Source organism: Nonomuraea fuscirosea, assembly GCF_003001935.1.
Lineage (GTDB): Bacteria > Actinomycetota > Actinomycetes > Streptosporangiales > Streptosporangiaceae > Nonomuraea > Nonomuraea fuscirosea.
The window spans coordinates 1-56,949 of sequence record NZ_PVNG01000039.1 but is presented as its reverse complement, the minus strand read 5'-3'; the positions used below and the strand labels follow the sequence as shown (position 1 = coordinate 56,949).

Sequence of the window (56,949 nt, the reverse complement as noted above, 5' to 3'; positions counted from 1 at the left end):
AGGCGGCGGGACTAGCCTGACCGGCACTCACCGGGCCCCTCCTCAACAGTCGCTGTACATCGACGAAGCAGCGGCCCTCCCCTCACCGCCGGTTATGTTGTCCGGTCGGCTCCAGCAGTACTACGGCCGCCTCCGACACCCACCCGGCCGGCACTCCACTTCCCGGCGTTGACCGGTTATAGGACGCCACGCTCCAGCAACACGATCACCCGCAGGTTGCCGGGCCGGGGAGGGCCTCCCCAGTTCCCGCCGCCACTCTCAATACGTTCCGCACCCCATGCGCCGGGGACTCCTTAACGGCTTCGGGGGCTCGGCTCTCCCTTGTTCCCGACCTTGCGGCCGGGCCTTTGACGCTGGGCTTCGACCCCGCCCGTTTCCAGACGAAGCCGCCAGCCTGCTACCGGGCCTCCTGGCAGCTACCCGGACCGGACTTCCACCGGCAAGCGACGACGAGCTTACAAACAGATGATCAGCCGCTATGTCACGGCTTCACCTCCGTCCTGCTGGACGCACGAAAGATCGAGGTTAGCAAGGAGGCCCGCCCCCCCTTTGCAAGATTTTCACCCCGACCTAGTTGATTCGATAGCCGTTGAAATGGTGAGGTCTTAATAAGAGGTTCTAGCTCCGGGTCGACGTGTTGAGATCACCGCGTTTTGCCACTGGCCGTACTGGGCCTTCAAGTGCAGGCAATGCACAGACCGGATGAACGCATTTACGCTTGTGCCATGAGGAGAAGAGCATGTCTCCTATACTTATAAAATGCTCATGGCGGTCAATTGCTACAGCAATCCTTTTTGTTGTCTCCCTATTTGGATCTAGCCCAATCATCGCGCAACTGCCAGCTGTACTGAATCCGGATGACGAGCAGTTCCTCGCCGACATTCACGATGCGGGTATCGTCGCACCCGACGGTCAAGCGATCCAGGTCGCCCACCAGGTGGTCGACAGTGCTTACAGGACAACGACCGAATTCGGAGTCTACGACTACCACGTCCCGGCGTTCGTCCAAGCTGCGATGAACGCATATGGGCAAGGCGTAGTGTCATCTGGGCCAAGCCTAGACAGGCAGTTCCTCGCCGACATTCACGATGCGGGTATCGTCGCACCCGACGGTCAAGCGATCCAGGTCGCCCACCAGGTGGTCGACAGTACTTACAGGACAACGACCGAATTCGGAGTCTACGACTACCACGTCCCGGCGTTCGTCCAAGCTGCGATGAACGCATACGCGCCAAACACGACTTCTTCAAGCTCATCCTCGGGCGAGGTAGACGAACAGTTTCTCAGCAAGATCCGTGCAGCAGGCTTCCCGGAAGCCCAGATGTCGGACCGGGACGCCATCCACTCCGCACACAAGATAGTCGACTGGCTCTGCAGTGACGTGCCCAGTATTCGTAACACGGTGGAAGGCTACCTGGCCGAGAATTACAGAATAACCGAACGCGAAGGGCCTGGCGGTAGCAGAGCATTCACGGAGGCGGCTCTCGAGTCATATAGAGGAGTCAGCTCGGGTGCAGACTGCTGACTGCAACTCCAGGGCGTCGGCCGCACTCTATCCTAGTACGGCAGCCGCCATTTGCTGTGTGAGCTGGGATGACGCCGTGGCTGGTCGATACGATCGTTTGACGGGTTTCCCGTACAACGAGAGCAGCCGCTCGTGATCATGTCTGTGTGACGAGAACGAGATCCAAAGCGGCTGCTGCCCTCATCGTAGAGGCCCAGCGGGTGCAACGGAACCTGGATGACCTGATGACCGCGCTGGCGCCGATGTTCACCCGGATCGAGCCGCGGCTGCAGGCCGCCAAGTACATCCGAGCGGTGATGTCGGAGCTGCCCAGGCGCAACGGCTGGACGATCGCCGAATGGATCGGCGACCGCCGTCCGGACGCCACCCAGCGCCTGCTGAACCGTGCCCGGTGGGACACCGCGGGCGCAATGAGCACGATCCGCCGGTTCGCCGTCACCCGGCTCGATGCCGCCGCCCGGCCGGGCAGCCTGACCGTCGGCGTGCTGGATGAGTCCGGTCAGGAGAAGAAGGGCGTGGTGCTGGCGGGTGTCAAGCGCCAGCACATGGGCTGCGCCGGTGGCATCGACAACGGCATCAACACCGTCTACCTGGCCTACGTCCGTGCCGGGGCCGGGCATGCGCTGATCGGCGCCCGGCAGTGGATCCCCGCCAAGCAGATCAGCGACCCCGTCACCGCGATCAGCACCGGCCTGCCGTTGGATCTGACCTTCGCCACCAAGGGCGAACTGGCCATCGACCTGCTGTGCGAGGCCTACGCCGACGACGTTCGCCTGGACTTCGTGACCGGTGACGAGGTCTACGGTGCCTGCACCAAGCTCCGTGCCTTCCTGGAAGAACGCGGCCAGGCCTACGTCCTGCGCATCCGCGCCACCTTCACCCTCACCCTCGGCGGCGGCAGCTGCTTGACCTGCACCCAGGCCGTGGCCAAGTACCTGAAGCAGAAGCGCAAGTGGGTCATCCGCTCGGCCGGTGACGGCTCCAAGGGCGAGCGCACCTACGCCTGGGCCTGGATCGCCACCGCCGGCACCACCCACTACCTGCTGGTCCGCAAGCACCGCACCACTGGTGAACTGGCCTTCTGCTACTGCTTTGTCCCCGAGGGCCAGCCGGTCACGCTACCCCGCCTGATCGCCGCCGCAGGGCTGAGGTGGCCGGTGGAGGAGAGTTTCGAAGCCGGCAAGAGCCTGTTCGGCCTGGACGAATTCCAGGTCCGCCTCTATGAGGCCCTGCTCCGGCACCTCGTCCTGGTCATGGCCGCCCTGGCCGTCTGCGTGACCAGCGCCGCGGCGGCCCGGCACCGCTCGGACACCCAAGTCATGAAGCCCAGCCACCCCGATGAACAGCCGCCCGAGGATCCCGGCCTGGTCCGCTGACGGTCGCCTAGATCAAGCACCTGTTCAACGCCGCCACCACCCGCACACCGTCGCTGGAACACGCCGCGCATTGGTCAACCTGAAAACGCCGTCATCAAGCACGAGCTCGCTAGTTTCATCACCGAGTTCGCCTGACCACTGCATATATCCAGGTCAGCTAACAAATGGCGGCTGCCGTACTAGGTGTTGGGTTTGCGCTGAGCCGTAACCCTCGTGACGTGAGTCAAGGCTCAGCCAATTGGTTCTGCTCGCGATCTCTGTGCTCCGGCACTCGCTCCTGAACCCGGCGGCGAGTTGCCGGTATTCGGCCGGCGACTCGGTGGGCCTGCCGTAGTTCTAGCTCTTCACGAAGGCGCTGCTGATGCTCGGCTCGGGCGTCGTGCTCTGCCTTGCGTTGTCCGTGGGGCAGGCTTCGGCGGCGCTCGACTTCTTCTACGGTGGCCTGCAGCATGCGAGCCGTCTGAAGGGCCTTTCGGCGGGCCTCCTCGAGACGGTCTCGGCTTGACTCCAAGTCGGCGGCTTGGGCTAGCTGCCGCGTTTGCTCCCAGGTGCGCTCCAGTTCAGCGGCCTGCTGGCGAATCTGCGGCCACGAGGTGCGGGAGGGGGCCTGCTCTGCGCTGGCATGGGCGGCCCGACTCGCTTCGAGGTGCGCGCGTTCGGCCGTCTGCGATTGCTGCAAGAGGTCGGCGTGGCGCTGGTAGAGCCGGACGAGCTGGCTCTCCAGGGCGGTGCGTCGCGCTCGTGTCCCAGGTCGCACGCGTCCCAGCGTGGGCAGTTCGCGACGGATCTGTTGGATCTGTTCCAAGATCGTCCCATTCTGTTGGATGAGGTCGCTCAGGCGTTGGGCCAGCACGTCGCGTCGCCGGGCGGCCTCGTCTGCGGCGTCGATGCTCCGCAGGTGTCCCGCCAGTTCGCCACGACGCTGCTGGAGGTCTTGCTCAACCGGGCCGCCGTGTTCGGTCAGGCGGGTCAGCTGGTCTTCTGCGGTTCGTACTGTGGCGGCGAGCTCCTGTTGCTGCCGGCGGAGTTCTGTCATGCGGGCGGAGAGTTGGCTGGTCATCAACAAGCCCACCCCGTCGGGCATGCTGGCCAGGGTGCTCAGGAGCTCCTGCTGTTGCTGCCTGGCGTAATGGTGATCGCGGGCGGCATGCTCGACGCGCTGCCGGGCTTGGGGCAGGGCGTCACGGCGGGCGATCTCGTTCTGGACCGCGTCCAGTTCGCTGCGGATCTGCTGCTGGGTGGCTCGGGCGGTGACGGTGTCGTGCTCGGCGGCCTGGACGTCGGCCTGTCGGCCGGCGTGCAAGATGTCGTCCCAGTGGCGGGTCAGCTGGTTCTGCTGGTGGCGGATCAGCGGCCATACCGTACGCGGGGGCGCCTGGGTGAGGGCTTGGTGGGCTTGTTCTCTCGCGGTGGCGTGCGCGCCCTGTGCCGCCGAAAGGAGAGCGCTCGGCTGACCGATGTTGAGCTCGGCGGACTGGGCGCGCTCCAGTTCTAGTTCGGCTTGGTGAAGTCGTTCCTGCGCCGCGATGACCTCTTCGATGCGGTCTAACTGCTCCGTGAGCTGTACGCGTTTGCTGGTCAGTTCTCGTTCGGCGGGGCCGCCTCCGGTGGCGGCATAGGTTCGGGCGCGTTGTTCGGCGGCGGTCAGGGCGGTGGCGGCGTCGCGGGCTTGGGCGGTGAGTTCGTCGGCGCGGGTGGTGAGTTGTTCTGGCGTGAGCAGTCCGACGCGGTAGGGCGTGTGGGAGAGGGCGAGCAAGGCGCCGGCCTGCCGCATCGCCGCGACGGTGTCGTCATCGCGTGAGGGGAACTCGGGCTTCTGTCGCGCAGGCCGGGTAGTGGGACGTTCGTGTTCGTCCTGCCGGCGTGCTTCGCCGTCCGGCCTATCGGCGGTTGGGAAGTCGCGGGCAGTCAGGGCTTGGCGGGCGGCTTGCCAGGCCGCTTCGCGGTCAGGGGCGAGTGGTCCAGGGCGGTGGGCGGTCAGCAGGGAGGTGCCGTACGCCTCACTGTATGCGGCGATGACGCCGGCGCGGATGATCCATTCCTGGCGTAGGAGGGGTTCGTCGGGGACCTCGCCAAGGTGCTGCAGAGCCCAGGTGGGCGGGGATTGAGCGGCGCGTGCACCCAGCTGTTCGGTGCGCTGATCCATCCGTTCAGCGACCTCGTGGGCGTATCTGGCGAGGTCGGGATCGTCGATGTGCGGCGGCCTCTCGCGCCAACTCCAGGGCACCGCGTTTTGGCCCTCGTCGTCGGTGGCCAGCAGGCGGTTGAGGCGGTGGTGCAGTACCTGGGCGATCGAGCGGGCGCCGTCGAAGGAGCGCCGGCGCACCGCCCGGCGGATCAGATCTGTGGTGTCGCGGCCGGACAGCTCGATCCGCTGGAGCAGGGCGTCGAGCGCGCGGCGGGCGGGGTCGTTCTGCAGCCTTTCATACAGGTCGGGGGTAAGCTCGGCACCCAGCGTCCGGCGGTGGCGTGGCCGGGTGGCCAGGGTGATGATGTCGCGCCAGATGGCCATCAGATGCGCCATGTGGGTGACGCGTTCGCCTTCCTCGCGCAGGGCCTCGATGGCGGCCGGTGCGGCGTCGTCGCGATCGAGGACGTGAGCGAGGACGGTGCGGGCGTTGAGGGTGGGTGCGCCGGGCGCGGGGTCGGGGTCGGCCAGTTGGAGCGCCTGTTGGCCGCCTTCGCGCAGGTCGGCTGCGGTCAGGGCCGTGACGTCGACGTAGCCGACATTGGCGGAGCGGCCGCGGGTCAGCATGACGTACAACATCTGGTGGGTGACCCGGCCGTCGATGAGGGCGCGGGCGACGTCGACGGTGCGGCCTTGGGCTGCGTGGGTGGTGGTGGCGTAGCCGAGTTCGAGGTGCTTGGCGGCGTAGTGGGCGGGGATGTAGACGCGGCGGGCGGGTTCGCCGCCGGGGTGAGTCCGGCTGGTCAGGTGGGCGATCAGGGCCCCGTCGTCGAGGACTTGGTCGACGCGCAGGACGTCGCGGTTGGACAAGGTACGCCAGGTGCCGGCCACGTTGACGCGCCTGGTGTTGGCGCGGGCCATCACCAGGTCGCCGACGCCCGCGGTGGTGCCGTCGCGAAGCCGTACCCCGTCGGAGCTGACTTCACCGCGTCGCACCAGCTCGGCGCGCACTCGGGCCGCCAGCTCGCGGGCGTCGGCGTTGGACATGGTCAGCATCACCGCCCGCCGTCCGGCGGCGCGGTCGTCCAGGTAGTCGGACACCAGACGGGTGGTCACCTGCTCGCGGTCGCCTTCCACGATGCGGCCACGCTCGTCGTACTCGTCCACCACCCAGACCTGGCCGGCGCGCAACCGCAAGGACGCCTCGCGCTCCCAGACCGCTTCCATGCGCTCGACCACGTTCAGCGCGTACGAACCGGCGTCGGCGGCCAGCACGCGCATGAGTCCGCCCGCTTCCGGCGCTGAAAGTTGCGCGGTGTCGCCCGCCCACACCACCTTGCCGAACGCCCGTTCCGCTACCTCCTGGATGGCGGCCAGGTCGGCGGTGGGCACCATGGACGCCTCGTCGACCACAATCAGCGTGCCCGGCTCGATCCTGAGCTTGCCCGTCCGCGCCAGGGCGAGGAAACGGCGAATGTTGAACGTCCGCTCGAACCCCTCATCGGCCAGCACGTAGGAGGCGTTCGTGGACAGGGTGAGCCCGATCGAGCCCACCCCTTGGCCGGCCTGCCACAGCCCGGTCAACCGGCCCAGCGCGTAGGACTTGCCGGACCCGGCCGGGCCCTCGAACACGTCCACGGCCCGGCCCGAGGTGGCGATGCCAATAATGGCTTCGGCCTGATCCTCACGCAGTCCAGGACCGCCGTCGCTTGCGCGGCGCGGGGCCAGCCATTCCTGCACCCGTTGACGTGAGATCGCCGGAGCGGTACGAGCCTGGGCGGCCATGAGCAGCCGGTTTTCGATGGCGAGGTGATCGTCGGTGGTGAACCGCTCGGCGCAGGGCGCGACATAGGCACTGCTGCCGTTCGCCCTCCGCAGCTCGGCGGGCACCTCGACCACTTCGGGCACGTTCAGCAACCGCACCCCGTACGAGTTGCCCGCGCCGATCGCCTGTTCGGTCAGGTCCTCCAATACCTGTCTGACGGCGTTCGCGGGTAAACCACCAAGCCAGCCGGGCAGGTGGCGGTTGACGGCGCGGGTCACCTCATACCGGGAGAACACGGCCTTGGCTCGTTGAGCGTCGGCGACCGCGGCCTGCACGATTCGGTGTATCTGCTGCTCGGCTTGGGACTCTTCGGCGCCTTCCACGGCGACATCGGGTCGAGGCGTAGGAGTCGCATGGCCCGAACGCTCCAGGATCTGCTGGCTGAGAGCCGCCGCTTGCTCCCGTTCGGAGCTCGTCTCCGGTTGCGTCCGCTGGCTCAAGGCCCGGTCGGGAACTTCGGCCAGCGTACCGGATTCAACCCGTCTGGACTGCTCCATCCACTGGTCCAGCTCCGCGGCGTGGGTGGGTGCGGGAGCCTTGCTCTTTCGGGCCTTGGTGGCGCGGGTGGCGTACTGCGCCATCGAGAACAGGGCGCGAGCCGAGGGCTCGCGCTTGTGCCGGGCGACGTACTGCGCGCGCAACTGCTCCAGAAGTCCGGAGACCTCGACGCGGCGTGAGGAGAACATGCCGATCAAGTCGTCGTCGATGCCCTCGACCTCCAGCCCATGGCCGTCAGGTCGAACCCGCGTGTGGATGGGCAACGAACGGGTCAGCGTCTCCCACATGACCCGCTCAGCCAGCGCAGCCGCAGCAGGACGGACGGCGTGAATCGCTCGACTGTCCAGCGCCCGCCACTTACCGTCGGCATCGCACGGGACCCGGTTGAGGACGGGGTTGTGCACGTGCAGTTGGGGGTCGCCGTTGCGGGAGGTGTGCTGCCGGAACGAGGCGACCACCCAGCGCGGCGCGTCGACCCAGCGGCCGGTGGACCTGCCCGCCGCCTTCGGACCGTGTTTGCCGGCTCGGCTCACCCCACACACGTCCTGGTAGTACTCCAGCATCGCCGCGTTGCCCGTCATGACCGCGTCCCACACAGCGGCAGCCTGAGCCCGGAGGTCCAGAGCTTGATCGGGGTGGCCATCGCGCTCTTGCTCAGCCGCTTTCGCCAGCAGACCGGCGTGGAGCAGCGTCACGCTCTTGGGCGGGCTGAAGGTCAGGTCCAGGAAGTAGACGGGCTTGCGACCTGTGTCCTCGGCAAACTGCGCTGGTCTGCTGCCGAGCACCGGCTTGTCCGCTTCAGGGATCGACGGGTCGTCGAAGCCGGGGTCACGCGGGTCGGCGAAGCTGCGATACAGCCGTTCGAAGGCTGTCGGTTCGACCACCTCGCCGAGCGTGAACCCTAGCTCGGCGCAGGCCTCGCCGCTCCATACCCCTGGCGGTTCGCCACGCTCCTCGTCACCGATCGATGACAGGTAGTAGTTCTCTGCTCCCTTGCCGACCTGCCGCGTCAGATACCCCGGGTCGTAGCCGAGGCCGATGCTCAGCATGGGAGTGCGTCACCTCCGGGCTGTGAACCCGGACCAGGAAGCCGGATCAAGGCACCACAGCCAAGATCACGAAGGTGATCAATATAACAAGAGCGACAAAAGATGCCTAGGTGTGCAGACCGCTTCAAAGGCGTCTTTACACCTAGGCAGAGGGCGGGTGCTCCTCGCGCGGATACGGTAGGACCATCACCTCATGCGGGGACGTAGGTCCGCACTGCTGGGGCCCTGTACGTGCGCGGCAAGGTCGGGAAGGACGGCGGGCGATGAGCGCAGTAGTGACGGTTCTGCTGACGATCGGCGAGGAGGCGGAGTTGATTACGCCGCATCATGACGCCACCGCTCCCCTTCGAGTTCCGTCCCACCGCATCGCAGCGCAGGCCGGTCTGCCTGCCAACGAGCTGCCCGGTCGGCGCTTCACGGTCGAACGGCTGACGGCGACCGATGCCGACGGGTTCACCCTCGTGCACGACCCTCGGCGGTGACGATGCATGCGTGATCATCAGCGATGAGATCCGTGGTTACGTAGTCTTCGGCGGACGACCTACGCGGCGGTCCCATGTCCCGTTGAAGACGTCGATGTCCTGTCGCCGCCACAACTTCCCGGCGAGATGCGGGTAACGCTGCTGGGGAAAGTCGGGTTTCGTCTCGGCGAGCAGGTGAAGGCGCGAGCGTGAGACACCGAGGATCTTGGCGGCTTCCGCTGCGTCCACCAAGTCGTACCGACTCGGTTCACTTCGGACGATCTCGCCCAGAGCGAGCAATAGGTTTTCGCCGTCGCTCCTGGCGGGTTGGTCGCTCGCGCTGAGCGTGCTGGCGATCTCGGTCAGTTCGGCCATGGTGATTCCCAGCGCCTGGGCGACACAGGCGGCCGCGTCCCGGACCGGATCGGTCATGCTTTCCATGCCTCCAGTATGCCATTAACTATTGAAAATCATCAACGATTAATGCCATAATAGAGACATCGGCAAGGGGGTCGAAACCCCGAACCGCGCACATTGACAACTCAAGAGAGGACACCATCACGGTGGACCGCGAAGAGTACCTCGCACGCGTGGATGTACTGCTGGAAATGCTGATCGGCATCTACTTCCGCCTCACGAAGCTACTCACACTCCTCCCCGTTCCGATCGAGCTCCCCCGGATCAACGACGAGACGGACCCATTCGATGTCGTCCATGCCCTCGTCAGGGTGAGGACGCTCATCCTCGATCTTCCCCTGGACGACAAAGTCCGGTCCCTCCTGCATATGACACTCACCGAGTGGCCAGCGGTCCTCGATCTGTGTGCCTTGTGCACGATGGAAGACGAGCAGGAAGAGTATCGGATCGACGCCATTTGGCTCATGATCCAACGCCTCGGCACATTGACCGAAATGCTCGCCCCAGAACTCGGCCTTAACCTGGATCTCTGACCGTTTCCCCTGGCCTCACCCAGTTCTTCCCGGGTGAGGCCAGGGGATCATCAGGCATCGGCAAGGGAGTCGAAATCCCGAACGGTGTCGCACAGTGACAACTCAAGAAAGGCAGGCCATACCCCATGGACGAGTTGGAAGAGTTGGCCGAAATGCTCTTGGGGGCCTACGCCCTCACCAACAAACTCCTCAGTCTCCTGCCCATCCCCATCGAACTCCCGCCTATTCACACGGAGGAGTCAGGTGGTCTCCTCGGGGCTAAAGCCATGGAGCGCGCACGTATCGCGATGCTCGACCTTCCCCTGGATCCGGTCACCACGGCAATCTTCCGTGACCTCATCTTCCAGTGGCTGATAGCTCGGGACCTCTGTGTACTGGCCGTCTCTGTGGCCCCGGACCCGCACCGCATCTATGGTCTCAGGGCCGCACTCGCCAGATTCAGCGATCTGTCGGTGAAGGCAGAACGGCAACTCGGCTTCGACTGGTGAACCGAGTTCGCCAGCGGATGTGACAGGACCGGCAAGGCGGAACCCCGAAGGGTTCTGAATCGAAAACCTTGCCGGTCCCTGCACATTGACAACTCCCGAAGGAGTCCGCTCCAGTGTAACGTTCGCCGCACTCCAGTCCCCCGTCCTGTCGTTGCCGGCCAAGCCGAAAGGGCCGCGCGGCTGTTACGCCCGGGCCCCGGGATGCTGCGCGACCAGGCTCGCCGACCGGGCGGGTGGGCAGGCCGCCTGGTCCGACGAGTTGTTGCGCGCCCGGTAGGCGGCCTGCCCACCCGCGGCGCGGGGGTCTGGGGGCGGCGTAGCCCCCAGCCGCCCCGTGCCAGAGGCCAGCCCCTCCCCCGTTACGAACCCGCATCTTCCGTACGGGCGGAAGGTTCGCCCAGAATCGCCTCTGCGACGCGTTGGGCGATCTCGTCCGGCCTGGAGCGGATCAGAGTGTTGATCGAGCGAAGGTTGACGGGCCGGCCGACGTCACGGCCTTCCGGCCCGGAGACGAGCGCGATCGATGGAGCGTCGCCGACGAAAGTGATCTCCAGCTGCCAGAGACGGCGGCGCAGGATGACTCCGGGATCGGCGTTGAACTCCACGGTCCAGCCGTGCCGGCGCGCGCGACGGGCTATGGCGTCAGGATCCATCGAGGTTTCTTCCCCTTGTCAGTAGAAGGTCGTACAAGCGCTGACGATCCCGAGCGGGCGGCACTGTGGCAGTCCCGCCCGCTCGGAACTGGTCAGAAGTCCGGCTCGGAAGACTCATCGTCGCCGGTGGCGGTCGCGTGGGCGGCGGCCATGGCAGGCTCTGCTTCCGGACGATCCGCGAAAGCATTGGCCCAAGGATCTTCGGTGGGCGCGGGGCCGGATGAGCGCCCGTTCTTGACCGGGGTGACCCTCGCGGTGGCGCTACGAAGGGACGGGCCGACCTCGATGACCTCTACCTCGTAGACCGTACGTTTGCCGCCCTCGGTCGTCTCGTAGGTGCGCTGCTTGAGACGGCCCTCCACGATGACGCGCATGCCCCGCTGGAGTGACTCGGCAACATGTTCGGCCTGCTGCCGCCACACGTTGCAGGTCATGTAGAGCGGGCGTCCGTCCTTCCACTCGCCGCTCTGGCGGTCGAGAAAGCGCGGCGAGGAGGCGACGCGGAAACGGGCGACGGCATCCCCCGTAGGTGTGAAGCGCAGTTCGGGATCGTCGGTGAGGTTGCCGGTGAGGGTGATGGTGACGTCGTTGGCCATGGCAGTTCTCCCTGTGCGAAGCGTGAACGGATCGGAGGGGGCGCGTAAGGGTGGGAGTGTCGTCCCTCCCTTACGCGCTCGGTTAGGACTGGGTCACGCGGTCGGCGGCTTCCGCCAGGCGGTGCGCTTCGACGGCTTCGCTTACACATTTCGGGCAGATTCGGCCACCGCCGTTCAGCGGCCAGCTGTCCCGCAGTCGGATCGCGCCGCCGCAGCGGATGCAGGCGGTGAGGTCGGTGGCGTAGAGGCGAATACCGAGCGTGAGGCGCTTCATCGGTGGCTCCCTTCCGTACGCGGCTCCGGGTGGGCGGCCGCTGCGTGTTCCGGTGCGGGAGTCCGCGCAGGCGGGAGGGAGGAGTGCAGCCGAGCGGCCTCGCGGGAGGAAGATGTTTTCCGCGCGGTTGAGGAAGGCGCCGGCGGAGCCGGTGGGTTCCGCGCGGAAAAGATCTTCCCGCGCGAGATCAGCCGCTTGGTTGCGCGACGACCGGACGCCTGCGAGGGTGACTGAACCGGAACACGGGGTGGCTGCTCAACCGCAGGCCGTAGACGGAGGGGAGCCACCGATGAAGCGCCTTAGCGTTCGACGTCTGCCCTCTGCTGTCAATCGAACCTCGTCGTCCAGCTCGCGCTAGTTGAGGAATGAGATCGCGTCAGTGTGATGGCGGACCCAGGCCAAAGCAGCCGTGGCGGCGTGACGTTGGTAGGAGCGCAAGTGTGGCACGCCTTCGGGAGCCGGTTGGCGGCTCGCCCGGGTCCAGTAACCGGCGTACGCGATCACGTAACTGATGAGGACCTCGGTGTCGACCCTCTGCCACGCGGGAACCGCGGCGAGGTAGGACTCCGCGGCGGCAGAGGTGTGCCCGACCATGATCAGGTGCGGTACGAGGTCGGCCACGTCCTGCTCATCCAAGGTCAAGGTAGTGATGGCAGGTGTCGATCGCCGGCTCCAGTTGCTCGACCGCTTCAGGGGCGGTCTCGGCACGGGTCGAACGCCCACTCATGACCGCCATCCGCCTGCTGGACGACGCGAGCGGACGCCCAATTCTGCGTGAGCCAGCCCGAGAGATCACCACCAGGCCGTAGCCGCCCGACCCCCACATCATTCGACGTTGTGTGCGAAAATTGAACAACTGAGCAGTCAAGCGCGTCCTCCTCGCAACGAAGTGGATGGACGTGATGGTGGTAGCGGTAGGAGGAGCAGTTGGACAGCCCCTCGGACGACGTTCTGCGCTTGGAACTGACAGAGCGTGGCCAGCGCTATGTTCTGGCTGCCGGCCGTACGGCGGACGGCCAGCTGACGATCGAGCTCAACGGGAGCGGCACCGACGGCGATCAGGTAGCGGAGCTGAGTGGCAGCCTGCCCGCGACCGACCTCGGATTGCTGGTTGATCTGGTCAAGCTCCTCAAGGAGCGATGCGGTGAGGCGAACAAGAGCGCTGCTTCGCCGGTCGAGCAGCAGAGACTGACGCACGCTGCCGCGTATCGCGGCTGGACCGATGAGCAGGACGACGAACTACGGCAACTCGCGTCCCATCCAGGGGCCTCGGTCAAGGCCATCGCCGCTACGCTCGAGCGTAGCGAAGGGGCGATCAGATCGCGGCTGAGGCGGCTGCGTGATCGGGGAGCTGCGGCACCGGACGGAGATCGAGCCACGCCAGGCTCTGCCACGACGCCGACTGATCAGCTTGTCGCGGGATAAGGCACTTGCGCGACGCACAGGTTGAACATCAAGCTACGAGCGTTGTTCCTGACCGGTCACCTTAATCGCGGAATAGCCGAGCAGTTCCTTAGGAGAGGCTTCGACGACGTCCAGCACGCAGCAGGTGATGTTGTACGCGCCGCCGCCTTGTCTGGCCAGTTCGATCAACCGGCGGACAGTTTCCTCCGGCTCGTACTCGGCGGTGAGCGCGTTGTAAATTCCCTCTGGCGAGACCAAGCTCCAGAGCCCGCGTGTGCACAACAGATACCGGTCGCCGACGCGGGCCTCCCGCAGCGTGAGGTCCGGATCCACTTCGGGGCCGCCGTCCAATGAGCGGAGCAGGACGTCATATTGGGGGTGGGACTGCGCCTCCTCCAGGGTGATCCGGCCCTCGTCCACCAGCGACTGGACCAGGGTGTGGTCGTGGGTGATCTGGTAGAGGTCCTTCTCGCGCAGCAGATAGGCGCGGGTCATGCCGGTGTGGACCAACGTGAATTGGCTCCCCGACCAGAGCATGCCGGTGAGCGAGGTGGCCATGCCCCGCAGGTCGGGGTTGGAGCTCACCATGTCGTGCAGCCGCCTGTTCGCGTTCCTCGCGGCCGCTTCAACGGTGTTCAGCAGGTCATCGGTGGTGTTCAGCAGGTCATCGGTCATCGGGTTCGTGTCCAGGAAGGCGAACTGCTCGATCGCCTCGGCGCTGGCCAGCGCACCGTGCGGATCGTTGCCGTCCGCCACGGCGAACACGTGAGGAGAGGCGTAGCCCGCGTCCTTGTTTCCCTCCTCCAGAAGGCCGACGTCCGAGGCCAGCGCGTACCGCAAGCCCACCGTGGCTTTCGGTCTCCGGTCAGGCACGGAGGAGGGCGAGGAGGAGGGCGGCGGTTCTGGCTCGGGTTCCGGCTCGATGAGGGCAGGCGGCGGCGTTCTGATCGTGGCGAAGCGCACGGGCTGGGTCGCGTCGGGGTCGTCGTCCTCGACGGCTACCGGCAGGGTGGCCGAGCACACCAGGGCGCCGGTCTCGCTGGTGATGTTAAGCCACAGCCGCCGTTCTCCCGACCCGAAACCGGCCGTCACCAAGAAGCGGGCCGGGCCGTAGCTGCCGCCGAACCGGTGGAGGATGACCGCGGCGTCGTCCACCGCCTCCACCGACAGGTCGTCCTCGCCGTCCAGCATGCACAGGTAGACGAACTCCTCCGGGTCGTACTCCCAGGGTCCGGAGCCTTCGGCGATCCGCAGGTCCACGGTGACCAGGTACGCCTCGCCCGCCGCCATCCGCTGCGGCCAGCCGACCAGGGGCTCCACAAGGAGCGGCGGCGTCATGGCGCGCCCGCCTCGAAGGCCACGGTGGTCTGCGGGCTGCCGTAATAGACGTACATGAACGTGTAGAGGGTGCGCAGCAGGCGGCGGTTGGCCTCGATGTCGTCAATGGGCGGCAAGCCGGCGGGCACGAGGGCGCGCCGGTAGTCACGAAGGGCCTGCGGCACGGGCGTGTCCGGGTCGCGGCGCAGGTGTTCGAGGATGGACCTGGCGACCTCCTTGGCGGTGTGCGTGCCGACCGCGCCGGTGGTGCCGATCAACCCGGCCGCGCCGGAGGCCAGGAAGACCTTCACAAAGCCGCGGAGGGTTTGGTCGTTGAAGCGCTCCTCGATGATCAGGCGGCCGGAGTGGCAGGCGTTGAGAAAGACCAGGCCGCCCGCGTCGGTGAGGCGGGTCAGGATGTGGCCGGACAGCTCGCCGAGCGGGACCCCGCCAAGGCGATACCTGAAGCCCTCTGTGGCGTATTCGCCGTGGCAGGCCACGTACACCATGGCAAGAGGCAGGCCGGCCTGTTCGAGGTGGCCGAGCAGGCCGCGCAGTGTGGGGAAGCGGCGCAGGCCGAACTCCTGGAGGAGGATCAGGTCTGCGGCGATGTGCGCGTCGGCCTCGTCGACGTAGCCGACGATCTCGCCTTCGCAGCGCAGATCGTCCATCGGCCGGGCGTACTCACTGTCCAGGGTGGTGCGCCGGCTGACGGAGACCTCGGCGCCCAGCCAGCCCCCGGCGACTCCGTCTGCTGGTGACGGGCGCAGCCAGAGCAGCTCCCACGGGATGTCGAAGTCGGTGTCGTCCCAGATGACCAGGTGCAAGTCGGGATGATGGCCACGCAATCGGTTGAGCCAGCGTACGAGGGGCCCCTTGCTCTCGGACCAGGCGCGCATGGCGTGCAGGGTCTCGGCTGGCGCCACCCCGCCGGCCTTGGCGTCGCGGGCCATCAGGGTCGCGAGTGCCAGCCCTGGCCGTCCGTGCTCGGGCGGGGCGTGGAAGGGCAACCTGCTGCAGCAACAGCTGCCGCTCACCCCGAACACGATCTCGCCCCCGATGCGTTTGCGCACCACCCGCAGCTGCGCGACGCCTTCGGGCGCGGGTTCCTCGGGCTTCACGGCGAACGGTTCCAGGCCCACGCCGGGCGGCCGCTCCTCGACAGGCGGGGGCGGGGCGGCGGCCGTATGGCGCTGCTGCCGGAACCTGGAGCGCCACGGAGCCGTACTGAACAGGACCTTTCCCAGCCTGCCCTCATCCATCGCCGGTCACCGCCCCGGTGCCCTCGACGTGGTCGCGACCGGGCACGACGGCCGCGCCGAGTGCGTCGGCCAGCTCCAGCACCAGCCCCTCGCCCGCGTAGGGCCGGGGATGCATGATGAACGACTCCACCTTGCGCATCATCCGGATCTCCCGGGCGACGGCGAGCGCGTCGTCGACTCCCTCCCTCGCCACCGCTTGCGGGGTCTCGCCGGTCAGGCTGTTGTGGATGGGGACGTTCGCCCGCCCGTCGGTCACGACGATGAACAGCGCCTCGTCCACGGCGGCTCTGTCCCGTTGCAGGTAGCGGCGGAGTGCGTCCACGGCCAGCACGAGACCGTGGGCGAGCGGGGTCGAGCGGCCCGGCCGCCGGTCGAGCGCCGCGACGACGCGCGGGTCGAGCAGGTTCCTGCCGGTGACGCGGCGCGCGGTCAGCTCATGGCCCTCTGCGCCTACCTCGATCACGCAGACGGCGGCGCGTTCGGTGTAACACCAGTGCAGGTAGGGGGCGAGGGCGGGGTACCAGTCCCAGTCCTTCCTGCAGGTGTGGTCGAGCAGCAGCGTGAACAGCCGTCCCGGCACCTCGGCTCTGCGGTATCTGCGCAAATCGGAGGGTTGCAGGTGCGGCGGGTGCGGCGGACCGTCGAAATGGCCTGGGCAACGGACGAGTTGGAAGCGGCCGGCTTCGAGGAGGGTAGCGACCAGGGCCAGGTCACTGAGGTCGTGGGCGCGTACGTGGCCGACGGGCACGCCACGCTGAGAGGTCGCGGCGGACCGGCGGACCCAGGAGGTGCGCAGGGACGACGGCTCGCTGTCGAGTCCCGGCAGGTCCTCGGGGTACGGCGTGGCTGCCATCGTCAGGAGCGCGGCGGCGGCCGTCAGAGGCCTGGCCGCAGGGACCTCTACGACCGCCTGCTCGACAGCGCCTGCCTGGGCGCTCTCGTCGCGCCGGCGGCCGTCGCCTGTTGGTCGTCGCCGTGCCAAGCGCCCGTCCGGAACGGTGGTCGCGTGCTCATCGTCGTCCGGCTTGGGGGTGGGCAGGCCGATCAGTTCGGCCGCCTCGTCCACGTCGGAGGCGGTGACCTGCGACGCCGTGCGCATCGCCGCCAGCGCGCGGGCCAGGCGGGCCAGGGCGAGGTCCCGTCGTGCTCCGGGCGCCCGGCCGGTCCGTTCGACCACGCGTTCCACGGCCTCCGGTGTAAAACGCGGGAGCGCGGTCGGTCGTGCGGCGGCGCGCAGCCACGGCGCGGGCCCCGCCGATGGCGGGGCCTCCACGCCGCGCGCGTCGACGCGCAGCGCGAAGCGGTCGAGCAGATGTGTCGAGACCTTGCCCATGTCCTGCCGGGCGCAGGCGGCGATCCAGGGCACCTTTGGGCTCCAGACGGCGTGTACGCCGTCGCGCTCCAGGTAGGCAGTTTCCGAGCCGAGCACGGTGACGGCGGCGCGGGCGGCGGCGAAACTGATCTCCGCCAGATCCGGCACGATCACGACGGCGGGTACGCGGTCCGGCAGGTCGGCCAGCGGACCTGGCTCACGTCCCGCGAGGAGGCCGGGCACCGGACGCACCCGCGTCCACAGGTCGTCCTCGGTGGTGCCGGCGCCGGCCACGACGAGCTCGTACGGCGTTCCCCGCCCGGCCGTCAGGTCGGCGAGCCAGGCGGCGAGCGAGGGCAGCAGCGCGGGGTCGAGGTCGTAGCAGAGCACGCCACGCAACCGCGGGTCGAACGCGGCGCAGGCGAGCGCCGTCTCGATCCGCTGCCCGGCCGTCTCCCAGGTGGTCACGTGGTCATGACTCCTCGACGATGGCTTCCAGACGTTCCCGGTCCTTGGCCGTCCAGGCGATCCCCTCGCCGTAGGCCGCTTCGGGGCGGCGGTGCACGAGCGCGGGCGGGGCGGCTTCCAGGACGTCCTGCGGCACCACCGAGGTCCGGCCGGCCAGCGCCGCGCACGCTCGGGCGGCCATCGCCATGACGATCTCGCTGCGGTGCCCGGCCACGGAGAAACCGGCGGCGATCTTGGCGCACAGGGTCGCGGCGAACGGCGGGAGCAGCACGTCGCGTACGGCCTCGCGAGCGGCCAGCAGCCACTTGCGGTGCTCGGCGTCGCGTTCGGCCCCCATCGTGATCCAGGCCGAGCCTGGTCGCAGCCGCTCCTCCTCGTACCGCAACACGGTCGTGAGGATTTCCTTGCGTTGCGCGACGTCGAGCTCGGCCGTGATCGGCACCAGCAGGCCGAACCGGTCGAGGAGCTGCGGACGCAACCCACCCTCCTCCGGGTTCATGGTCCCGACCAGGGTGAAGGACACCTGCCTGCCCGGCTCGTCGATGTACTCGCGTTGGACGACCAGCATCCCGGTCGAGGCGACGTCGAGGATGATGTTGACCAGGTGGTCGTCGAGGAGGTTCACCTCGTCGATGTAGAGCATCCCCGTCTCGCCCGCGCGCTCCAGCAGCCCGGGTTCCCGCTCGGTGCGCCCGCGCATCAGCGCGTCAATGTTCCATCCGCCGAGCACCCGGTCGTCGGTGGCGTTGATCGGCAGCGTGACGGGGAAGTGGCCGTAGGCCATCCACGAGAAGGAGCGCACGGTGGTCGACTTGGCCGTGCCCCGCTCGCCGCTCACCAGCACACCGCCGATGGCGGGAACGACGAACACCAGCTCCAGCGCTCGTTTGAGCTGTTCCTGGCCCACGATGAGGCTGTAAGGCAGAATGCCCACGGGCGAGCCGGTCATCGACGCTTCCACCGCAACGTGACCTGGAGCTGCGCCCCGCTGTTCAGCTCAACGATCTTCGCGCCGACCTTGCCGTCCAGCTTCACCGCGAGCTGCATCTCGAACTCGTCGGGCTTGACCTCCTCCGGTAGGTCGCGCACCACTGTGACGGCCTCCTCAGCGCACTCCTTGACGAGGGCGAGCCCCTCGCGGAACAGTGGTCGCCCGTCTCGACGACTTTGGTCGCCAGGCCGCGTACGTCCTCGGCGTCCTCATAGATGGCCGACAGATCGTCCTCAGCGGAGTCGATCTCGATCAGAATCTTGCCCTGACCGTCACGCGTGGGGACCGCTACGACAGCCATCATCATCCCTTCTCCGCCACCAGGACACGGTCATGATGTCACCAAGGGCGGGTGTACGGGCAGTGGACTTTCCCCAAGGGGGTATCACTCCTAGTTCTGGAGTGACACCCCCAAGTCACGGACTGGGCCGGTGATGCCAGGTCAGGCTGGCACCAGGTCAGCGAAGGGCCGCCCGAGGCCAAGTGCCGCGCTGAGTTGTGGGCCTTCCTGCAGCGCGCGGTGCACGGACGGCAGGAGGCGCTGCTGCCAGTGGTCCAGGGCGGCGTTCAGGTTAGCGCCGTGGTGGTGGTGGTGCTGGCCGAGTGCGATGGCCAGGGTACGGTCCTGTTCGATGCCGTTGTTGGCGCCCTGTGCGGTGTTGGGCCGTACCGGGGCCAGGGCATCTGCCAGCAGGAGGGCGTGGGCGGCTCCGAGGGAGCGGACCATGCGCTGGGGTGGGTCGATGTCGAGGATGGGTGTTGCGTACCAGTCGGTGGTGGCCGAAATGGTCTCCGCCACGGCCTCGGGAAAGAGCCGGTACGCCCAGCTGATGACTTCCTCGCTGGCCATGGGTGGGACGCGGTGTGGCTGAATGAAAGTGCGCTGGGTGGGGTCGCCGCCCAGGAGGCGGGAGAACTCCTCGCTCGACATGTTGAGGTAGAAGGTCCAGTCGAGGCCGGTGTCGCCGTTCTTGCGCGGGATGGGGAACATGTGGAACACACCCCCGCGCGACTCTAGGCGCGTGTAGTCCTGGATGCCGGCCCGGTTGCCGGTCAGTTGGCCGCGCCAGGCAACGTAGCCGGCGTAGTGCAGGGGGCGCGACGGGTCCAGCAGGCGGCGGCCGATGGATCGTCGGCCGTCGGCGAAGACGACGAGGTCGGCGGTGATGTTGGTCCGGTCGGCGAGGTTCAGGAGGGCCTGTCCGTTGCCTGCGATGCTTATTGACCGCACTCTGTTTCCGGTGCGGAGCCACGTGTCCGGCAGCCGGTTCAGCAGCGCGGAGTTGAGGACGTGCCAGGCGGTGTTGCGGCCCGGATAGACGGAGTGGACGCGGCCGGTCTCCTTACGGTCGACGATGCGGATGGTGGTGACGCGTTCGCTGGGAAAGGGCGCCAGTTCGGCTTGGGGGATGCCGAGTGTTTCCAGCGTGGCGAGCGAAGCGTGGTCGAGGCCGATGACGCCTCCGGCCTGGGCGAAGGGCGACGGCGATGCCTCCAGTACGGACACGCGGGTGAAGCCTGCCTGGTGCAGGAGCAGGGCGAGGGTGGGGCCGGTGATCGAGCCGCCGATGATGGCGATCGACGGCTGGGACTCGACCCTGAGAGAGGTCGTCGAGGGTGGCACCGGACCGGGCTCGGTGAGCAGGTTCATGGCAGCTCCTTGGTGCTACGGCTGATGGGCTGCCGGAAGGACGACGGATGCCTGTGGGGGTGGCGGGGCCGTCGTGTGCCCTTCCGGCAGGGAGCCGTCGGCGGCGCGGCGGACTGCCCTCGCAACCGTGTGGTTGTGGCCTGTTGAAGATGTTTTGCGCCAGCAAAAGATCTTCAACAGGCCACAACTCGCCCACCAGGACGGCGGAGCCAGGGCGAGAACGCGGTTGCGAGGGCGGGAAGCCGTGCCGCAGGCTGCGACGCCGGAAGGGGACGCCGGTCCGCCGGCCGTCAGCGGGACCGAAGCCTGGTCGGAGTGTTCGCTCGGGCGTCAGACCAGTGTGGTCATGGCCTGGCCGAGCAGGCGATGATGCGACGGCGGCGTCTTGGACTCAGCGCGGTCAGGGGGCGACGTCGTCGGGAAGAAGCACTGGCCGAGCCGAGCGGGGATGCCGCGTCGCGTACTGGGTGATGCTGGTGACGAGGTCGTCCACCTTCATGTCGTCCTGGAGCGAGGATGGGGTGATTCCTGCTTGCAGGGCGGTGGAGATGAGGCGAGCGAAGGAGTTGCCGGGCTCGGCTTGCAGGGCACGGTTGACCGCGATGCGGGCCAGTGATCCGGCTCCGTTTCGGAGAGCGGTGAAGGCCAGGTTGACGGCCGGTGCCGCGGCGTAGCGTGGGTCGATGCGACTGGTGACTTCGGTCCAGAACCGCTGTGCGACGTCAGGACCGTCTTCGCAGCAGATCGTGAAGGCGATGTCCCTGACGGTCACCGCTGTGAGGAGGATCCCCAGCCAGGCGAGGTCTTCGGCGGGAATGGGGCGACCGTCTCGGAGATGTTCGAAGCATTCTCGGGCGCATCGTCGTCCTTCGTCGAACCAGTAGTGCTCGTCGAGGTTCGAGTCGTTCAGCATGGCCTCGGCTCGTGCCTCAGCGGTGTCCGTGGCTGCCTTCATGGCCTCGCGTTGCTGCCCCTGAACGGGTTGGAGGATCTTTTCGAAGGTCTCCTTGTCGGGCATCGCCACCATCCCGGCTGCGACGAGGTGGGCGACCGCGGGGCTGGTGCCGGTGTCGTACGGGATGCCGTCCGGTGGGCAGCAGGCCGGGTCCGAGCAGAGGTAGGACCAGCAGCGTCCGTTCTCGTACCGGATCATGTCGACCACGTCGATGTGCTGGGCGGTGAGTGCGGGGGCCAGGGCGTCCATGACCGGAGTGACCCTCTCCCCCGAGCCATGACCGACCACGGCGACAGCAGCAGGCCGGTCTCGCGTCAGTAGGTGGACGGTGTCGGCGACGAACTCGGCCACGTTCTCGAACCGGTCGGGTAGTTCGCGGTGCAGGACGGCCTTGAGGTGATGTCCGTCGACGAGGACGAGGTGGATGGTGTTGTCCTGGTGGTAGCCGACGAGGTACGGCAGTACGGCGATCATGTCGGCAGGGCTGTGGAGGGTGATCGTGATGGTCGGCTCCGCAGTGGGAGTGGGTTCTTGGTGGTGAGACATGGATCTTCCTTGGTGGAGCGAACAGGGTTCGCGTTTTTCTGAGGGTCGATGGCGGTCAGGCAGCGTCGTGAGCGGCGTGCGTGCCGTCAGCGGCTGGTCCGGAGAGGGCTTCTTCGGCCAGGAGTTCGTACATACGAGCCAGCTGGGCGCGTTGTTCGTCGAGTTCGCGCCGGTGGTGGGCAATGAGGGCTTCGAGCTCGGCGATGGCGGCGAGCTTGCGGTGCAGGCCGACGTGCCGCAGGAGAGTGCGGGCTGCGGCGCGGCGGAGCCGGTCGAGGTCGGGTCGCTGTAGCCAGTAGGTGGCCAGGGTGGCGAGGACGGCGGTGACATGCCGGGTGACGGCGGCGGGGACACGTGCTCGCCGGTGGCCGGTGGTGGCGTCGCGGTGGTAGATCCGCATGCCGTACGGGCTCGGGTCTCGGGCGTCGAGGACGCTGTAGTCGACCAGGCGGACGGTGCCGTGAATGAGGGGGCGGTGAGGGCGGTATGTGCCGGTGTGAGCTCCGGCGGGGAGTTCGTCGCCGTAGTGGACCTTCAGCCGGGTGGTGGCGGGATCGACGGTGTCGCGGTCGAATTCGGGTTCCAGGGTGAAGATGCCGGTGACGGAGGGGTTGCGGACCAGGCAGCGCAGGACGCCGGTGGCGAGGTTGGGTTTGGCCAGGACGCGGAGGTCTCCGTAGGGGGTCACGTGCAGGGTGACGGCATCGACCAGGGGTGGCGTCGAACGGGTTTCGGGCAAGGCGGGACCTTCTTTCGGCACATGGGCAAGGCTGTGCCGGCGCCTCGGGGAAGGAGGCGCCAGCGATGGTAGAGCGGTTAGTGGCCTGGCTCGGGTGGGAACTTCGTGGCGGCTTCGGCGCTGCTCATCCGGCCTTGGACTTCGGCGTAGGGCAGCCGGCCGGTGGTACCGGAGGATTGTCCGGCGCGATCGACGTTGTCGCCTTGGCGCAGGATTCGGCGGCCGACTTCGTGATGGCCGGTCGGCACGGTCAGACTCTTGGAGTTGACGCGGAGCACCTCGTACCAGGTGCCGAGGTAGAGGACGAAGTCGCCGGCGCGGAAGTCGGCCGGGCCCCAGATTTTGACTCCTTCGGCCGCTGCCTGGGCGACGACGTCCTGCCAGTAGGCGATCTTCTCGGACAGCTGGGCTTGGTGCAGGAGGAGCCGTTCGCGGTAGTCACCGGTCGCGGGTTGCCACTCCAGTACGGGGTTGCCGTTGTCGGTGAGGACGACTTCGCCGTCGCGTTCGACGAATTGAGGGTGAGCCTCGCCGGTCAGGCTGCGTTCGATCCGACGGAGCTGTTCACGCAGGCGGTCGATGCGCCGCAGGGTGGCCCGGGGGTCTCGGCGGTGCTGCTTGAGGTGTTCGGCCGCGCGCGAGCGGGTGATCCAGTACTGATGGCGGTCGGTCTCCTCGATGGCCTTACGGGTGTGGCTGTGGTTGCGTTCGATGGCCCTTTCGTGGGCGCGTTGCCGGGAGCTGCCGAGCAGGATCGGCTGATCGGGCGGGTAGCCACGGGTGGCCGCGGCTGCTCGCGTGCGATGCCGCTCGGCTCGGGCGGCGGCTTCGGCGGCGCGTCGGCGGTAGTTTTGCGCCCGGATGACGGCGCGCGCGTACGTTTCGGCCTCGACCTGCTCGGCCGAGCGAGTCTGGTCGGTGACGTCGATGGTGATGGACAGGCCGGCGGCTCGCAGCCTGGCGCTGATCTCCTCCATCCGATCCCGGTTCTCGGAGGGGTGCCGGTCGCGCGAGTTCGGCTCGAACCAGGCGCCGAGCCGCCCGTCGTATTCGATGTGGTTGGACCATCTCAGGCCGAGACCGCCGCGTTTGCGGCTGCCGAGCAGCTTTCGATGTTCGGGGGCGGTGCCGGTGACGATGATGCCTCGGGCAGGCGATACGTGGATGGTGATCACGTTTCCTCCTCTCTTCGCGTTGAGAGTGCGAGACGGCTGTGGTCAGGTGCCGGCTTCGGGGCTCTCGTTCGCGCGTTCGCGTACGGCTTTGCGGTTGGCGATGATGGAGGCTCCGCTGTCGGGCGGGACCGGCGTCTCGAGGGGGATGCCGTAGACGATGTGACCGTCGATCAGGACGCGAAGCGCTTGGCGCGCTGCGGCGTTAGTGGGGAACAGATCGACGCACATGCCGCCGTCCGGGGCTTGCCGGACCATGGCGGTCAGGGGCCCGGTCTCGATCCGGGCGATCGGCCAGTCCCAATCGTCGTACTCGACCTCGGTGGCGATGGGCTCGGCAGTGACAAGCCTGCGGCCGGTGGCGAGGATCACCGTCTCGATCGCGTCGAACGTGGTTCCGTTCCAGTCACTGTGCTGGTTGAGGATGCGGTGGATGGCTTCCATGGCCGTGTCGTCGGAGATGAGCACGTCATCGCGGGCGATCGGCAGCGGGGTGGGCTGCGGCCGAGATACGGGCGTTTCAGGATCTGATGTCATGAAGGGGGACCTTTCGCGGCGATGCGAGTGCGGTATGTTGCTCGGCGGTCAGAATGCGGCGGCCAGGTGCATGGCCTCGACGCCACGGCTTTCCATCTCGAAGGCCTTCTCCGCGTCGTCCAGGAGCTGGGCGGCGCTGGTGACCGCGTGCATGACGCCGCCGGCGGTGATCGCACCGCCCTTGTAGAAGTGCTGCAGGATGAGCTGCTGCTGATCCTTGGTGAAGGACAGCCTGGTGGAGACGAACTCGATCGTCTTCTCAGGCTCTGTGACGGCGACGCGGGCTTCTCGGGCCAGCTCTGTGATCTTGGCCTGGACGTAGTCAACGTCCAGGAAGGTTCGTACGGCATCACGCGCGCGTGCGGTGACCAGCTGCATGCTCTTGGCCAGCGTGTCCTGGCTCCACCGCACGATCCCGTCGTCCATGCGACCGCCCAGGTGAACCTCGCGCACCACGTCCCGGTTGATGGTCATGCCGTTGCGACACACCTGCAGGGTGAGCCTGGGCGTGATGGTGAAGGCGCCGTCACCGGTCTCGGAGTTGGCCAGCAGGAAGCCGGCGAACACCACCGGATAGGCCGCCGCGGAGGCGCCCGAGAAAGGGCTTCGATAGTCGCCGACCAGTTCGGGAGCGTAGGCCTGGATCTGCTCGCAGGCCACGCGCAGGAACATGCGGCGCTCGGTCAAATCGGCTCCGTCGATCTGGACGGCGACGCCGCTCTCCTTGATGCCATCCAACGCGGCCATGAGCACGTCCAGGTTGTCGATGACCTTGTAGCTGTTGGACAGCAGAGCCCGGCCGATGCCCGTACGGCCGCTGCCGGCCAGCCCCCGGAACAGGAACCGGCGGTGCGGGTCGGCCTGTAGCCAGCCGTTGACGTTGGCGTCGTACAGACGGCCGTTCTCCTCCCGCAGACGCCGCAGGTACGGAGATGGAATGCCCAGCTTGGTGGCGATGTCCTGATCGCAGTGGGCGGTGGGCAGGTAGCGGCCGGCGGTGGCGGTGACGCCGTCCTCGGAGACCAGAGGTTCGGTGCCGATCAGTTCCAGGTGGGTGCCGACGGCGCGCAACCGTTCTGCGGGGACGATGACGTCGATCTTGCGGGCGTGCTGGGCGCGCAGCACCTCGACCAGGTCGTCGAGGGTGGCGTTTCGAAGGGTCAGGGGTGGGAGCGGGGATGCAATGGTCACGGGTCTCCTCGGTGATTCGGTGCTGTGGATGGGAAGGCAGGGTGATCGCGGTTCGGCGGTGTCGGTCAGGCGGCATGCATGGCGGGTGCTCCCCCGGTGGGAACCAGGTGAAGAGTTAGACCGCGAGCAGGGACGTTCTGGCGGACTTGGGCCGGTTCCGTATCTGTGGCATCGCGGCTGGGCAGGTCGACCACGGCGACCGTGAGGGGGTCGAGCGCGCCGCGCTGTTTGGCCGCCGCGATGAGCTCAGCGCAGGTGGCGGAGGCTGGGATGGGCCGGCGGAGGATCCGGGTGAGATCAGACGTGCCGAGTGGAAGGGTGAGGCTGTCGGAGCACAGCAGGAGCCGGCGGATGTCGAGTACGCGCTCGTCCTGATCGCCCCCGCCGGGTGGTTCACGCCAGACCTGCTGGCGGCGAACGGGCGCAATCGCATGCTGCTTCGGCGAAGGCGGCCGGATCAGTCCGTGCACGGCCATGTCACCCGTGAGGGCGAAGGCTTGCACGCTCTCCCCCATCCAGCACAGATCCACGGTCCAGTGGGTGACCACCGCGGTCATGAGGGATCCCACGATTCGGGTGGCCTGCGGCTTCAACGGCGGATTCGTCTCCTCGATGACGCTGGTTTCGAGTGCGCTGCGCCCGGCGTAGACGCCGGCGGCGGCGTTCGCCGTCTGGGCCGCGGCGAGTGCGCTGACCTCGGCGGCGATCCGGGCATGAGCGCGGGCGCGTGTCTTGTCGCTGTCGGCAGCGTCGCCTTCGCAGATCGCCACGCCAACGCTGGAGTGGTATCCGGCCACGGTGACGCGGTGCGGATTCCTCGGGTGCGGCCCGCGGTCGGACCGTACGGCCAACTCGCCGCCAATGGGCAGGGGCTGGTGGTGCGTGTAGGCGCTGGACATTCAAGATCCCTTCGGACATGAGAAAGCCGCGGTCATCACCGCGGCGCAGAGAACAAGGTGCGAGGGCGAGGAGGCGGGAGCTGGGCTGCCGCTTCGAGCTCGTCGTGATGGGTGTGGGGATGGTGGACCGGTCTGGTCCTGGTCCGCAGCGCCCAGGACCAGACCGGAGAATTGGGCTTCAGGCGGCCTCGGCGCCGTCGAGGTTTTGATCGGCGTCGTCTGAGCGCTCGGCTTCGAACGACACCTTCGAGGAAGCTTCCTCATCGCCGCCGCCATCGGAGGCGTGGCCCGTCCCGGACCCGGCTGTCGAGGAGTGCTCCTCAGCGTCTTCCTCCACGATGTCTACCTGGTCGACGGGTGTGTCTCCCCGGTAAGGAACGCCGTCGATGAGGGCCTGCTCGATCGGGGCAGGCTGGTACGGCTGCAGCGTCCGTGTGCCGAGTTCCGGCCCGAGCGTGTTGACCAGGAACCGCAGCCACAGAGCCGCGTCCTCGGCCGAGCAGGGACTGTATTTGTCCGGCCGCCAGGTGTTCTTGCAGTCCTGGCTGGCTCTGGTCATCTGGTGCTCAAAGGCCACGGCGATGAGCCGCAGCAGCATCATGGCCTGTTGGCCGGTCGAGGCGTCCTGTAGTGCGTGGCCGAGATCCGCCGGTCCACCGAACTCGTCGTACAGCGCGCTGCGGCGAGATGACGTCAGGTAGTCCCGTACCGGACCGGGCATCTCCACCAGCATCTTGGTGACGAACGGCAGCACGGGCTTGGGCGCGGTCTTGCGCTGGAAGAACTCCGCCAGCCACTGCTGTCGCAGAGTGCCGGCACGCGGCCAGGCGTTACGTCCTTCGATCACGATCTTTCTCGACGGCTCGTCCCCGCTGGGCTTGGCATCCTCGCGGGGCGATGACGCTGCCGGGGCGTTCGAGGGCTCGGGCGGGGCGTAACCGTGCTCGGCGGGCGTGGTGCAGTAGTACACCGGCTCGGTCTTGTTGTAGCTGTAGAAGAACGCGCCGTGGCCGGCGCAGGCGGCATGCTGGTCGGGTTCCGGGTCGAACCCGTCGACGATGTGGGCCAGGGTCTGAAGCAGCTGCGCCTCCGGGGGGCGCGTTTCGGTGACGCGAACACCGGCCTGCTCCAGTGTGGCGAGGATCCGGTCGTGCTCGGCTTCCTCGGCCAGTTCGTCACGTACGGTCTCCACGGCATAGGCCACGGGATGACCCCAGTCGATCCGCTGCTGGATCCTGGCCAATGCGGCGTCATCGCCGTCGAACTCCGACAGCAACGCGATGTCGTCGAGCGTCCAGACATGGTCCATGGCGCGTGCGGCCCGTTTGGTCTGCTCGCTGATCCTGCCAGCCGCGATGCCCGCGCTGATCTGCTCTTTCGTACGGCCGGTACGTTGCCGCAGCTCGGTGCGGGTGGCGCCAGCCTGATGCGCCTGGAACAGGGCCTGGGCTTGCTCGAACGCCGACAGAGGAAGGCGGAAGTCCCCATCGTTCTCGACGAGCTGGTCGATGAACAGGCCTGCTCGATCGCCGGCCATGGTCAAATCGACCAGGCACAGCATCGTCTCGAGCTTGAGCTTGCGACCCCCTTCCAGGCGGCGGTTGCCCTTGGTCACCCAGAAGAGGTAGTCCTCTTCTCCTTCCTGGCGTTCATAGTCGTCGGGGATGGGAATCGCGGTGAGTACCACCTGCTGCTTGGCGAGCAACGACTTGCAGAAGGCGGAGGTGATGCCGTAGTCCTCACGGACGTTGTCGGGAAAGTGCGTCAGATACTTCAGCGGGATGTGCCAGAGAAACAGATTTTCCGGTACGGCGACATCCGGAAGATCTGGAGGTACGAGAGACACGAGATGAGGCTCCCTTCGATAGGGCGGATGCTTGCGAGGACCGCGCCTGACGAGGCAGGGGTTCCTTCCTTCACCGAGACGAGCCGGGAAATGGGCTTCAGCACGGTCACGGTTGGGAAAGCGAACGAGCGGCCCCGGCACGGGAGCCGCTCGTTCACTGGGGCGTGAATCAGGCCGTGGAGACGGCCTCCGCCTGGTCCTCCTCCATGACTGGAGTCGCCGCGCCCTGAGCCAGGCGAGGCGAGGACGCCGGAGGCCAGGTGCCGGATTGCTGATGAACCGGGTCGTAGCGGGTCGACATCGCCAAGGTTTTCGCCACCACCTGGACGACGCCACGAACGACCGGCCTGTTGTGACGGTCCTTCGTCTCGTAGGCACGCGCGATCAGGTCACGGCCTTGGACCGTGATGACGTGCCCGACGTGGTAGGACTCGCTGGCGCGAATGGCGTCGAGACCGTGCGCGACCACCTCGACCCGCCGCGTCGGCACGTAGGTGCCGTTCCGGCCCGAGGTGGGCGGACCTGCCACCTCAACCAAGGCGGACCACATCGGAGGCTTGTCGCCGTCAGCGGCCCAGAACTTCGGGTCGTACGCGATGCGTCCGGTGAGACTGATCTGCATGTCGTCCATGTGCGCTCCTTCGCCTGGTGCGGCCTCAATGCCGCATCGCCTGCGCCTTGACCGGCTGCGGAGCCCCGTGCGTGGGGGTGCTCCGTCCCGGTGAGCCGATACAGCGACGGCGGGACCGGTCCTGGCAAGCCGGGCTGTTCGGGGGGCTTCAAGATGTTTTGCGCAGCAAAAGATCTTGAAGCCCCCCGACTCGTCGCCAAGATCGACGCGCGGGCGAGAGCCCGGCTTGCCAGGACCGGGCACGACGGCGCAGAGTCGGCCCGTCCGGGACGGAGCACCCCACGATGGGGCCGAGCGCGATCAAGGGCAACCCGCCTTGCGCCGGAGCCGCCTCCGTGCGATCCGCAGAGGACGACCTACTTCTTCCGCGCAGGCGGAGGAGACGGAAGGACCCGTTGCGGTTGGTGATCACCGGAATTTGCTCGCGGAGATCCGGGTCGGACAGTCAACGCAGGAGCGTGATGGTGCACCGCCCGGCCGAGCTCGCGGAAGGCTCGATACAGGCGGTTCTTGTGGGAGTGGTTCCCAGCCGCCGCAGCAGGGTGACCGGGGAGATCCGATTCTCCCGGATGGAGATCGCGGTACGCAGCAGGTCGGTCCAGTGGGTCTCGATCGGTCGCCAGTCGATCGCCTCCTCGCCGAACAGCGAGTCGATGTGATGATGGCGGGTGCTCGTGTCGGGCCGGTAGAAGATCAAATCGTGGCAGTTGCGGATGCGGCGACAGAGGGCGCGCAGGACGTCCGCCGGGCCTACCCGGCAGCGAAGCTGGCGCGGCTGATGGCGCTCAAGGACGTCTACGCCTCGCACAATGTCTTCCACCTCAACCACAACATCCGCCTGTCTACCAGCTGGGAGAGCCCAGGTCGAGGTCTCGGCTGATGTCCCGGGAGCCGGGAGGCGGCGGTGACCAACCTGTTCCCCTCGTCCCGGGGCCGTCCCGACCGGGAGAGGACGGCAGCTCCACTCTCCCTCGCTGGTCTTCCGGTGCGGGGAGGAGTTCATCCTCCAGCGCGCGGACCAGGGCTTCCGAGCAAAAGATGGGGGAGCCCGTCGGGCACACTAGGCCGTCGTGCGGCTCGCGGGAGGGGTTGCCCAGCGGCTGTAGCAGTGATGGGCGGGAGCGTGCTGTAGGTCCGCTCCGCGAATCGTGCGCCGGCGGATCTCCAGGTGCTCGGCCGGTCTGCTCGGTCGCCTTGAGGAGCTCGCGCCGCCGAGCGGTGGCTGATCGCTCGGGGGTCACTTCCCGTGGCGGCTTGGAGCGCTCAGCCGGCTCATCCGACTCAGGGGCATGCGATGCGGCGGCGTGCGGAGCGGGTTCCGGCGTGGGTGGGGCCGTCGGGCGGCCATGGGACCCGGGCGGAGCGGGATGAGCGCCCTGTTCATCGGCCGCCGCGGACGCGCGCGTGCGGTCCTCGCCGACTTCTCTCCCTCGATGGGCCTCTCCGGCGTCCCACCCGCAGTAGGTTTCCCCGGTGTCCCGCCCACGATGGTCGCGGGCGGCGGACCGTCCACGGAAATCATCCGCCGGGAACGGCTCCCAGAAGTCCCCCACGTCTGGACGCCCGGGCGCAGGACCGTCTGAGGGATCGCTCCGCGAGCCAGGTTCTTCTCGCGCGTCGGGAGGCCGCCGTTGCTCGTCCGAAGCCCGTGGTTCGTCAGTGGCCTGCCGAGTCGCGGCGTGGCGTTGCGCGTATCGCAGGATCTGCTCGGTGAGCACCCGGCGCAGAAGGGCGATTCTGATCGCGCTCGCATCGAACCGCCGACGGAGCCGGACCGTGTTGCGGAACCCCATCGACACGCCGATCCGCCGGTACAGCGAGCGCAGTCCCGTGATCAGGCTCGGCTCGGTGAGGTGTTCAAACTCCCTCTCCAGGCGGGTCAGAAGGGTGGCGAGGGCGCGCTCCACGATGTCACGGGCGATCATGGCCGCGGTGTCCCTGTCGTGAGGGTCCGCCAGCAGTCGGCGCATGGCCGACCGCCGCCCGCTCCGCAGGTGCAGGCTGTCGATGCGGATCAGGAAGCCGTCGGCGCGGAGGGTGAACGTGTTGCGCTGGAAGCACCGGTTGCCGATCTGGACGCCGCAGGAGCGCCTGACGACGATCAGCCGCGTGTCGTCCGGATGCCTGCGGATGAATGACTTGGCCGGCGACCGGCGGAGGGCCGGAATTCCCGGGAGGTGGATGTCGGTCCTGAACCCGTCCTCAGCGCCCTGTGAGATCAGGGCGAGCAGCATCGCCAGCGCATCCTCGTCCAGTGCGATCTCGAGCTTGGAGAGGACGATGTCGTAGGTGTCGGTCTGGGAGTTGTATGCGCCGATCTGTATGCCGACGCAGTCCCTGATCCAGATGATCTCGGGTTCCGCGACCGGCTGACGGGTCGGCGGTCCCTCGGCGACGTCGGTGTCCGACACGGGACCGGCCGGATCCCACCCGTACGACGTCCGCGTGATCTGGCGGGCCTGCCATTCGACGGCGGCACGGGGCGGCTGCGGCCGGTCGTCGGGCCGCTTCTTCCCCGTGCGACGCCCCTCAGGACGTGGCTCCGACGCTTCCGGCGCCTGTGGAGGCCGTAGCCGCCATTGGTAGGCGATGTGGTCAGGCGTGACGGTCATCTGGCACCCGCGCCGCCCGCGCTTCCGCCGTGCGTGGCCGGTTTCGCGCAGCGGCGCTTTCCCCTGCTGGTGCCGGGAGTACTGTTCGTCCGACAGTCCGTCCGAACCGGCCCATTCAGCGAGAGCGATCAACGTCCGCTCCCAGATCCGGAGGAGGGGTGGATGAGCCGAAGGTGCAGTGCACGAATTGCACGCCCTTGGCGCCGTCTTCCGTGACGAACTGGACGCCACTGCTGTTCTCAACGTGGATCCCGACCTTGCCCACCGGGCCCCGCTCGTGTGCGGACGTGTCCGGCTCCTCAGTCGGTGACGTCATCCTTCGTCTGCCGCCTGCTACCATCGTCTGAATCCTCTCGGTGAGTAGGGTGCCCAGGCCGGCCAGGGAGCCGGCCGCCAGTGCGGCGATAACTACCGTTAAGAGACCGTCCACCGTGCTGCCTTCCGCGAGCGTTGGTGACTCAATGCTGCAGCGCCGCCGGACTCACCTGTCGGCCAGATTCCGGTTTGACAGGCGGGGCGCGGGAGGCGAGGTGATCGGGCTTCGATGGGTGTGCTCGGCAAGGCGTTCCAGGGCGTACAGCGCGCCGAGCCGGACCGGGGTCTGGTCGCTGCCGAGTTGCTCGACCGCCTTCCTCCCTCAGCCCCAATCCCGAGCGGAGCAGGTATGTCGATGGCGCGCTTCGAACAGCCCAGCCATGTTCGAGCGGGCGGAAGCGGCACCAGGCACCCTGCGCTGCAACAGACTGCCGCAACGAGTGCTACCGACGGTGCAGCCGTAGCTGGTTGACAGCCCGGCGGTCTTGGTTGGCGACGTGCTGCAGAGCCGACGATGTCGACTCCGACCGGGCTCGGCTGTCGCTTCTCCCTGGACCCGGCCTGGCGTTGACGTCTCACTCCTGATGTCGTTCACTCAGTAACCAGAGCTACGAGGGCATCAAGGTCCTCCAGGCTCTGCAGAACGTGCGCCGCTCCCGCATCGTGCAGGTCCTGTGCCGAGCTTCGCCCCGACGCCACCGCGATCACCGGTACATCACTCGCAAGAGCGGCCTCGACATCGGCTGGCGTGTCCCCGATGAGTACCGCGTCACGAGCTGTGACCGCCTCGCCAAACCCAGCGGATGCCCGGCTCAAGGCAATGCGCACCAGCTCAGCGCGGACTTCGTCGTCTTCTCCGAAAGCGCCGATATCCCATCGGATATGCCTGTCGAGGCCGAAGACCTGGAGCTTGATCTCCGCGACCATTCGGATATTGCCTGTCAACACGGTTTGCACGACTTCGGGTATCGCGAAGAGCGAGTCCAACGCGGACGCGGCGCCAGGCAGCGCGTGACCCCGTTCTCGCAACTCGGCAGCTCGCTCCAGATGGGCCTTGGTCAGCGCCGAAGCGAACCGGTCGAAGTCCTTTCGCTCGGTATGCAGTCCATGTAGCTTGGCGGTCTCGCGGAAGATCACTGGCTCGGTGATGCCGTCGATCTTCGCCTGCTTGACCATGGGAACGCCAGTGACCTGCTCAAAGGCCTGCGCTGACAGTTCGCGTCCGACTCCCCTCGTGTCGATGAGAGTGTGATCGATGTCCCAGAGCACGACCCGGCGAACCGCCATCGGACCCTCCATCCGTCCCGCTTTGCACTCCAGACTGACACATACTCGTTCCGGCCTAGCGTGGCGAACCTCGTCGCGGTCTACCCTCGATGCAACAGCAGGAAGGGAGGCCAGGTGAACGCTCCCATGCCTCACATCGGCGAACACATTCGCTTCTGGCGGGAGAAAAGGCAACGCACCCAGGCCGCGGTTGCGGGGTTGTGCGGGATAACCGAGGAGTATCTGTCCCAGATCGAACGCGGCTTGAAGGTCCCCTCTCTACAGGTCCTGTACGCCCTGGCTAGGGAACTCAGCGTTCCCACAGCGGCGCTGCTGGGCGACAATCAGAGCGACCTTGTGTCAGAGAATGCCTACGTGGCCGACGGAGTGGTGACCGCGTTGATCGGTTACGGGCGGGAGACGGCGGTCCGGCCCGTCACACCTTCCGAGCTGCGAGAGCGCGTCGAGTCGGCATGGCGTATCTGGCAGACCAGTCCGAAACGGTTCACCGAAGCGGCCGCCATCCTTCCCGAACTCATCTGCGACACCGAGAACGCCATTCGGGCGCATCGCCTCAGCTCAGACAGCGAAGTACGGCGCGACATCTTCAGAACGGCCGCGGACCTGTATTTCATGCTGCGCTCGTACTGCCGCCGTGCCGGGAGGATAGACCTGTCCCTCATGGTCGCTGACCGCGCGTTGCGCTCAGCCGAGGAAGCGGATGATCCAATTCGGTCAGCCGCCGCCAAGTGGAACCTCGGGCACGTGCTCCTCGCCGAAGGCGAGCATGAAGGAGCCAAGGAGACCGCTGTCCAGGGCATCGAAGCGCTGCAGCAGCTCCCAGAGGGCAAAGACGCTCAGGCGATGGCCGGTGCGCTGGAACTCGTGGCGGTCGTTGCCGACGCCCGGCGCAAGAATTGGTGGCACGCGCGTGAACGTCTGTCCGGCAACGCCTCATTGCGCGCCGAACGGGCTGGCGAAGGCAACATCATGTGGACCGTTTTCGGCCCGACCAACGTCGACCTGCACACCGTGAGCATCGAAATGGAAGCGGGCGAAGCCGCCGAGGCTCTACGAGTCGCTGACCAGATCGACACGTCGAACCTGCCATCGATAGAACGGCGCTTCACCTTTCTACTGGAAGTCGCCCGGTGCTACGACCTCCGTCGTGAAGATCCGGCCGTGCTGGTGCACCTGCTCGATCTGGAAGCGATCTCGCCCGAAGACCTGGCAAGGAACCCCCTCGCTCGCGAGATGGTCTGCCGTCTGCGCCGCCGCGTCCGACCCACGTACCGGCGACAGGTCGAGGCGCTCGCTCAACGGCTCGGAATCGCTTAAGCCCTAGCTGCTGGCCCACCCGAACTGACAGTTCGGGTGGATGCACCTTCGTTTCTCTACCGTCTCAGGCAACGTCGCTCGATCGACAGAGACGGTGATCATGCGAAGGACAGCAGACGTGGCCCTCAAAGTCACCGGCGTGCAAGCCACGCCGCAGGTTGCCCAGTGGGACGGCATCCGAGTACTGCGGCATGTCGGGCTGGCGATGCTCCAACGACTGTCGAACGCGAATACGCCTGTCATTGTCGATCCCGTAGAACGCGCCCTCTACTTTCTCGTACCCGCTGGCGCAGCAGACCACTGGCAGCTGCCTGATCAGCGCATCGCCGACATCAGGCGACATGTTGTTCTCCCTCCAGCACAGCAGCAGGTGCCGCCAGGCCGGTACTGGCTCTTGTTACCGACAGGATCGGGCCGGAGCACCTCCGCAAGGTCACTACGAGCCGCCTTCGAAGGCCTCCGACGCCGCCCCGTCTGCGGGCCTCATTCGTGCGCAGCCTCCACCACGAAAGCGTGCCCCCGGCCGCGGTGCGCTGACACCGGCGAGCTCCGGGGCCTCGATCAGGAATCGAGGTCCTGACCGATGAGAAGCGTAGATCGTCCCGCTCGTCCACCTGCTCCGAGTGAGCATGGGGCCACGAAGAACACCGGGGAGTCCCCGGTCGCCGGCTGCCTGCAAGGGCTTTCTGCCGTGTTCCCGGCACCAACGCAGGGGCGGGTGTACAACTTTTTGAATGGCGGCAAGGACGCCTACGCCGCGGAGCGGGCGCTGGGTAAGGCGCTGAAGAAGATCTTCCCTGGCATAAGCGAGGTCACCAGGGAGAACCGCCTGTGCGTGAACGAGCGTGTGCCTGGTTACCTCGCGGAAGAAGGGTTCAGGCAATACCTCGATCTCGGCTGCGGCATGCCGGACGAGCCGCTTCTCCACCGAGCCGTGCAGGGCGTGGTGCCCGGGGCCCGCGTCGCCTACATGGATCATGATCCGACAGTGTTGGTCCACGCCCGAAGTGCTTACGGCTCTTGGCCCGGATTGACCGTGGTCGAGGCTGACGTTTGGGACATCGACGGGCTGCTGCGACACCCTGACCTGCGTGAGCTGATCGACCTCGATCAGCCGGCCGTCGTCGTTGCTGGTGCGGTTCTGCATTTCGCACCCGACGAGACCGTCAAGCGGGTGGTGGACGACCTGGCCGCCGGTCTGGCCGCCGGCAGCGTCCTGGTGCTGTCTCACGTCACGGATGACGGGGTGGCCGAGGAGGACGCGGCCAAGGCGAAGGAGCTGTATGAGAAGTACGTAAGTCCCATCTACCTGCGGTCCAAGGAGGAGATTCAGGACCTTCTGGGGGACCGCCGCATGATTGCGGGCTTGTGCAGGACATACGAACTCCTGCCACAGCACCCCGACGATGTGGCCCTCGCGCGAAACGTCGAGGGCGCCCCGCACTTCTATGCGGGCATCGTCGAACTCAGTCCCGGCCCCGAGCGCGGGATGGCCGTGTCCGCGGCACGACGGGAGGGGACGGCTACTCATCGCCGGGGCATGCGATGACGTGCGGATCCCACATAGCCGCGAAGCACAAAGCCCTCCAATGCGTCACTCTGCGGTTCGCCTATCCCGGCTGGACGACCACCACCGCACCGCCAACCGACTCCGGCAAGGAAAACGACGAGCCATGGCTGCGCAAGGAGATCACGGAGCAGAAGCCGGCGGCGGGCATCCTGGGAAAACTCGTCCAGGACGACCCGATCAGCCTCGCCTCCCCTCTCGGCGCCTGCGCGGAAGGTCGCCTGTCTCCAGGCACAACATGCGCGCCCTGCGCTGAACCGACCGCAACAACCGGTTCGACATCACGACAAAGGAGAAATGAGACATGAGTCCGCACGGCGGCTTTTGCGCTTGGGAGACGTCATGACACGTCTGATCCTAGAAGACCTGCCCGGTCCCGTGTTGGAAACGATCAACTGGCGATGCGGGGAACTGCTGAACATCTCCCCGTATCTGCCCGCCAGCCCGGACGGCGGCGCGCTGCTGGCCCGGCTGGAGTTCGATGACGGCAGCCGCGCGGTGTTGAAGGCGGGGATCAAGGGCACCGATGCCGGTGAACTGCTGCGGCGAGAGACGTGGGCCCGCACCCACCGCACCGACGTTCCCGGTCCCGAGGTGCGGCTGATCGGCACCATCGACCAGGCTCACCTGCTCGTGACGAGCTACGTCAACGACATGTACCACACGCCGAGCCTCGTGCCCGGAACGCGTGATCTGGAGCTGGTGGTGGAAGGACTGGCGGAGCTGAGCTCTCGATTCGCCGCCACCAGCATGCCCAGCGACGCCAAGCGGGCCGAGGACGACCTTCGCCAGGAGGTGAGCAGCGCCATCCAGGTTCTCGGCGCAGGGGTGCTGCCTCCCCGCGAACTGGACGTGTGGCAGGCGGCGATACGCCTGTTCGATGACGTGGCCGTCGCGGGCACCACCCTGCTTCACCGGCAGTGGGTGCCGCGGCATCTGCTGGTCGCCGTGGGGTATCCCATCGTCGTCACCGACTGGTCCCGGGCCGCGTACGGGGCCGCGTGGGTAGACCTGGTTCCGTTCGGGGTGCATCTCGTGCAGGCTGGCCACCCGGAGGAAGAGGTGGAGGACCTGTTCGCGCGTTCCTTCCCTTGCTGGCGTCAGGCGCCTTACGGGGCGGTCACTGGCTACATCGCCACATGGGCACTCCATCAGATGCTCGTGGCATCCCGCACACCCCGGCCTCAGGACACACCTTCTCAGCCTGGCCCCACCCCGGCCCTACGGCCCGCTGCGTTGGCGTGGGCGCAGCACCGGCTGCGCTCGAGCTGACCATACCTTCGCCGTGAGGCGGCGTCCCGTTACCGTCTCGGCGTCGCCGCTCGACTGATCAGCACAGGCGTGAGATCGAGCCACGGCCGCGCCCTCCTGCGCATCACGCCCTTTATCCCGCTTCTGTTTGGAATTCCATGAAACGACTACTATCAGTTACATTATCGGCGCTATGCGTGATCGCGATCGGCTGCGCGCCGCCGAGCAGCATCACAGCGCCTCGCTCGACAGGTATCTGCGGCCCGAACACCGCACCCGCATCATCGGCGACCACGGACGCGGCCAGGGAGCCCGTCAGCCTCCAGGTGGCCATCATCTCCATACCGGATGTCGCGCCGGCGAAGCTGGCCGAGCACTGCGGGTTCTTCGCGACCGAAGGCCTGAAGATCCGATGGACTGAGATCCGCGGCAGCGCTGACGCGGTTCCGGGCCTGGCAAGCGGTGACACCCATGTAGCCCTGTGGAACTACGTCACCGGGTACGCGGTGGAGGACCGGCAGCCGGGCCTGGCCCGCCTCATTGCAGACGCCTATCAAGCTGAAAACGAATGCTTCCTGCTGATGGTTCGCCGGGACTCCCCCATCCAGAGCCTGGCGGATCTGAAGTGGAACGGCACCGGCAAGAAGAAGACCATCGGGGTGGGCACCTTCAAGAGCGTCTCCACCCTCACGGCGGAAAGCACCCTGCGCATCGCCGGAGTCACCGCGGACGACATCAAATTCGTGCAGGTTCCACTGCCGCAGATGGCCGCGGCGGTCCAAGCCGGCCGTGTGGACATGGGGTGGATGACCGAACCGGGCATCACGCTCTACAAGACCAAGTACGGCGCTCGTGTGCTGGCCGACGTCGCCACGGCAGGCACCAGCCAGTGGCCGATCGCCGGCTGGGCGGTCTCCACGAAGTGGGCCGACGCGCATCCCGACCTCGTCGTGCGCTTCCAACGTGCTCTGGCTCGCGGGCAGGAATTGGCTGCCCAGGACGACAGCACGGTGAGGAAGATCCTTCCCAGTTACGCGCTGGGAATCGACGACAAGCTGGTAGGGGCGATCAAACTCGGCTCGTTCCCGACCACACTCAACCCCACCCGCCTGCAACGCGTCGCCGACGCGATGCTCGAGGCCAGCAAAGGCAAAGCGGAAGCGGACAAGTACCTCACCAAGCCGATCGATGTGACCGATCTCCTCTGGCAGGCTCCTGGCTCGGCCTCTACCTTCCCCTTCTCTTCCCCCGGAGTCACTCCATGAGCGCCGACGACCGCGACATGCCCGCACCGCCGGTAGAAGGGGCCACCGCCGCCGGCGAGATCGACAACGGCCCGTTCGCCGCCCGGCAGCAGGCCATCACAACGCAGAAAGCCATCCAGCAGATGACCGGCGCTGACATATGGCTGAAGGCGTTGCAGTCCTTCGTGAGTCTCGGCATCGCCGACACCCTGGACGACGACGAATTCCGCACCAGCGACGACCTGGCCAAGGTCTGCCAGGCCGATCCGCAGATGATGGACCGCTTCCTGCACGCCATGCACGCCTACGGCGTGATGACCACCGACGAGCGTGGCCGCTACGGGCTGACCCCGCTCGGCCAGGACCTGCGCCCCGGCGCCGCGATGTGGGCCGCTCTCGGTGTGATCACCTCGCCGCTGTGGCAGCGGGCGGGCGCCAGCCTGGCTGCCACCATCTGTACTGGACGTCCTCACGCCCTGAACGGCGAGGCAACCCCGTACCCGCTGGTGGCCGCCGACCCCGGCCTGGCCGGCATGTTCGCCACGTTCATGAGCAGCCGCACCATCGGTCTGGCCACCGCGCTGGCCGCCCGCGACTTCTCCGGCACCCGCGTCGCCGACCTCGGCGGCGGCGACGGCACCCTGCTGTCCACCATCCTGGCCGGCGACCAGCGTCTGACCGGGATCCTCATCGAGCGCACCGACGTGGCCGCGCGGGCGGCCACCCGTTTCGCCGAGCGGGGCCTGGCCGGAAGAGTCGACGTCATCGCGGACGACATCTTCGCCGACACCTGCCCACCCGCGGACGTCGTCATCGCCGCTTCCGTCCTGCACAACTGGGACGACGCCTCCAACCTGCGGTTTCTGTCCAACGCCCGCCAGGCACTGGAGAAAGGCGGGCCGGACGCCGAGCTGTGGTTGGTCGAGACGCTGCTGCCCGGACCCGGCATCCACACCAGCGGCATCGACCTGGACCTACGAATGATGACCCTGTTCGCCGGCGGCCGGGAACGCACCCTGCCGCAATACCAAGAGCTGCTGACGCAAGCAGGGCTCACCCTCATCGGCGACGAATCTCTGCCCGGCGGCTTCACCCTCATGATCGCCATAACCGGCAGCGACTAGCCCCTCCAGCCATCCCCCTGCGGGGGCGGGCGATCGGCCACACCCACTCCGCACCCGATTCGCCCGCCCCCTCTTCCAGCTACCCCGACGCCTTTCGTGGAGAGTCCGTGAGCACACTGACGTGGCAGCGCCGCGCCCTACTCGGTGCAGCCGGGCCGGCCCTGCTCGGCGTGACCGCTGAACTGGCTCACCGTCTCGGCCCGCCCGGTCCTCGCCTGTTGCCCGCCCCCTCCAGCGTGGTGGCCGCCGCAGCCGGCCTGTGGAGCGACGGCGAATTCGCCGCGTATGCCTACGCCACCCTGCACGCCTGCACTGCCGGCCTGGCCGCCGCCTTCGGGCTGGCCGTCACGATGGGACTGCTCCTGGGCGCGCTGCCCGGCATCGAACAGGCGCTACGGCCCATCATCGAGTTCCTCCGCTCAGTCCCGTCACTGGTACTCATCCCCCTAGCGCTGTCCCTGCTCGGTGATCCGAGCGCCGCCAAGGCCGCGCTGATCGTCTACAGCTGCTCCTGGCCGATCCTGATCACCACCCTGTACGGGATGCTGGAGGTCGAACCGCTGCTCAAGGACACGCTGCGCGCCTACGGCTTCGGCCCGCTCGCCATCGCATGGCGCGCCTGCCTGCCGAGCACCGCACCCCACATCGCCACCGGCGTACGCCTGGCCATCCCCGTCGCGTTGATCGTGTCGGTCAGCGTGGAGGTCATCACCGGCGCCACACCCGGCATCGGCACCTACATCGTCAACGCCTACAGCTTCGACCGCCCCGCCCATGCCCTGGCCGCCACCGTTGTCGCAGGACTCCTCGCCCTAGCCGCTACTGAGCTGTGCGCCGCCGGCGAACACCGGCTCTTCACCTGGCACCGGCACACCACCGGAGCACAGCCCCGATGACCCCACACCGATACCGCCTCCTGCGCCCCGAGCGTCCTTGGGCCCGCGCGCTGCCCGCCCTGGCCGCAACGGCCGCGCTGATCGCCTGGGAGGTGATCACCCGCATCCACCACCTGCTCTACTTCCCACCACCCAGCACGGTCATCGCCCGCGCCTACGACCTATGGTTCGCCGGCGCAGCCTTCCTTACCGACCAGGCGATTGAAGATCTGCTGCCCAGCCTGACCCGCCTCGCGCTCGGCTGGACCCTGGCCGCCGCCCTCGGCCTGACCGCCGGAATCGCACTCGGCCTCTCCCCCGTTCTGGCCGCCCTCACCAACCCGATCCTGCACATCGGCCGTGCCATTCCACCACCCGCGCTCCTGCCCCTCTTCCTGGCCACGATTCCTATCGGCACCCCCATCCAGCTCGCCACCATCATCTACGCCGTCACCTGGCCCATCCTGATCACCACCGCAGACGGCATCCGCAGCATCGACCGCGCCTTCCTCGACACCGCCACGGTCTTCCGGCTCCAACGCCGTCGGCGACTGCTGTCGGTGCTCATCCCCGCCGCCGCCCCCAGAATCCTGGCCGGCCTACGGCTGAGCGTCTCCCTCGCCCTGATCATGATGGTGGTGTCCGAACTGGCCGCCAGCACCGACGGACTCGGCTATCGGCTCCAGCAAGCCGCCGGCACCCTGGACATCCCCGCCATGTGGGCAGTGATCGTCTTGCTCGGCACCGCCGGCATCACCGCCAACACCGCATTCCTGCGGCTCCAACGCCACCTGCTGCGATCACGCCAGGTCGCGCCAGCCCACGGCCACACCTGACCCCTGTCCTCTACTCGCCTCACGGAGTCCTGTCCATGCCCGCCATCCGTACCCGTCCCGCTTCCAGGCCCCAGCAGAAGACGTTCCACGAACTGGGCGAAGAACTCACCGCCAGGGCCAACAGCCTCTCATCCCAGAGCGGCCCCTTCGTGATGCCCATGCTGTCCATAGCCGTCGGCTTCGGACTGAGCGCCCTGGCCGGCCAGCTGATCGCGCTGGCATGCTGGGCCGGCCTCGTCCTGCTCTCCCAGATCGGCTGGGCGATCAAGAAGAGCCGGATCAAGCGGTCCCCCACCATCGACTGGGACAGCGAGGCCTCCTACGAGCAGGACCTTCTCTCGGTGGTGCCCGACGTTGCCGATGCCGTGGCCCAGTCGCGCACGGCGGCCCGGCACCGCGGCTACGATCTCCGCGTTTACCCAGCCAGGTGCTGTTGCGGCCACCCGGAGGACGCGTGCACCTGCGTGATGCGGTGGTCGGCGGGCACGCTGCCGCTGGCCGGCACCCGGCACGTCATACTTCTCATCGGAGACCAGCTCATGCAGCCCGCCAACCTGGAATCGTTGCGCTTCGTCCTGGCGCATGAGCGCGCTCATCTCAGGCGTACTCATATGGCGGCGCACTGGATCAGAATGACCATCCTCGCCGACGTCGCCATGCTCACCGGGATCTTCTCACCTGGACTGACCGTACTGGCCGGCCTCGCCGGAGTGCTGCTCCTGCACGTCGCGGTCAGCTGGGCGCTCGAGCTAGCCTGCGACACGGCCGCCGCCGCCATCCACGGCAACGGCGCACCCGGGTACTGGGCCTTGACCCGGCCGGTCCGCCGCCGACGCGCGGCCGCGCTGCGCTGGTGGCAGCGCCCCCTCCTGCTCACGCTGCTGCTCATGCATCCGCCCAAGGCGATACGGATACGCGCCTGCGCCTACGTCCACAAGTTCTCCTCCGCCCTGACCGACAGCGACCGGGCGTAGGGCCGGTACGAGAGGCACCGCGCTGGGCCCACGACCAACCTGCCCGGCCGCACGGATAGTCAGATCCCTCCCGAGAAGAGCAGACGATGATCAGAGCCCGCCGACCGCAGACGGCTGAGCCGGACCCACAGGAGCCCGTATTCGAGTGGGTGCCGTACACACCGATCGGCAGCGCGCTTCGGATCACGCACACCTCATGCTGCGGCCGCTATGAATTCGCGTGCGAGGGCGGACGCTTCTTCGTCCTACGCCCGATCGCTGGCGGCAGCTACGAGGAGACCGGACGCGGCCTCTACCGTCACGCTCTCACCATCTACACCGCCCTCGTTGAGCATCACCGCGCTGAACATCGGCACCGAGTCAGACGGCCAGGGTCCGACGTAGCCCCACCGGAAGCGCAATCGACATGACTTTCGCCCGCATCAGTTGGAGCAGGCCGATCAAGCTCAACGCCACGCCCGGGGCGTCATTCAGCAACGTGACGCAGCGCCACCAGCGACCATCTACTAGTTGCCCATCACCCGAACTCGACCGGCCCAACACTCGGCTCACCGTCAACTGGGGATGACAACATGACCAGGGCTCGCGGCGAAGTCACTCAACCTGCACGCCTCTGCGCCGCTGGGCGTGCCCGTCCTCATCGCCGTCCCGGCCTCCACACCACCTGGATGGGAGCCGCGACAGGATGGGCTGCCGCGCCAGCGGCACGGCAGCGTCGCCGTGCATCGGCCCGAGACCTAACGCCCGTAGCGGCAGGTTCACCGGCTGGCAAGAGCGTCATGGAACGTCGCCGCTACGGAATGACCCGGCCACCTCCGGGCAAGATCACCGTCCAGCGTGCGCAGTTCCCGCCAGATCCGTGCCGAGCCGGTCTGCTTAGCCGTGGCGATCGTCTCCAGCCCCAGCGTCGCCGCCCGCGCGGGGTCGGTAGTCGCGAGGGCTACGGCCAGCTTCGCCGTGAGGTGGCCGCGATCACGGACGAGATGAGCGGGAGTGGCGGCGATCTGCTCCTGAAGGATGGCGGCCGCCGTAGCTACCTGGCCGGCGGCCCGGTAGCAGACAGCGCTCTGCTCGCACAGGGTCGCCAGGTCGTAGTGATGCAGGTACACCGGCACGTCCGGCTGGCGTACCTGCGGATGGTCTTTCAACGCTTCGCCGGCGTCCTCCAGCAGCGTGAAGCACGCGTCCGTCTGGCCGAGCATGACCAGGCCGCGCGCCTGCTGCTGTGCGGCCAGCGCCAGCAGCTTCGGCTCCACCCCTGCCGGGTTCCGGCGAGCGGCCTCAGCCAGCTGAACGACACCGGCGTAGTCGCCGCTCAAAGCGGCGATGTTGGATTGGCGCACCAGCGCGTACGCGGCCATGTTGGCGTCGCTGGCGCATTGCGCCCACTCCGCTGCCCGGCGCGTCCACTGAGTGGCGGGTTCCAGTTGACCCAGATCTTGGTACAGCCATCCGGCCATTTCGCCATAGTGGGACAGCACCTGCAGCAGCGGCTCGGCGTGCGCCCCTGCGGCACCGCGCCGCAGTTCGTCCAGCACGTCGATCTGCGCCAGGACCGGATTGAGAAGACTGCGCGGGCCGAGCATCTTGTCGGCCGCATAGTGCTCCGCCAGCACGCGCCGGAAATACGCGATCACTTCGGTGTCGACGCGTGCGGGAGCGTTGATCGCCTGTGCCACTCGGTCCACCTGATCGGCGTCTGCCAGCCCCGGCATCGCGGACGAGAGCACGCCGGCGGCGAGCAGACGGCCGAACTCGCGTCGCGACAGAGTCACCGGGACACTCCTTCCCTGCACCTGAAGCACCAGCATGACCTCCTGTCCGCTGGTGGCGCCAGCCAGCCTCGCCGACAAATGCGATGTGTGCCCGATATTGGCCGCCCGCCGCAGCTCCACCAGAAGTCCCCCGGTGCCGAACAAGGCGTCCAGCACCGCGGCGTGGTTCTCGGGAAGGAGGTACTCGCCCCTTTCGGCGCGGCCCAGCCAGCCGAAGTCGTAGCGAGCGAGCGTGGCGGTCTCGCGAAGCGACAGGCCGGCCTCCGCGCGCTGTTGCCGCAGGACCTGCCCCATCAGGCGCGCTACACCCGCGCGCCGCTCATCTGCCTGCTCAGGCACGTTGACCAGCTCCTCCGCGGTGTCGCGGCCTGTGGCATGCCACAAGGCTGCCACAGCGATCCTCTAGGCGGTCGCTTTCAATCCCATGACAATGCGTTACAGGGAGTTGATCGGAGCGTAAGCCCAGAGGTCAACGAAAGCAGCGGTTTTCGTCAGACCCTCACCCCACGGCCACAGCCCGTGCCGCAGCACGTCGTCATCCCCCGTGATTCGGCCGGCAGAACGGAGATCACGATGACCTCGCCCCGCCCCTGTCCGGCTCGTGTCGGGTCCCACCCTGATCTTCGTGACCTGCGCGGCGCCGCCCTCACCATCGGCAAGACCTTCACCTTTGAGGCGGCCCACCGCCTGAACGGACTGCCTGATGGGCATAAGTGCGGCCGTCGGCACGGCCACAGCTACCAGGTGACCGTCGAGCTCACCTCTACTGAGCTCGTCGGGCCGGGATTCATCACGGATTTCGGGGACCTGGCTCCGTTCGCCGCCTACCTCGCCGAGCACTTCGACCATTGCGACCTGAACGAGGTGCTCACGGTCGAGCCGACCTCCGAACTCTTGGCTCTCCATCTCGCCAGGTGGTTCCTCGACAACGTGCAGCCCGGCATTCCCGGGCGCCTGGCCGCTGTCACCGTAAGCGAGACCTCGAAAACGTGGGCGCGCTGCACGCTCGGAAATGCCCCATGAGCGCCACCGAGGTGTCCGTCCCGCCTCACGACGCGACGCTGCTGATCTCCGAGCGCTTCGGCCCGACGTTGCAGGGCGAGGGGCCCAGCACCGGCATGAACGCGCTGTTCGTCCGGCTGTCGCGCTGCAACTTGTCATGCAGCTGGTGCGACACCCCGTACACGTGGGACCCCACACGGTTCAACCTGCGGGAGCACCGCGAGCGCGTCCCCGTCGCCGACCTGGTCGCATGGGCGCTGAACCGCCCTGTGCCACTGATCGTCATCACGGGTGGAGAGCCGCTGCTACAACAACGGCACCTCGCCCCACTGGCCGAGCCGCTGCTCCGGGCCGGCCGCCATCTGGAGATCGAGACCAACGGCACCATTGCTCCCGATCCAGCGCTGCTGGTGGACGGGCTGCGCTTCAACGTCTCCCCGAAACTGGGCAACGCGAACGTTCCGCGCAAGCGGCGCATCAAGCCCGCCGCATTGGAAGCACTGTCGTCCAGCGGGCAGGCAGTGTTCAAGTTCGTCGCGTGCTGCCTGGACGACCTGGACGAGATCGCCGAACTCGCCGAGCGTTTCGCGATGAAGCAGGTGTGGGTGATGCCTGAAGGCGTCACCGCCGATCACGTACTGAGCCGCGCCCAGCTGCTGTCGGAAGCGGTCATCGCCCGCGGCTGGTCGCTGTCCCTGCGCCTGCACGTCCTGCTGTGGGGTGACGAACGTGGCCGATGACAGCCATCACCTCCCGCCTCCGCTGAAAACGAGGAAGGACCATGACCACCGAAGCCGTACGACCCCCTGAGACGGCGCAGTTCAGCCGCGCCGAGTCACAGTCGCCCGAGGATGTGCCAGGCTCGCCGGTGAACACGCCGCTCGTGGCCGGGCTCATCCGCGAACTGCTCATCGCTCTTGGCGAGGACCCCCAGCGCGAGGGGCTGCTCGACACGCCGGCTCGCGTCGCGTCCTGGTGGCGCAGCTTCCTTTCGCCGGACCCCTCGGCGATGGCGACCCGCTTCGCTGACACCCACGCCAGCGATCAGCTCGTCGTGGTCGGCGGACTGAACGTGTGGTCCCTGTGTGAGCACCACCTACTGCCGATGCAGTTGGACGCCCATGTCGGCTACCTCACCGACGGCACCGTCCTGGGGCTGTCGAAGTTCGGCCGGATCGCGCAGCGTTACGCCGGGCGGCTCCAGATGCAGGAACGCTTCACCCGTCAGCTCGCCGACGAGGTAGCCACGGCCGTCGGCAGCCACGACGTGGCCGTCACGGTGCACGGCGTGCACCTGTGCATGAGCATGCGCGGCGTCCGGATGGAAAGCGCCCGCACATCGACCGTCCACGCCGCCGGCCGGTTCAGGACCGACCCACTGCTCTCCCAGCAGTTCCTCACCCTCACCACCAGCGGGAGGACGACCTGATGCCGATCGACCCCGGGCGGTTCGCCGCCACGATTCTGCCGACGACGCGAGGGAGCGACTGGCACGCGGTCACCTACCTGACGTGGCCAGGGGTGGAAGAGCTGATCAGCCGTATCGCCGAGGCGATCAGGAACGAGGGCGCACCCCAGACCTTGGTGGCGGTCCTGCGCGGTGGAGCTATTCCGGCTGTCTGTCTCTCCCACCACCTCCCGCTGCGAGACGTCCGCACGATCGAGGTCACCCACACGACCGACGACAGCACCAACGCCGCCAAGACACCGCGGCCCCTGGTCGTCAACCCGGCCTCACTGGGCGACCTCACCGGCCGGGACGTCCTCATCGTGGACGACGTCGCCGGAACCGGCGACACCCTCGTTGCCGCGACACGGCTGGCCACCGACGCCGGAGCCGGGCGGGTGCGGACCGCCGTGTGCGTGGTGAACGAGAACAACTGGACCGGCCACCTTCCGGCCAAGGCGACCGTCACCTACATCGGCACGTCCACCCACGGGTGGACGGTATTCCCTTGGGAGGGCAACCATGAACACCAGCACTGATCAGCTTCCCGAGCAGTTCCGCACCCGGCCCGGGACCCCCATGATCGGCCCGTACAGCGTCAATCAGATGGACGACTTCTACGCGGCGCTGCACCACGGGGAGGCCAAGCCGTCAGGGCTGATGAACCTGATGCAGCACCTCATCGTCGCCGAGCGGTGCACGCCGGGCGCGACGGTGCTGGACGTGTGCTGCGGGCGCGGGCTGGCGCTGCCGCTGCTGCACCGGTACGCGCCGCAGATCGGACGGTACGTCGGGCTGGACATCAGCCCCGACAACCTCAACGAGGCACGCGAACGGATCGCGTTCGTACGTGAAACGTACGGAGAGTTCTTCCCCATCGACCTCGTCGAATGCGATGTGGCCGGGCCCTGGCCGCACCTGCCCGCCTTCGACGTGGCGCTGTACACCTCCGCGCTGGAACACCTGCCCTTCGACCTCGGCGCGCGCAGCCTGACCAGCACAGCGCAGGCGCTCGCCCCCGGCGGAGTGCTGTACCTGTCCACGCCGCGAGGGTTCGGCCCGCGCCCGCGGCCTCTGCAGTACCGCGTCCACGTCTTCGAGTGGTCACGGGAGGAGGTCGAGCAGGTCGTCGGCGAGGCCGGGCTGGTCATCGAGGATGTGCTGGGCCTGCTCCCGCCCGAACCGGACGTGGTCGCCGGCGAACTCGCCGAACGGTACGGGCCGGCTGCGGCCGACTGGTACCGCGACCTCGCCGAGCGCGTCCCCGCGGCGCTACTGGACACGGTCTCGGCGGTGTCGGCGCCGAAGACGGCGACCGAGCTGCTGTACGTGTGCCGGAGACCCGCATGAACGCCGCCGTTTCCGCGTCACTCCGGCAGAAGACCCCAGCCCGGCCGCTGTGGGTGACCATCGAAGGCATCAACGGTGTCGGCAAGACCACGGCGGCCCGCGCGGTCGCCGCCCGCCTCGGTGAGCGATGCCTGCTGCTGGACGAGATCACCGACCAGGTCGACAACACGCTGACCGGACGGGTGATCTCCGTCCTGGCGGCGCAGGACCCCGTTTGTCTGCGCACCGGGCACCCGGTCGCGGAGACCTTGGCGCTGCTAGCACTGAAGATCCGCGAGGCCGAACTTCTCGCCGACCTTGCGATACCGCCCGAGGTAGTCATCGAGGACCGCGGTGTCGACACCGTCGCCGTTTACCAGGCTGCGATCCTCTGCGAGCAGGTTCCCGACGCCGATCCCGCGCACGTCGTCCGGCACATTCTCTCGACGATGTCGCCGTGGCTGCCCCGGCCCGACGCGACCATCCTGCTGACCGGCGACTTCCAGTCGTGCATCCGGCGCTTCGCCGACCGGATCGAACGGAAACTGACTCCTCAGGACGCGCGCGTGATCGAGCAGGCCGACGCACTGTATGCAGGGCTGGCCGCCGCCGAACCGGGCCGCTACACCGTGATCGACACCGCCGGGCAGCCGGCCGCGGCCATCGCCGAAGTGGTCGGCACGATCGTCCAGGACCTCGCCAAGCAGCAGGAGGGCTACCGTGCCGCCTGATGAGATCTCGCCGCCCGACATGCTCGGGGCGCCTGACGCGACCCTGCTCTGGGGCCTGCGCTCCCCATGCGCGTTCACCTGCCCCCACTGCTACTTCGGCACCATCGAGGAGCACAAACAGCAGGGTCTGCCCACCGAAGCCGGCGTCCTGTCACACCTGTCGCGCACCGACCTGCCGCTCCAGACACTCAAAGCGTTCGCGCGTACCCTGGCCGGTTCGCGGGTCGAGCGAGTGGTCATCGCCGGTGGCGAACCGCTCGACTGGCTACCCACGCTGGAGGTGATCGGCCTCATCAAACAGGCCGGCTGTCAGGTCGTGATCGCCACCAACGGCGTCCCACTCACCCGCCCGCCGGTGGTCCAGCGGCTGATCGATTTGGGCGTCGACGGTGTTTCGGTGTCTCTGGACAGCGCGGACGCGACCGTCAACGACCGGTTACGCCCCTCGCGGTCGGGCCGCTTCGGCTACCACGATGTCGTGGCCGGTATCCGCGCCTTGCTGGATGCCCGGGGGGACCGACACACGCCCCGGGTGGGGGTCTACACCGTGGTGATGCGAGAACGCCCGCAGGAGATCACCGATATGGCCCATCTGGCCAACCAACTCGGTGTGGACTACTACGTTCCCCAGCCGATCTCCTTGGCTCCTGATCACAGGCTCTTCTCCGCACTGACCCACCGCCGCGAAGACGTCCCGGCCGTTGCCGAACAGCTCTGCCGCCTCTACGACGAGCCGGGAGGGTTGGCGCTGCCGGCCCCCTCCTACGTCCGGCGCTTCATAGACGCCATCTCCACTCAGGACGGCGGGCACGTGCCCGACTGTTTCGGCGGCTCCCGTCTGTTCTTCATCCAGCCTGACGGCTCGGTCTGGGACTGCCCATCCGACCGCCGGATCGCCGCCACTCCGTCCACGAGCCGACGCAGCATCCGCGACGCCGACGCGCGTGTCCTGTTCACCGACCGTCCCGCGTGCACGAACTGCACACTGTTCAGCAGGGACTGTGTCAACATGTGGCCGCTCGTCCTGGACATGCCGCGACTGCTGAACTCCGGGGCCGCCCGATGACGCTTCCCTGTATCGCCGACGGCGCACAACTGCTCACCGAGCACTTCGCCGCCGTGGTCGGCCAGATGCCCGACCCCAGTGGCGGCCCTGCCGCCGGGCAGCTCGAACACGAGTTGGCCGAGGCGTTCGGTGTCTCCCACGCGATCGCTGTCTCCTCCGGCACCGCTGCCCTGCACGCTGCCCTGTCGGCCTGCGGCATCGGCCCCGGCGACCACGTGCTCGTGCCGGCGCTGACCGTCGTCATGACCGTGGCGCCCCTCGTCGCCATCGGAGCGACGCCGGTATTCGTCGATAGCGATCCGGCAACCCTAGATCTGGATTATGACGACGCGGCCCGCAAGGTCACCGCCAGGACCCGGGCGATCATCTCAGTGCACCTATGGGGCCGCATGGGAGACCCGGGGGCTCTGACGGCGTTCGCGGCCGAGTATGGGCTCGCCGTCATCGAGGACGCCGCCCAAGCCGCCGGCACCGAACGCGACGGGCAGCGGGCCGGCGCGGTCGGCGACGCCGGCTGCTTCAGCATGAAGGACGGAAAGATCCTGTGGAGCGGCGAGGGCGGCTTCCTGCTCACTGCACGTCGCGACGTGGCAGAGCACGCGGCGGCGTTCCGCAGCCACTGGCAGCCGGCACCCCCTGGCCAGACCGCACAGAGCCGCCTGGCCACCAACGCCCGCCTGGCCGCCCCCCTCGCCATGATCGCCCTGGCCAATCTCCGCCGCCTCCCCGCCCTGGTCGGACTGCGCCGGGCCCAAACGCGCCACCTGCTGCACGCCCTGAAGCGGGTACCCGGCCTGGCTGCCGTCGCCCCCACGACGCGCGAGGAGTGGAACGGCTTCGCGGCGCTGTTGCACATCGACCTGCCAAACCCTCGGGGCTTCGCCGATCATCTCGCCCAGCACGGAGTGCCGAACTCCACCGGGAGCTTCGGGCTCGTGCCATGCGACAGGCGGCCCATGTTCACCTTCAGCGACCGGCCGTGCCGCGGTGCCGCGGAGATTCTCGATCGCACGCTCGCCGTCATCCTCACCGAACGCGACACCGAAGCCGCCCTCGACCATTACGCCACCATCATCGCCCGCGAGGCCGCCGCATGGACGGCGTGCGGCGCCATCCCCCGCTCCGCACCCGCCAACCAGCTCGGAACGCCCTGTCGACGCCGCCCCAACTTCTGAACGGAGCCTGCCCACATGACGATCACACCGGTACGCCATGCCTGCACCCGCGGCCCGCTGATCGCGGTCGAGGGCATCACCGGAGTAGGCAAGACGTATCTCACCCGCCGCGCCCTCGATGCGCTCGACGACCAGGCTCCCGACGAAAACGCACCTGATGCCGAGCCCCTGCTGCTCGACGGGTTCTCCCAACGGGCCGGCAAGCGCCCCGACCTCGGCGAAGCGCTGCTCGGCGCCCTGCGGGAGGCCAGCGCAGGAGACCCGTTCCTGCGCGGCGGCACCCCTCTGGCCGAGACCTGGCTCCTGCTGGCCATCAAGCGCTACGACCTGGACACCGTCATCGCTGAGCTGTCCCGCGGGCGTGCCGTCTTCGAGGGCCGAAGCGTCGACACCACGGCGGTGTGCCAGGCTCTGCTGCTGCACCCCGACAATCCAGGCGCTGCCCTGGAAACGGCGAAGGCCCTGCTGGATTTCGCGTCCTCCTACCGGCCCCTGCCCGATCTTACGATCCTCATCACCGACGACGCCCGCGCCGCCATCGCGCGCACCCAACAGCGTGACCAGCGCGTCCTCATCCCTGAGCAGGCAAGGTTCATGGGTGAGGCATGCGCGCTGTACGAGCGCCTCGCCTCCACCGACCCGGCACGCTACCGGGTGATCGATCGGCGCACCGTTGACGAGCACCAGGCGGCCGGTCTCATCCGGGCCTGGACCCAGAGTGCCAGGTCCGGCCTGGGTTGTGTGTGCGAGCCGTGGCAGGGCCCCGGGGCTCGGTGCATCTACTGCGACCGCCGCGCGGACGTGACGCCGGCATGAAAGGAGTGGCCCGTCTCTCACACTGGCTGGACCCGCCATGCGCGAGGTGCTGTGTTCCGGCGATTCCCGACGGGCTCGAGGCCTTGATCCTTGACTTCGACGGAACCCTCGCCGACACGACGCCCCGCCACGAGCGGGCGCTACGAGCGGCGCTGCAGCCGCACGGCCACAATCTCGATCACAACTGGTATCGCCGGCACGTCGGCCTGTCCATCCACGACCTGCTGGCCGCGCTGCCGGGCGGCCGGTCGCTACCCCACGACCAAATAGTCCGAGCCAGCCGGGCCCACCTACTGGCCAGCATGCACGACATCACCGCCATCGCGTGCGTCGTCGCACTCCTGTACACCGCACGCCAAGCTGGGGTGCGCTGCGCCGTCGCCTCAACTGCCAGCCGGGTCCTCGTCCATCCCGGACTCGACGCTCTGGGGCTGAGGCACGAGTTCGCCGCCGTCATCACGCGCGAAGACGTCACGCACGGCAAACCGGCCCCCGACCTGTACCTGACGGCCACCCGACACCTCGGCGTCCCGCCCGGCCGCTGCCTGGCCGTCGATGATGCTCCCGACGGCGTCGCCTCCGCCCGCGCCGCCGGCATCCAGCACGTAATCACAGTGGCCGAGGGCCACCTGGTTCCCGCCCGCACGACAGCAGGCCAGCGCCAGACACCACGATGCACAGATTCCGCCCGAGGACGGCAATAGGCCGTCGCATCAAGGGAGCACGATGCCTGTCCTCCACTCGACCAAGAACCTTCACATCGTCGAACCTCCCACGACAACCCGCGAGGGAGTCGGACGCTTCGAGTACACCGATACCTACACGGTGTTCCACTACGGTCGGATGCCGGATCTGATCCCCGGCAAGGGGGAGGCGGTCTGCCGCATGGCCGTCTCCAACTTCCGCAGGCTGGAGGAGGCGGGCGTGCAAACGCACTTCCGCCGGTTCATCCCCCCGAACACGATCGAGTTCGACCTCGCACGCGTCCCGGATCCAGATGCCGGACCGCTCGCCCCGGGCGAGCGTAACTACCTCGTTCCCGTGCAGGTCCTCTTCCGCAACGAACTCCCGCAAGGAAGCTCTGTGCACCGCCGGCTCGGCAGCGGCGAACTCACACCGGCCGAGGTGGGGCTGCACGGCATCCCCGAGGCGGGAGAGAAGCTGCAGCATCCGTTTATCGAGTACGCCACGATGCTCCAGGACGTCAACCGCTTCGTCAGCAGATCCGAGGCCCAGCTCCTGGCTGGGCTGCGCGATGAGCCCTTCCAGGCGATGCACGATACCGCCGTCGAGGTCAACGAGGTGCTGACCGAGCATGCCGCCAAGCTCGGGCTGAGCCACTGCGACGGCAAGGCCGAGTTCCTCGTGTCGAGCGATGCGCGCATCGTGCTGGCCGACAGCCCCGGCACACCCGACGAAAGCCGCCTGATGTACGACGGCGTGCACTGCGGCAAGCAGATCCTGCGGAACTGGTATGTGGCCAACGGGCTCGACATTCCGACCCTCCAGTTGGTCGCCGACGGTGTGCCACGAAGTGAGTGGCCACGGCCAGCGCCTCTCCCGCCCGAGTTCCTGCCGGTGATGTCGAACCTCTACCGGTCCCTGAGCGAGACCTGGACCGGCGAGCGCCGCTGGAACGCGCCGGACCTGCACGCCGCCACACAGGCGGTAGCAGATGTCATCGGTCAATGACGGCACCCGACGACCAGCGCTCAGGCATGCTCTTGTCGATGTGGTGGACGCAGGCCGACACCACCACGCACCCTGGAAGAACGGTGGACACATGGGCGGCTTGACCGGTGACCCCGCCTTCGCGGCGACGACGTTCGTGGTCATCGACTTCGAGGCCACGACCCCCACGGGCTATCCGGCGCAGCCGATCGAGGTCGCCGCCCTCGCACTCCGCTACGAAAGCGGCGCCTGGACGACCTCCGGCAGGCCGTTCTCCTCGCTCATCAGGCCGCCCGCGTTCGCCCCGGTCACCCCAGCAGTCACAGCCCAAACCGGACTGACCGCCGAGCAGGTGAACCGAGCACCCCACCCTGCGGAGGTACTGAGTGCACTTGATCGACGCTTCGCCGCGGGTAAGCAGTATTTGCTGGTCGCCCAACACGCCGCCACCGAGGCCAACCTCATTCACCACCAGCGTGAGCACTGCCCGGCGCTGGCCCGCGTTGATCTCCTGGACACGATTCCGCTGGCCAGATACCTCTATCCGGGCCTGCCCAACTACCGGCTCGACACACTGCTGACGCATTACTCCATCAAGCATCCGGCGAATCGCCACCGGGCCTACGCCGACGTCGAAGTCACCGCCGAAGTGTTCATCCGGCTGGTCCACGCCGCGGATGAGAACGCTGGGTTCAGCGACCTCGCAGCTCTGGTGAAGATCGCGGGACGCACCGCCAAGTGCAACATGCCCGCCCAAGGCGAATTGTTCGGCCCCACACCTGTTGGCCAGCGGGGGCATAGCGAGCCGATCTGAGACAGGACGGTAACCATCATGATCGAAGAACAGCGGAACCGCGAGGAAGTACCGTTCTGGTTCGATCCGCTGTGCCCCTGGGCGTGGGTCACTTCTCGTTGGCTACTGCAGGTCGAACAGGTTCGGCCAGTGCGCGCCGACTGGCGACTGATGTCGCTGGCCGACCTGAATCTCGTCCAGCGCAAGGGCGAAGGGCTCAGCGAGCAATACCGCGACCTGATGGAAAGGGCCTGGGGTCCCGTACGGGTCTGCGCGGCCGCCGCGGAACACGCCGGCCGCGGCATTCTCGGACGGCTATACACCGCCATCGGCACCCGATGCCACAATCACAGACGTCGAGACGACCCTACGGTCATCGCCGAAGCTCTCGCAGAGGTGGGCTTGCCCGATGTGCTGTCGGCGGCCGCCGACAGCGAGGAGTTCGATCAGCTCATCAGGGATTCCCATGACGAGGCGTTCAACGAGGTCGGGCTCGATGTCGGGACGCCCGTTCTCCGCATCGGTAGCACGGCCATGTTCGGCCCCGTGATCAGGCGGGCCCCTCGTGGTGAAGCAGCCGGCCGGTTGTGGGACGGTTTGGTCCTGGTCGCCGGGACAGAGGGCTTCTTCGAGCTCAAGCGGAGCCGGGACCGGAGCGTCAAGCCGTACTTCGACTGAGTGGACACCAGACCTCGGCCGACTCCTCTGCAGCTACGACCGTCGAGACTCGCTTGCTCGGTCGACCAGGCCGAACGAGAAGCCTCGACGGGTCCTTAACCGATCCGGGCCGGAACGGCTCGCGCAATGCGATGCCCGACAAGGCGCTCGGCCTCGGCAAGCGGATACCAAGCGGCGCCCGTCACCTCAGACTCCTGGATCAACCCCATGTCCGCATCCGTCACGAACGCGTACCCGATATCAAGGTGGTGGTGCTCCGGCTCGCCCTTCTGCGGTCGTGCCGGAACTCTGCCGTACTCGATGTAGACGGGGGTCCGCGACGCAGGGACGACCTGGGCGGGGTCGATCCCGGTCTCCTCGGCCAGCTCGCGTACAGCTGCGTCCAGCAGCGAGGTGTCAGTCGGTTCGAGGTGGCCTCCGGGCTGCAACGGGATCCCATACGCGCGGTGATCGACCAGCAGTACCTCGGCGCCACCGCGGACCAGCAGCGCACCGGCGGTCACGTGCATCCGGAAATTCTCCCGCGAGGTGAAATCCCCGCCCTCAGATAGCAGTCGCATCGGCTCGGCCAGCAGCACGGCCTCGTCCGGGTAGCGACCAAGGTAGGCGGAGACGGCGCTGGAGATGTCGGCGTCACTGATCGCCATTGGTCACCCCTGCACCTGCCCAGAAGCAGCGCTCTACGTGACCGACTGATCGGACGTGGCGAGCGACGAGCACTGACACAATCCGCTCCTTTGGCGCGTGTGGCAAACGTGGAAGGAGGTACGCACCTTACAGGTGAGGCCGGTCAGCCCATGCATGCCACGCCGAGTAGATGTGGCGGCCATCCTCAAGTTTTCGGGTTGGGCCTGAGTCTGGCGCTGAAATCGCAGTTGAGTCCGAACAGGTCTTCCGCTTTCGGTATCGGCGAGCAGGCAAGGGGCAGCGCTGTCCGGCTCCGAGCCAAGCCTTCGTTCACCGACTCTTCGAGAGTCTGAACGACCTGATCATCACACCTTCTCACCAAAAGGAGCTCCCCATGCGTGCGCACCTTCCCGCAGCCGCGCTTACATCGTCCTGGGGACAGGCATTCTTGCCCCCTAGCCGCCCCCGCCGCCGCAGCGTCAACCGCTTCGCAACGGCCTTGACCGCGCCGGCGTTCAACGCCAGCGGTGTATGGCAGATCTTCCAGAGCAACGGCATCACGGTGACGGTCAACGTCACACAGGACGGAAGCGGACGGCTCTTCGGATCCGCCGCCTTCGACAGCACGGCGGCTTCGCGGGGGGTGGCCGCACGACAAGTCCGCGCGGCCCCCACGATGCCCACGACTCGCCGGACAGGCCGCCGTCCTCCTCCCCCCCGGCGTAGGCCGCCGGGTTGTAGGAGTACCAGTAGGTGCCGCCGCACTCCGCGTTGTCGCCAGGACAAGGAACTCATCGGGGGCCAGCTGGTGGGCCCGTGCAGGTCGTCGTAGCCCTCGTACCGGGGCGTCCGGGTGACGGTGAACGTCCTCACTGGCCCGGTCCTCCCCCGGAGACAACGGTCTCGACGCAGCAGTCCTGGCAGCGGACGCCGATGATGCGCAGCGCACCCGCGGGCGTCGGTGACGGCCACCTGGGACTCGTTGTCGCCGTAGCCCTCCAGGGCCATGACGACGCCCTTGACAGTGAGGTCGGCGGGCGCCGCAGCCCTCATGATCTTCGGCAACTCGGTGTCCGGGTTATCACAGATGCATGGTCGGCGGGCGGCGTGGGCAAACAACGCCACAGCGCGCGCCCAGCGCCGGGACAGTCGGGCGTGCGCCGGCTCGACCGGCCTGCGAAGCGCCATCTGTCCCTGTGTTCACCCCCGAGCAACCGGACGATGTTGGAGGATGAACGCCATGGCGGTGGACTTGAGCTCCTACGAACTGGTTTGGCCGACAGCGCTGTTCGCCGCTGAGGGAGGGCGCATCGCGCGCTCTAGCGGTCCATTGTGGAGCGAGCGAGCGAAATGGCTTCTGACGGAGACGTTGTTGGGGACGACAGCGGTAACTGACTTCGATGACGCAGCGAACCTCAGGGAACGCCAAGATGTTGATCCGTGGGCGTCAGCCACATCATCACCTCGGAGTCCAGTTGCGGGTGGCCAGCGAGAATGGTTTGCCGAGCTGATCAACCGTGCCGACGAACTGCCACAGGCGTCGTCTCCCCGACCATACTGGCCGCAGCGACACGTCCAGGGGCTCCACTCGGTGATCAGGTCAGACGCTCGTCGAGAGTTCACCCGGATCATCGACGGGCTCTACGACAACGGATACCTCGCCGAGGCCTTCGGCAAGGAGTGCGTTGATGAT

General features: G+C 67.5%; 52 protein-coding genes and 2 pseudogenes. 28 read left to right on the top strand and 26 right to left on the bottom strand.

Translation table 11 applies throughout. From position 1 onward, the window contains the following. The first annotated feature begins 739 nt into the window (after positions 1–739). Together B0I32_RS57115 and B0I32_RS52980 are read left to right on the top strand one after the other, a co-directional pair. Positions 740–1,525: a DUF732 domain-containing protein gene (locus B0I32_RS57115; protein WP_146178666.1), complete on the top strand. Its 786-nt coding sequence runs from the start codon at positions 740–742 to the stop codon at positions 1,523–1,525. Positions 1,526–1,725: 200 nt separating this feature from the next. After that, positions 1,726–3,014: pseudogene (locus B0I32_RS52980) on the top strand (IS701 family transposase). 110 nt (positions 3,015–3,124) lie between these two features. Here the strand turns inward: B0I32_RS52980 and mobF are convergent. Next, the gene (gene mobF / locus B0I32_RS52975) at positions 3,125–8,401 is read right to left on the bottom strand and encodes a MobF family relaxase (protein WP_106252817.1); all 5,277 of its coding nucleotides are present in this window, start codon (positions 8,399–8,401) and stop codon (positions 3,125–3,127) included. A 263-nt stretch (positions 8,402–8,664) separates the two neighbouring features. Here mobF and B0I32_RS52970 point away from each other — a divergent pair, with 263 nt between their 5' ends. After that, the gene (locus B0I32_RS52970) at positions 8,665–8,883 is read left to right on the top strand and encodes a hypothetical protein (protein ID WP_146178665.1); all 219 of its coding nucleotides are present in this window, start codon (positions 8,665–8,667) and stop codon (positions 8,881–8,883) included. Positions 8,884–8,919: 36 nt separating this feature from the next. On the opposite strand, the gene B0I32_RS52965 is transcribed toward B0I32_RS52970, so the two are convergent. Then, on the bottom strand, positions 8,920–9,303 hold the full coding sequence (locus tag B0I32_RS52965; RefSeq protein WP_106252813.1) for a hypothetical protein: 384 nt from the start codon (positions 9,301–9,303) through the stop codon (positions 8,920–8,922). 122 nt (positions 9,304–9,425) lie between these two features. On the opposite strand from B0I32_RS52965, the gene B0I32_RS52960 reads away from it, so the two are divergent. Continuing rightward, positions 9,426–9,812: a hypothetical protein gene (locus B0I32_RS52960; RefSeq protein ID WP_106252812.1), complete on the top strand. Its 387-nt coding sequence runs from the start codon at positions 9,426–9,428 to the stop codon at positions 9,810–9,812. 125 nt (positions 9,813–9,937) lie between these two features. Next, positions 9,938–10,300 (top strand): hypothetical protein, encoded by a 363-nt coding sequence (locus B0I32_RS52955; RefSeq protein ID WP_106252810.1) that lies wholly within the window; start codon positions 9,938–9,940, stop codon positions 10,298–10,300. A 359-nt stretch (positions 10,301–10,659) separates the two neighbouring features. On the opposite strand, the gene B0I32_RS52950 is transcribed toward B0I32_RS52955, so the two are convergent. From B0I32_RS52950 to B0I32_RS52935, 4 genes are all read right to left on the bottom strand, one after another. Further along, positions 10,660–10,953, bottom strand: a complete 294-nt coding sequence (locus tag B0I32_RS52950) for a hypothetical protein (protein ID WP_146178664.1) — start codon at positions 10,951–10,953, stop codon at positions 10,660–10,662. A gap of 92 nt (positions 10,954–11,045) precedes the next feature. After that, positions 11,046–11,549 carry a single-stranded DNA-binding protein gene (locus tag B0I32_RS52945; RefSeq protein WP_106252807.1) on the bottom strand — a complete coding sequence of 168 codons (504 nt, stop codon included), beginning with the start codon at positions 11,547–11,549 and terminating at the stop codon, positions 11,046–11,048. An 82-nt stretch (positions 11,550–11,631) separates the two neighbouring features. Then, positions 11,632–11,823 carry a hypothetical protein gene (locus B0I32_RS52940; RefSeq protein ID WP_106252806.1) on the bottom strand — a complete coding sequence of 64 codons (192 nt, stop codon included), beginning with the start codon at positions 11,821–11,823 and terminating at the stop codon, positions 11,632–11,634. Between the two features lie 354 nt (positions 11,824–12,177). After that, positions 12,178–12,465, bottom strand: a complete 288-nt coding sequence (locus tag B0I32_RS52935; RefSeq protein ID WP_106252804.1) for a hypothetical protein — start codon at positions 12,463–12,465, stop codon at positions 12,178–12,180. A gap of 285 nt (positions 12,466–12,750) precedes the next feature. Here B0I32_RS52935 and B0I32_RS52930 point away from each other — a divergent pair, with 285 nt between their 5' ends. After that, on the top strand, positions 12,751–13,248 hold the full coding sequence (locus B0I32_RS52930; protein ID WP_106252802.1) for a hypothetical protein: 498 nt from the start codon (positions 12,751–12,753) through the stop codon (positions 13,246–13,248). A gap of 33 nt (positions 13,249–13,281) precedes the next feature. Here B0I32_RS52930 and B0I32_RS52925 read toward each other — a convergent pair whose 3' ends face one another. From B0I32_RS52925 to B0I32_RS52840, 17 genes are all read right to left on the bottom strand, one after another. After that, positions 13,282–14,565: a PP2C family protein-serine/threonine phosphatase gene (locus B0I32_RS52925; RefSeq protein WP_146178663.1), complete on the bottom strand. Its 1,284-nt coding sequence runs from the start codon at positions 14,563–14,565 to the stop codon at positions 13,282–13,284. Then, positions 14,562–15,806, bottom strand: coding sequence for a CHAT domain-containing protein (locus tag B0I32_RS52920; RefSeq protein WP_146178662.1), 1,245 nt, complete (start codon positions 15,804–15,806; stop codon positions 14,562–14,564). Before B0I32_RS52920 ends, B0I32_RS52925 begins: the two co-directional genes overlap by 4 nt. Beyond that, positions 15,799–17,586, bottom strand: a complete 1,788-nt coding sequence (locus B0I32_RS52915; RefSeq protein ID WP_106252797.1) for a vWA domain-containing protein — start codon at positions 17,584–17,586, stop codon at positions 15,799–15,801. Before B0I32_RS52915 ends, B0I32_RS52920 begins: the two co-directional genes overlap by 8 nt. A gap of 4 nt (positions 17,587–17,590) precedes the next feature. After that, entirely contained in the window at positions 17,591–18,535 is a 945-nt protein-coding gene (locus tag B0I32_RS52910) for an AAA family ATPase (protein WP_106252795.1), read from the bottom strand. Continuing rightward, on the bottom strand, positions 18,532–18,732 hold the full coding sequence (locus B0I32_RS58510) for a CU044_2847 family protein (RefSeq protein ID WP_219912490.1): 201 nt from the start codon (positions 18,730–18,732) through the stop codon (positions 18,532–18,534). Before B0I32_RS58510 ends, B0I32_RS52910 begins: the two co-directional genes overlap by 4 nt. Positions 18,733–19,019: 287 nt before the next feature. Then, entirely contained in the window at positions 19,020–20,228 is a 1,209-nt protein-coding gene (locus B0I32_RS52905; RefSeq protein WP_146178661.1) for an FAD-dependent monooxygenase, read from the bottom strand. A gap of 400 nt (positions 20,229–20,628) precedes the next feature. Then, positions 20,629–21,729 (bottom strand): DUF4192 domain-containing protein, encoded by a 1,101-nt coding sequence (locus B0I32_RS52900; RefSeq protein ID WP_181308779.1) that lies wholly within the window; start codon positions 21,727–21,729, stop codon positions 20,629–20,631. 55 nt (positions 21,730–21,784) lie between these two features. Continuing rightward, on the bottom strand, positions 21,785–22,468 hold the full coding sequence (locus tag B0I32_RS58505) for a hypothetical protein (protein WP_181308777.1): 684 nt from the start codon (positions 22,466–22,468) through the stop codon (positions 21,785–21,787). Between the two features lie 77 nt (positions 22,469–22,545). Continuing rightward, a complete protein-coding gene (locus tag B0I32_RS52890; protein ID WP_106252789.1) occupies positions 22,546–23,643 on the bottom strand; it encodes a DUF3560 domain-containing protein in 1,098 nt (365 codons plus the stop codon). 42 nt (positions 23,644–23,685) lie between these two features. Continuing rightward, entirely contained in the window at positions 23,686–24,177 is a 492-nt protein-coding gene (locus B0I32_RS52885; RefSeq protein ID WP_146178660.1) for a hypothetical protein, read from the bottom strand. 48 nt (positions 24,178–24,225) lie between these two features. Further along, entirely contained in the window at positions 24,226–25,368 is a 1,143-nt protein-coding gene (locus tag B0I32_RS52880) for a DUF932 domain-containing protein (RefSeq protein WP_245956691.1), read from the bottom strand. A gap of 65 nt (positions 25,369–25,433) precedes the next feature. Beyond that, positions 25,434–26,267, bottom strand: coding sequence for a hypothetical protein (locus B0I32_RS52875; protein ID WP_106252785.1), 834 nt, complete (start codon positions 26,265–26,267; stop codon positions 25,434–25,436). 178 nt (positions 26,268–26,445) lie between these two features. Next, positions 26,446–28,113, bottom strand: a complete 1,668-nt coding sequence (locus B0I32_RS52870; RefSeq protein WP_146178659.1) for a hypothetical protein — start codon at positions 28,111–28,113, stop codon at positions 26,446–26,448. A 169-nt stretch (positions 28,114–28,282) separates the two neighbouring features. Further along, the gene (locus tag B0I32_RS52860) at positions 28,283–28,744 is read right to left on the bottom strand and encodes a hypothetical protein (RefSeq protein WP_106252779.1); all 462 of its coding nucleotides are present in this window, start codon (positions 28,742–28,744) and stop codon (positions 28,283–28,285) included. A 445-nt stretch (positions 28,745–29,189) separates the two neighbouring features. After that, on the bottom strand, positions 29,190–29,573 hold the full coding sequence (locus B0I32_RS52855; RefSeq protein WP_219912487.1) for a Tn3 family transposase: 384 nt from the start codon (positions 29,571–29,573) through the stop codon (positions 29,190–29,192). Positions 29,574–29,586: 13 nt separating this feature from the next. Next, positions 29,587–31,488 (bottom strand): hypothetical protein, encoded by a 1,902-nt coding sequence (locus tag B0I32_RS52850; RefSeq protein WP_146178657.1) that lies wholly within the window; start codon positions 31,486–31,488, stop codon positions 29,587–29,589. A gap of 774 nt (positions 31,489–32,262) precedes the next feature. After that, positions 32,263–32,958 carry an HAD family hydrolase gene (locus B0I32_RS52840; protein WP_106252831.1) on the bottom strand — a complete coding sequence of 232 codons (696 nt, stop codon included), beginning with the start codon at positions 32,956–32,958 and terminating at the stop codon, positions 32,263–32,265. A gap of 114 nt (positions 32,959–33,072) precedes the next feature. Here B0I32_RS52840 and B0I32_RS52835 point away from each other — a divergent pair, with 114 nt between their 5' ends. Then, positions 33,073–34,275, top strand: coding sequence for a helix-turn-helix domain-containing protein (locus B0I32_RS52835; protein ID WP_219912486.1), 1,203 nt, complete (start codon positions 33,073–33,075; stop codon positions 34,273–34,275). A 64-nt stretch (positions 34,276–34,339) separates the two neighbouring features. Here the strand turns inward: B0I32_RS52835 and B0I32_RS57105 are convergent, their stop codons facing one another. After that, positions 34,340–34,618 (bottom strand): hypothetical protein, encoded by a 279-nt coding sequence (locus B0I32_RS57105; protein ID WP_146178656.1) that lies wholly within the window; start codon positions 34,616–34,618, stop codon positions 34,340–34,342. 240 nt (positions 34,619–34,858) lie between these two features. Here B0I32_RS57105 and B0I32_RS52830 point away from each other — a divergent pair, with 240 nt between their 5' ends. The 7 genes from B0I32_RS52830 (at position 34,859) to B0I32_RS52800 (ending at position 42,146) form a co-directional block, all read left to right on the top strand. Continuing rightward, positions 34,859–35,824 (top strand): SAM-dependent methyltransferase, encoded by a 966-nt coding sequence (locus tag B0I32_RS52830; protein ID WP_106252772.1) that lies wholly within the window; start codon positions 34,859–34,861, stop codon positions 35,822–35,824. A 360-nt stretch (positions 35,825–36,184) separates the two neighbouring features. Next, entirely contained in the window at positions 36,185–37,114 is a 930-nt protein-coding gene (locus B0I32_RS52825) for an aminoglycoside phosphotransferase family protein (RefSeq protein ID WP_146178655.1), read from the top strand. Between the two features lie 176 nt (positions 37,115–37,290). Beyond that, complete coding sequence (locus B0I32_RS52820; protein WP_181308773.1) at positions 37,291–38,358, top strand: ABC transporter substrate-binding protein; 1,068 nt, start codon at positions 37,291–37,293, stop codon at positions 38,356–38,358. After that, positions 38,355–39,461: a methyltransferase gene (locus B0I32_RS52815; RefSeq protein WP_106252766.1), complete on the top strand. Its 1,107-nt coding sequence runs from the start codon at positions 38,355–38,357 to the stop codon at positions 39,459–39,461. Before B0I32_RS52820 ends, B0I32_RS52815 begins: the two co-directional genes overlap by 4 nt. 107 nt (positions 39,462–39,568) lie before the next feature. After that, positions 39,569–40,357, top strand: coding sequence for an ABC transporter permease (locus B0I32_RS52810; RefSeq protein ID WP_146178654.1), 789 nt, complete (start codon positions 39,569–39,571; stop codon positions 40,355–40,357). Further along, entirely contained in the window at positions 40,354–41,172 is an 819-nt protein-coding gene (locus B0I32_RS52805; RefSeq protein ID WP_106252763.1) for an ABC transporter permease, read from the top strand. The genes B0I32_RS52810 and B0I32_RS52805 overlap by 4 nt, the downstream gene beginning before the upstream one ends. 35 nt (positions 41,173–41,207) lie before the next feature. Next, positions 41,208–42,146, top strand: a complete 939-nt coding sequence (locus B0I32_RS52800; RefSeq protein ID WP_106252761.1) for a M48 family metalloprotease — start codon at positions 41,208–41,210, stop codon at positions 42,144–42,146. A 758-nt stretch (positions 42,147–42,904) separates the two neighbouring features. Here the strand turns inward: B0I32_RS52800 and B0I32_RS52795 are convergent. Further along, entirely contained in the window at positions 42,905–44,314 is a 1,410-nt protein-coding gene (locus B0I32_RS52795; protein WP_219912485.1) for an NsdA family TPR-like regulatory protein, read from the bottom strand. 180 nt (positions 44,315–44,494) lie between these two features. On the opposite strand from B0I32_RS52795, the gene B0I32_RS52790 reads away from it, so the two are divergent. The 13 genes from B0I32_RS52790 (at position 44,495) to B0I32_RS52730 (ending at position 54,629) form a co-directional block, all read left to right on the top strand. Then, positions 44,495–44,944 (top strand): 6-pyruvoyl trahydropterin synthase family protein, encoded by a 450-nt coding sequence (locus tag B0I32_RS52790; RefSeq protein ID WP_106252760.1) that lies wholly within the window; start codon positions 44,495–44,497, stop codon positions 44,942–44,944. Further along, complete coding sequence (locus B0I32_RS52785; RefSeq protein ID WP_106252758.1) at positions 44,941–45,663, top strand: 7-carboxy-7-deazaguanine synthase QueE; 723 nt, start codon at positions 44,941–44,943, stop codon at positions 45,661–45,663. Before B0I32_RS52790 ends, B0I32_RS52785 begins: the two co-directional genes overlap by 4 nt. Positions 45,664–45,704: 41 nt before the next feature. Continuing rightward, on the top strand, positions 45,705–46,352 hold the full coding sequence (gene folE / locus B0I32_RS52780) for a GTP cyclohydrolase I (protein ID WP_106252757.1): 648 nt from the start codon (positions 45,705–45,707) through the stop codon (positions 46,350–46,352). After that, positions 46,352–46,909, top strand: a complete 558-nt coding sequence (locus tag B0I32_RS52775; RefSeq protein WP_106252755.1) for a phosphoribosyltransferase — start codon at positions 46,352–46,354, stop codon at positions 46,907–46,909. Before folE ends, B0I32_RS52775 begins: the two co-directional genes overlap by 1 nt. Next, positions 46,893–47,720 carry a class I SAM-dependent methyltransferase gene (locus B0I32_RS52770; RefSeq protein WP_106252753.1) on the top strand — a complete coding sequence of 276 codons (828 nt, stop codon included), beginning with the start codon at positions 46,893–46,895 and terminating at the stop codon, positions 47,718–47,720. Before B0I32_RS52775 ends, B0I32_RS52770 begins: the two co-directional genes overlap by 17 nt. Beyond that, positions 47,717–48,430 (top strand): thymidylate kinase, encoded by a 714-nt coding sequence (locus tag B0I32_RS52765; protein WP_219912484.1) that lies wholly within the window; start codon positions 47,717–47,719, stop codon positions 48,428–48,430. Before B0I32_RS52770 ends, B0I32_RS52765 begins: the two co-directional genes overlap by 4 nt. Continuing rightward, positions 48,420–49,496, top strand: coding sequence for a radical SAM protein (locus B0I32_RS52760; protein WP_245956690.1), 1,077 nt, complete (start codon positions 48,420–48,422; stop codon positions 49,494–49,496). Before B0I32_RS52765 ends, B0I32_RS52760 begins: the two co-directional genes overlap by 11 nt. Beyond that, positions 49,400–50,671 (top strand): DegT/DnrJ/EryC1/StrS family aminotransferase, encoded by a 1,272-nt coding sequence (locus B0I32_RS52755; RefSeq protein WP_245956689.1) that lies wholly within the window; start codon positions 49,400–49,402, stop codon positions 50,669–50,671. The genes B0I32_RS52760 and B0I32_RS52755 overlap by 97 nt, the downstream gene beginning before the upstream one ends. Before the next feature lie 15 nt (positions 50,672–50,686). Continuing rightward, entirely contained in the window at positions 50,687–51,487 is an 801-nt protein-coding gene (locus B0I32_RS52750) for a nucleoside/nucleotide kinase family protein (protein WP_106252749.1), read from the top strand. A gap of 83 nt (positions 51,488–51,570) precedes the next feature. Further along, positions 51,571–52,191 (top strand): HAD family hydrolase, encoded by a 621-nt coding sequence (locus B0I32_RS52745; RefSeq protein WP_245956688.1) that lies wholly within the window; start codon positions 51,571–51,573, stop codon positions 52,189–52,191. A 22-nt stretch (positions 52,192–52,213) separates the two neighbouring features. Further along, on the top strand, positions 52,214–53,179 hold the full coding sequence (locus B0I32_RS52740; RefSeq protein WP_106252745.1) for a phosphoribosylaminoimidazolesuccinocarboxamide synthase: 966 nt from the start codon (positions 52,214–52,216) through the stop codon (positions 53,177–53,179). 91 nt (positions 53,180–53,270) lie between these two features. Further along, positions 53,271–53,972, top strand: coding sequence for a 3'-5' exonuclease (locus tag B0I32_RS52735; RefSeq protein ID WP_106252743.1), 702 nt, complete (start codon positions 53,271–53,273; stop codon positions 53,970–53,972). 18 nt (positions 53,973–53,990) lie between these two features. Beyond that, entirely contained in the window at positions 53,991–54,629 is a 639-nt protein-coding gene (locus B0I32_RS52730) for a mycothiol-dependent nitroreductase Rv2466c family protein (protein ID WP_106252741.1), read from the top strand. Positions 54,630–54,724: 95 nt separating this feature from the next. On the opposite strand, the gene B0I32_RS52725 is transcribed toward B0I32_RS52730, so the two are convergent. Beyond that, positions 54,725–55,276: an NUDIX hydrolase gene (locus B0I32_RS52725; RefSeq protein ID WP_106252739.1), complete on the bottom strand. Its 552-nt coding sequence runs from the start codon at positions 55,274–55,276 to the stop codon at positions 54,725–54,727. Between the two features lie 1,211 nt (positions 55,277–56,487). Here B0I32_RS52725 and B0I32_RS59325 point away from each other — a divergent pair. Beyond that, positions 56,488–56,949: pseudogene (locus B0I32_RS59325) on the top strand (hypothetical protein); the annotation flags it as partial.

What these genes read in the sequence shown, in the direction of transcription:
- B0I32_RS57115 (WP_146178666.1), top strand. Translation starts at nt 740, where the DNA reads ATGTCTCCTATACTTATAAAATGCTCATGGCGGTCAATTGCTACAGCA.
- mobF (WP_106252817.1), bottom strand. Translation starts at nt 8,401, where the DNA reads ATGCTGAGCATCGGCCTCGGCTACGACCCGGGGTATCTGACGCGGCAG.
- B0I32_RS52970 (WP_146178665.1), top strand. Translation starts at nt 8,665, where the DNA reads ATGAGCGCAGTAGTGACGGTTCTGCTGACGATCGGCGAGGAGGCGGAG.
- B0I32_RS52965 (WP_106252813.1), bottom strand. Translation starts at nt 9,303, where the DNA reads ATGGAAAGCATGACCGATCCGGTCCGGGACGCGGCCGCCTGTGTCGCC.
- B0I32_RS52955 (WP_106252810.1), top strand. Translation starts at nt 9,938, where the DNA reads ATGGACGAGTTGGAAGAGTTGGCCGAAATGCTCTTGGGGGCCTACGCC.
- B0I32_RS52950 (WP_146178664.1), bottom strand. Translation starts at nt 10,953, where the DNA reads ATGGATCCTGACGCCATAGCCCGTCGCGCGCGCCGGCACGGCTGGACC.
- B0I32_RS52945 (WP_106252807.1), bottom strand. Translation starts at nt 11,549, where the DNA reads ATGGCCAACGACGTCACCATCACCCTCACCGGCAACCTCACCGACGAT.
- B0I32_RS52940 (WP_106252806.1), bottom strand. Translation starts at nt 11,823, where the DNA reads ATGAAGCGCCTCACGCTCGGTATTCGCCTCTACGCCACCGACCTCACC.
- B0I32_RS52925 (WP_146178663.1), bottom strand. Translation starts at nt 14,565, where the DNA reads ATGACGCCGCCGCTCCTTGTGGAGCCCCTGGTCGGCTGGCCGCAGCGG.
- B0I32_RS52920 (WP_146178662.1), bottom strand. Translation starts at nt 15,806, where the DNA reads ATGGATGAGGGCAGGCTGGGAAAGGTCCTGTTCAGTACGGCTCCGTGG.
- B0I32_RS52910 (WP_106252795.1), bottom strand. Translation starts at nt 18,535, where the DNA reads ATGACCGGCTCGCCCGTGGGCATTCTGCCTTACAGCCTCATCGTGGGC.
- B0I32_RS52905 (WP_146178661.1), bottom strand. Translation starts at nt 20,228, where the DNA reads ATGAACCTGCTCACCGAGCCCGGTCCGGTGCCACCCTCGACGACCTCT.
- B0I32_RS52900 (WP_181308779.1), bottom strand. Translation starts at nt 21,729, where the DNA reads ATGTCTCACCACCAAGAACCCACTCCCACTGCGGAGCCGACCATCACG.
- B0I32_RS52885 (WP_146178660.1), bottom strand. Translation starts at nt 24,177, where the DNA reads ATGACATCAGATCCTGAAACGCCCGTATCTCGGCCGCAGCCCACCCCG.
- B0I32_RS52875 (WP_106252785.1), bottom strand. Translation starts at nt 26,267, where the DNA reads ATGTCCAGCGCCTACACGCACCACCAGCCCCTGCCCATTGGCGGCGAG.
- B0I32_RS52860 (WP_106252779.1), bottom strand. Translation starts at nt 28,744, where the DNA reads ATGGACGACATGCAGATCAGTCTCACCGGACGCATCGCGTACGACCCG.
- B0I32_RS52840 (WP_106252831.1), bottom strand. Translation starts at nt 32,958, where the DNA reads ATGGCGGTTCGCCGGGTCGTGCTCTGGGACATCGATCACACTCTCATC.
- B0I32_RS57105 (WP_146178656.1), bottom strand. Translation starts at nt 34,618, where the DNA reads ATGTCGCCTGATGTCGGCGATGCGCTGATCAGGCAGCTGCCAGTGGTC.
- B0I32_RS52830 (WP_106252772.1), top strand. Translation starts at nt 34,859, where the DNA reads ATGAGAAGCGTAGATCGTCCCGCTCGTCCACCTGCTCCGAGTGAGCAT.
- B0I32_RS52825 (WP_146178655.1), top strand. Translation starts at nt 36,185, where the DNA reads ATGACACGTCTGATCCTAGAAGACCTGCCCGGTCCCGTGTTGGAAACG.
- B0I32_RS52815 (WP_106252766.1), top strand. Translation starts at nt 38,355, where the DNA reads ATGAGCGCCGACGACCGCGACATGCCCGCACCGCCGGTAGAAGGGGCC.
- B0I32_RS52805 (WP_106252763.1), top strand. Translation starts at nt 40,354, where the DNA reads ATGACCCCACACCGATACCGCCTCCTGCGCCCCGAGCGTCCTTGGGCC.
- B0I32_RS52800 (WP_106252761.1), top strand. Translation starts at nt 41,208, where the DNA reads ATGCCCGCCATCCGTACCCGTCCCGCTTCCAGGCCCCAGCAGAAGACG.
- B0I32_RS52790 (WP_106252760.1), top strand. Translation starts at nt 44,495, where the DNA reads ATGACCTCGCCCCGCCCCTGTCCGGCTCGTGTCGGGTCCCACCCTGAT.
- B0I32_RS52785 (WP_106252758.1), top strand. Translation starts at nt 44,941, where the DNA reads ATGAGCGCCACCGAGGTGTCCGTCCCGCCTCACGACGCGACGCTGCTG.
- folE (WP_106252757.1), top strand. Translation starts at nt 45,705, where the DNA reads ATGACCACCGAAGCCGTACGACCCCCTGAGACGGCGCAGTTCAGCCGC.
- B0I32_RS52775 (WP_106252755.1), top strand. Translation starts at nt 46,352, where the DNA reads ATGCCGATCGACCCCGGGCGGTTCGCCGCCACGATTCTGCCGACGACG.
- B0I32_RS52770 (WP_106252753.1), top strand. Translation starts at nt 46,893, where the DNA reads ATGAACACCAGCACTGATCAGCTTCCCGAGCAGTTCCGCACCCGGCCC.
- B0I32_RS52765 (WP_219912484.1), top strand. Translation starts at nt 47,717, where the DNA reads ATGAACGCCGCCGTTTCCGCGTCACTCCGGCAGAAGACCCCAGCCCGG.
- B0I32_RS52750 (WP_106252749.1), top strand. Translation starts at nt 50,687, where the DNA reads ATGACGATCACACCGGTACGCCATGCCTGCACCCGCGGCCCGCTGATC.
- B0I32_RS52740 (WP_106252745.1), top strand. Translation starts at nt 52,214, where the DNA reads ATGCCTGTCCTCCACTCGACCAAGAACCTTCACATCGTCGAACCTCCC.
- B0I32_RS52735 (WP_106252743.1), top strand. Translation starts at nt 53,271, where the DNA reads ATGGGCGGCTTGACCGGTGACCCCGCCTTCGCGGCGACGACGTTCGTG.
- B0I32_RS52730 (WP_106252741.1), top strand. Translation starts at nt 53,991, where the DNA reads ATGATCGAAGAACAGCGGAACCGCGAGGAAGTACCGTTCTGGTTCGAT.
- B0I32_RS52725 (WP_106252739.1), bottom strand. Translation starts at nt 55,276, where the DNA reads ATGGCGATCAGTGACGCCGACATCTCCAGCGCCGTCTCCGCCTACCTT.